General features: G+C 34.2%; 52 protein-coding genes and 1 tRNA gene (2 of these 53 cut by a window edge). 20 read left to right on the top strand and 33 right to left on the bottom strand.

The features are described from left to right. The 8 genes from XJ32_RS07030 to XJ32_RS06990 form a co-directional block, all read right to left on the bottom strand. Positions 1-352, bottom strand: the 5' portion of a protein-coding gene (locus XJ32_RS07030; protein ID WP_077388808.1) for a hypothetical protein. The gene continues 50 nt to the left of window position 1, outside the view; 352 of the gene's 402 nt are visible here — the first part of the coding sequence; it begins with the start codon at positions 350-352; the stop codon falls past the left edge of the window. Between the two features lie 619 nt (positions 353-971). After that, entirely contained in the window at positions 972-1,784 is an 813-nt protein-coding gene (locus XJ32_RS07020; protein WP_077388806.1) for a hypothetical protein, read from the bottom strand. 79 nt (positions 1,785-1,863) lie between these two features. After that, a complete protein-coding gene (locus XJ32_RS07015) occupies positions 1,864-2,961 on the bottom strand; it encodes a DUF2972 domain-containing protein (RefSeq protein ID WP_155761473.1) in 1,098 nt (365 codons plus the stop codon). A 127-nt stretch (positions 2,962-3,088) separates the two neighbouring features. Then, a complete protein-coding gene (locus XJ32_RS07010) occupies positions 3,089-3,499 on the bottom strand; it encodes a hypothetical protein (protein ID WP_077388804.1) in 411 nt (136 codons plus the stop codon). A gap of 89 nt (positions 3,500-3,588) precedes the next feature. Further along, positions 3,589-4,578, bottom strand: a complete 990-nt coding sequence (lpxD, locus tag XJ32_RS07005) for a UDP-3-O-(3-hydroxymyristoyl)glucosamine N-acyltransferase (protein WP_077388803.1) — start codon at positions 4,576-4,578, stop codon at positions 3,589-3,591. A gap of 149 nt (positions 4,579-4,727) precedes the next feature. Continuing rightward, positions 4,728-5,882, bottom strand: a complete 1,155-nt coding sequence (locus XJ32_RS07000; protein WP_077388802.1) for a hypothetical protein — start codon at positions 5,880-5,882, stop codon at positions 4,728-4,730. 107 nt (positions 5,883-5,989) lie between these two features. Beyond that, complete coding sequence (gene rsmI / locus XJ32_RS06995) at positions 5,990-6,844, bottom strand: 16S rRNA (cytidine(1402)-2'-O)-methyltransferase (RefSeq protein ID WP_077388801.1); 855 nt, start codon at positions 6,842-6,844, stop codon at positions 5,990-5,992. Positions 6,845-7,081: 237 nt separating this feature from the next. Beyond that, positions 7,082-9,034, bottom strand: a complete 1,953-nt coding sequence (locus XJ32_RS06990) for an acetate--CoA ligase family protein (protein ID WP_077388800.1) — start codon at positions 9,032-9,034, stop codon at positions 7,082-7,084. A 243-nt stretch (positions 9,035-9,277) separates the two neighbouring features. Between XJ32_RS06990 and XJ32_RS06985 the strand changes: the two genes are divergently transcribed. Next, entirely contained in the window at positions 9,278-9,535 is a 258-nt protein-coding gene (locus XJ32_RS06985; RefSeq protein ID WP_254422304.1) for a hypothetical protein, read from the top strand. Positions 9,536-9,784: 249 nt separating this feature from the next. On the opposite strand, the gene hypB is transcribed toward XJ32_RS06985, so the two are convergent. After that, on the bottom strand, positions 9,785-10,471 hold the full coding sequence (hypB, locus tag XJ32_RS06980) for a hydrogenase nickel incorporation protein HypB (protein ID WP_077388799.1): 687 nt from the start codon (positions 10,469-10,471) through the stop codon (positions 9,785-9,787). Between the two features lie 145 nt (positions 10,472-10,616). Here hypB and XJ32_RS06975 point away from each other — a divergent pair, with 145 nt between their 5' ends. Beyond that, complete coding sequence (locus tag XJ32_RS06975; RefSeq protein WP_254422303.1) at positions 10,617-11,969, top strand: phospholipase A; 1,353 nt, start codon at positions 10,617-10,619, stop codon at positions 11,967-11,969. A 197-nt stretch (positions 11,970-12,166) separates the two neighbouring features. Here XJ32_RS06975 and XJ32_RS06970 read toward each other — a convergent pair whose 3' ends face one another. Beyond that, positions 12,167-12,979, bottom strand: coding sequence for a hypothetical protein (locus XJ32_RS06970; RefSeq protein WP_077388798.1), 813 nt, complete (start codon positions 12,977-12,979; stop codon positions 12,167-12,169). A gap of 119 nt (positions 12,980-13,098) precedes the next feature. Between XJ32_RS06970 and XJ32_RS06965 the strand changes: the two genes are divergently transcribed. The 5 genes from XJ32_RS06965 (at position 13,099) to hisG (ending at position 17,445) form a co-directional block, all read left to right on the top strand. Next, positions 13,099-14,130: a thiamine-phosphate kinase gene (locus tag XJ32_RS06965; RefSeq protein ID WP_077388797.1), complete on the top strand. Its 1,032-nt coding sequence runs from the start codon at positions 13,099-13,101 to the stop codon at positions 14,128-14,130. A 136-nt stretch (positions 14,131-14,266) separates the two neighbouring features. Next, complete coding sequence (locus tag XJ32_RS06960; protein ID WP_077388796.1) at positions 14,267-14,977, top strand: hypothetical protein; 711 nt, start codon at positions 14,267-14,269, stop codon at positions 14,975-14,977. After that, positions 14,977-16,149 carry a plasminogen-binding protein pgbB gene (locus tag XJ32_RS06955; protein WP_077388795.1) on the top strand — a complete coding sequence of 391 codons (1,173 nt, stop codon included), beginning with the start codon at positions 14,977-14,979 and terminating at the stop codon, positions 16,147-16,149. Before XJ32_RS06960 ends, XJ32_RS06955 begins: the two co-directional genes overlap by 1 nt. A 38-nt stretch (positions 16,150-16,187) precedes the next feature. Continuing rightward, on the top strand, positions 16,188-16,823 hold the full coding sequence (locus tag XJ32_RS06950) for a type III pantothenate kinase (RefSeq protein WP_004084942.1): 636 nt from the start codon (positions 16,188-16,190) through the stop codon (positions 16,821-16,823). Positions 16,824-16,833: 10 nt separating this feature from the next. Then, the gene (gene hisG / locus XJ32_RS06945; protein WP_005219998.1) at positions 16,834-17,445 is read left to right on the top strand and encodes an ATP phosphoribosyltransferase; all 612 of its coding nucleotides are present in this window, start codon (positions 16,834-16,836) and stop codon (positions 17,443-17,445) included. Positions 17,446-17,665: 220 nt separating this feature from the next. On the opposite strand, the gene XJ32_RS06940 is transcribed toward hisG, so the two are convergent. Next, positions 17,666-18,352 carry a tetratricopeptide repeat protein gene (locus XJ32_RS06940; RefSeq protein ID WP_077388794.1) on the bottom strand — a complete coding sequence of 229 codons (687 nt, stop codon included), beginning with the start codon at positions 18,350-18,352 and terminating at the stop codon, positions 17,666-17,668. Between the two features lie 1,190 nt (positions 18,353-19,542). Between XJ32_RS06940 and XJ32_RS06935 the strand changes: the two genes are divergently transcribed. Continuing rightward, complete coding sequence (locus XJ32_RS06935) at positions 19,543-20,424, top strand: tyrosine-type recombinase/integrase (RefSeq protein ID WP_254422302.1); 882 nt, start codon at positions 19,543-19,545, stop codon at positions 20,422-20,424. Positions 20,425-20,556: 132 nt separating this feature from the next. On the opposite strand, the gene metK is transcribed toward XJ32_RS06935, so the two are convergent. Continuing rightward, on the bottom strand, positions 20,557-21,717 hold the full coding sequence (gene metK / locus XJ32_RS06930; protein WP_077388793.1) for a methionine adenosyltransferase: 1,161 nt from the start codon (positions 21,715-21,717) through the stop codon (positions 20,557-20,559). Positions 21,718-21,976: 259 nt separating this feature from the next. On the opposite strand from metK, the gene XJ32_RS06925 reads away from it, so the two are divergent. Beyond that, the gene (locus XJ32_RS06925; RefSeq protein ID WP_155761472.1) at positions 21,977-22,798 is read left to right on the top strand and encodes a hypothetical protein; all 822 of its coding nucleotides are present in this window, start codon (positions 21,977-21,979) and stop codon (positions 22,796-22,798) included. A gap of 55 nt (positions 22,799-22,853) precedes the next feature. After that, positions 22,854-23,069 (top strand): hypothetical protein, encoded by a 216-nt coding sequence (locus XJ32_RS06920; RefSeq protein WP_155761471.1) that lies wholly within the window; start codon positions 22,854-22,856, stop codon positions 23,067-23,069. A gap of 47 nt (positions 23,070-23,116) precedes the next feature. On the opposite strand, the gene XJ32_RS06915 is transcribed toward XJ32_RS06920, so the two are convergent. Beyond that, positions 23,117-24,169, bottom strand: coding sequence for a dehypoxanthine futalosine cyclase (locus XJ32_RS06915; protein ID WP_077388790.1), 1,053 nt, complete (start codon positions 24,167-24,169; stop codon positions 23,117-23,119). A 140-nt stretch (positions 24,170-24,309) separates the two neighbouring features. Here XJ32_RS06915 and XJ32_RS06910 point away from each other — a divergent pair, with 140 nt between their 5' ends. Further along, positions 24,310-25,425, top strand: coding sequence for a 50S ribosomal protein L11 methyltransferase (locus tag XJ32_RS06910; RefSeq protein WP_254422301.1), 1,116 nt, complete (start codon positions 24,310-24,312; stop codon positions 25,423-25,425). A 38-nt stretch (positions 25,426-25,463) separates the two neighbouring features. Then, on the top strand, positions 25,464-27,371 hold the full coding sequence (gene ftsH, locus XJ32_RS06905; protein WP_077388789.1) for an ATP-dependent zinc metalloprotease FtsH: 1,908 nt from the start codon (positions 25,464-25,466) through the stop codon (positions 27,369-27,371). A 446-nt stretch (positions 27,372-27,817) separates the two neighbouring features. Here the strand turns inward: ftsH and abc-f are convergent, their stop codons facing one another. The 9 genes from abc-f to XJ32_RS12265 all read right to left on the bottom strand — a co-directional run bounded on the left by abc-f (position 27,818) and on the right by XJ32_RS12265 (position 38,292). Further along, positions 27,818-29,818 (bottom strand): ribosomal protection-like ABC-F family protein, encoded by a 2,001-nt coding sequence (abc-f, locus tag XJ32_RS06900; RefSeq protein WP_077388788.1) that lies wholly within the window; start codon positions 29,816-29,818, stop codon positions 27,818-27,820. Next, on the bottom strand, positions 29,818-30,972 hold the full coding sequence (gene nusA / locus XJ32_RS06895) for a transcription termination factor NusA (protein WP_005217578.1): 1,155 nt from the start codon (positions 30,970-30,972) through the stop codon (positions 29,818-29,820). The genes abc-f and nusA overlap by 1 nt, the downstream gene beginning before the upstream one ends. Before the next feature lie 98 nt (positions 30,973-31,070). Continuing rightward, positions 31,071-31,673 carry a DedA family protein gene (locus XJ32_RS06890; RefSeq protein WP_077388787.1) on the bottom strand — a complete coding sequence of 201 codons (603 nt, stop codon included), beginning with the start codon at positions 31,671-31,673 and terminating at the stop codon, positions 31,071-31,073. 496 nt (positions 31,674-32,169) lie between these two features. Further along, on the bottom strand, positions 32,170-32,652 hold the full coding sequence (locus XJ32_RS06885) for a PKD domain-containing protein (protein ID WP_254422300.1): 483 nt from the start codon (positions 32,650-32,652) through the stop codon (positions 32,170-32,172). 77 nt (positions 32,653-32,729) lie between these two features. Further along, on the bottom strand, positions 32,730-32,966 hold the full coding sequence (locus XJ32_RS12860; RefSeq protein WP_254422299.1) for a hypothetical protein: 237 nt from the start codon (positions 32,964-32,966) through the stop codon (positions 32,730-32,732). A 128-nt stretch (positions 32,967-33,094) separates the two neighbouring features. Further along, a complete protein-coding gene (locus XJ32_RS12855) occupies positions 33,095-33,232 on the bottom strand; it encodes a hypothetical protein (RefSeq protein WP_254422298.1) in 138 nt (45 codons plus the stop codon). Positions 33,233-33,308: 76 nt separating this feature from the next. Continuing rightward, positions 33,309-34,118, bottom strand: a complete 810-nt coding sequence (locus tag XJ32_RS12850; RefSeq protein WP_254422297.1) for a hypothetical protein — start codon at positions 34,116-34,118, stop codon at positions 33,309-33,311. A 14-nt stretch (positions 34,119-34,132) separates the two neighbouring features. After that, complete coding sequence (locus tag XJ32_RS06870; RefSeq protein WP_155761470.1) at positions 34,133-34,516, bottom strand: hypothetical protein; 384 nt, start codon at positions 34,514-34,516, stop codon at positions 34,133-34,135. Then, positions 34,513-38,292 carry a putative barnase/colicin E5 family endoribonuclease gene (locus XJ32_RS12265; protein ID WP_077388785.1) on the bottom strand — a complete coding sequence of 1,260 codons (3,780 nt, stop codon included), beginning with the start codon at positions 38,290-38,292 and terminating at the stop codon, positions 34,513-34,515. Before XJ32_RS12265 ends, XJ32_RS06870 begins: the two co-directional genes overlap by 4 nt. 25 nt (positions 38,293-38,317) lie before the next feature. Here XJ32_RS12265 and XJ32_RS06860 point away from each other — a divergent pair, with 25 nt between their 5' ends. Both XJ32_RS06860 and flhB read left to right on the top strand, forming a co-directional pair. After that, positions 38,318-39,133: a hypothetical protein gene (locus XJ32_RS06860; RefSeq protein ID WP_020995890.1), complete on the top strand. Its 816-nt coding sequence runs from the start codon at positions 38,318-38,320 to the stop codon at positions 39,131-39,133. 99 nt (positions 39,134-39,232) lie between these two features. After that, positions 39,233-40,351 (top strand): flagellar biosynthesis protein FlhB, encoded by a 1,119-nt coding sequence (gene flhB, locus XJ32_RS06855; RefSeq protein ID WP_005218222.1) that lies wholly within the window; start codon positions 39,233-39,235, stop codon positions 40,349-40,351. 551 nt (positions 40,352-40,902) lie between these two features. Here the strand turns inward: flhB and XJ32_RS06850 are convergent. Beyond that, the gene (locus XJ32_RS06850; protein ID WP_077388784.1) at positions 40,903-41,613 is read right to left on the bottom strand and encodes an outer membrane beta-barrel protein; all 711 of its coding nucleotides are present in this window, start codon (positions 41,611-41,613) and stop codon (positions 40,903-40,905) included. Positions 41,614-42,771: 1,158 nt separating this feature from the next. Then, positions 42,772-44,526, bottom strand: a complete 1,755-nt coding sequence (gene ggt / locus XJ32_RS06840; RefSeq protein ID WP_077388782.1) for a gamma-glutamyltransferase — start codon at positions 44,524-44,526, stop codon at positions 42,772-42,774. A gap of 221 nt (positions 44,527-44,747) precedes the next feature. On the opposite strand from ggt, the gene XJ32_RS06835 reads away from it, so the two are divergent. Together XJ32_RS06835 and XJ32_RS06830 are read left to right on the top strand one after the other, a co-directional pair. Continuing rightward, positions 44,748-46,043 (top strand): putative RqcH family protein, encoded by a 1,296-nt coding sequence (locus tag XJ32_RS06835; protein WP_077388781.1) that lies wholly within the window; start codon positions 44,748-44,750, stop codon positions 46,041-46,043. 3 nt (positions 46,044-46,046) lie between these two features. Continuing rightward, complete coding sequence (locus XJ32_RS06830; protein WP_077388780.1) at positions 46,047-46,409, top strand: hypothetical protein; 363 nt, start codon at positions 46,047-46,049, stop codon at positions 46,407-46,409. A gap of 175 nt (positions 46,410-46,584) precedes the next feature. Here the strand turns inward: XJ32_RS06830 and rsfS are convergent, their stop codons facing one another. The 9 genes from rsfS to XJ32_RS06790 all read right to left on the bottom strand — a co-directional run bounded on the left by rsfS (position 46,585) and on the right by XJ32_RS06790 (position 53,801). Further along, complete coding sequence (gene rsfS, locus XJ32_RS06825; protein ID WP_040462909.1) at positions 46,585-46,950, bottom strand: ribosome silencing factor; 366 nt, start codon at positions 46,948-46,950, stop codon at positions 46,585-46,587. Between the two features lie 18 nt (positions 46,951-46,968). Then, positions 46,969-47,568, bottom strand: a complete 600-nt coding sequence (gene nadD, locus XJ32_RS06820; RefSeq protein ID WP_077388779.1) for a nicotinate (nicotinamide) nucleotide adenylyltransferase — start codon at positions 47,566-47,568, stop codon at positions 46,969-46,971. A 2-nt stretch (positions 47,569-47,570) separates the two neighbouring features. Then, positions 47,571-47,735: a hypothetical protein gene (locus XJ32_RS12260; RefSeq protein ID WP_004084278.1), complete on the bottom strand. Its 165-nt coding sequence runs from the start codon at positions 47,733-47,735 to the stop codon at positions 47,571-47,573. 27 nt (positions 47,736-47,762) lie between these two features. Then, a complete protein-coding gene (lgt, locus tag XJ32_RS06815) occupies positions 47,763-48,599 on the bottom strand; it encodes a prolipoprotein diacylglyceryl transferase (RefSeq protein ID WP_005218909.1) in 837 nt (278 codons plus the stop codon). Positions 48,600-48,835: 236 nt separating this feature from the next. Beyond that, positions 48,836-48,911: transfer RNA gene (locus XJ32_RS06810), tRNA-Phe, on the bottom strand. A 307-nt stretch (positions 48,912-49,218) separates the two neighbouring features. Further along, a complete protein-coding gene (locus XJ32_RS06805) occupies positions 49,219-49,770 on the bottom strand; it encodes a toxin-antitoxin system YwqK family antitoxin (protein ID WP_077388778.1) in 552 nt (183 codons plus the stop codon). A 54-nt stretch (positions 49,771-49,824) separates the two neighbouring features. Beyond that, positions 49,825-51,102, bottom strand: a complete 1,278-nt coding sequence (gene cmoB, locus XJ32_RS06800) for a tRNA 5-methoxyuridine(34)/uridine 5-oxyacetic acid(34) synthase CmoB (RefSeq protein WP_254422296.1) — start codon at positions 51,100-51,102, stop codon at positions 49,825-49,827. Positions 51,103-51,120: 18 nt separating this feature from the next. Continuing rightward, positions 51,121-52,512 (bottom strand): hypothetical protein, encoded by a 1,392-nt coding sequence (locus XJ32_RS06795; protein ID WP_005217433.1) that lies wholly within the window; start codon positions 52,510-52,512, stop codon positions 51,121-51,123. Between the two features lie 89 nt (positions 52,513-52,601). Next, positions 52,602-53,801: a DegT/DnrJ/EryC1/StrS family aminotransferase gene (locus XJ32_RS06790; protein ID WP_077388776.1), complete on the bottom strand. Its 1,200-nt coding sequence runs from the start codon at positions 53,799-53,801 to the stop codon at positions 52,602-52,604. Between the two features lie 74 nt (positions 53,802-53,875). Between XJ32_RS06790 and XJ32_RS06785 the strand changes: the two genes are divergently transcribed. The 4 genes from XJ32_RS06785 to XJ32_RS06770 form a co-directional block, all read left to right on the top strand. Next, the gene (locus tag XJ32_RS06785) at positions 53,876-54,847 is read left to right on the top strand and encodes a transaldolase (protein ID WP_077388775.1); all 972 of its coding nucleotides are present in this window, start codon (positions 53,876-53,878) and stop codon (positions 54,845-54,847) included. A 580-nt stretch (positions 54,848-55,427) separates the two neighbouring features. Next, positions 55,428-56,234, top strand: coding sequence for a 30S ribosomal protein S2 (gene rpsB, locus XJ32_RS06780; RefSeq protein ID WP_077388774.1), 807 nt, complete (start codon positions 55,428-55,430; stop codon positions 56,232-56,234). An 80-nt stretch (positions 56,235-56,314) separates the two neighbouring features. Next, positions 56,315-57,382 (top strand): translation elongation factor Ts, encoded by a 1,068-nt coding sequence (tsf, locus tag XJ32_RS06775; protein WP_005218901.1) that lies wholly within the window; start codon positions 56,315-56,317, stop codon positions 57,380-57,382. Positions 57,383-57,568: 186 nt separating this feature from the next. Continuing rightward, a protein-coding gene (locus tag XJ32_RS06770; RefSeq protein ID WP_254422295.1) for a secretin GspD/PilQ domain-containing protein crosses the window boundary here: on the top strand, positions 57,569-57,671 show its 5' portion. 2,219 nt of this gene lie beyond the right edge of the window; the window shows 103 of its 2,322 coding nt (coding positions 1-103); the start codon lies at positions 57,569-57,571; the stop codon falls past the right edge of the window.

Raw genomic sequence — 57,671 nt, 5'->3', positions numbered from 1 at the left:
ACTCCTTTTGCAAATATTCATTTGGCCCTGTTAATACTCCTTTCAGTTCATCTAACATCTTGCTATCTTTTAAAGGTGCTAGGCTACCCAATGCACCATATGATTTATTCTCTAAAGAATTTTTAAATTTCTCTAATAATCCATTAAAAGAATTTGCCATTTCGTGTAAATCATAAAGATTAATCAATTTCCATTTCCCATTATAAATACTAGAAACAAGCTTAAGATTTTTCTTAAAATAACTCCTAATGAAGACAAAATGGCATGCAACAAACTTTTGTTCTGTTAAGGTAGGGGGGGGGGGGTAAGGCTTTAATTTTTTTATTTGTTCCTTTTCTCTATTGTCAGCCATTGAATTGATATATAATGTTGGCTATCTTCTAACGCATCATGTTCTATCACATATTGAAAAATATTATCTACTAACTCTTTTTTTCTTTGTGTTGTTTGTGCGTCATAAGGGCTATTGTCTTTGTTGAATGGCGTTTCTATTTTTTTGTGGTTTGTGATGTAGATTCTATTGTCTCATGCTTTTGCATTACCTTTCCATGATGTGCGAAAAACATCATATAAAAGTTCTTTTTCAAATGCATTAAAAAACCTTGAATTGAGCCTAGCAACAATGTCAAAGATTTTAGCTTGATTTTCTCCTACATTTTTTATAATGGCTTGTTGATATATTTGTAGGCCTATGTCTTTAAATTCGTTAACATGCTCCAGTACTCATAATGCTTTATATTCCCATCTTCATGCAAAGTTTTAAGCACTTGTATTGTTTGATTCTCCTTTGTTTTTGCCTTGATTGCTTCTAAAACTTTATGGTGATTATGCCTCCCTTGAGAAAATATATCCTTGTCGAATTCTCTTGCTTCTTTAATCTTGTTTAATTGCACCCCCCCCCCCCATTAAGCACATAATAATTAAACTCTTTTAGTAAGCGTTATGAATAAACTCTTGCTGTTTTGTACCTACTATTTGCGTTTTTCCGATCTTGATGTAGTGGCTTTAGTTTCCACATCTTTACTTATTTCCTGTTTTGTGGTAGGATTCTGTTGTTTGGGGGCTGGAGTTTCCATAATTCTTTGAATTGCGCCCGCCTGCTGTCTAAGAACTCCTATAATGTCAGTGCCTTTTACAATATTATCCGCACTCTCTATTTCATTTGCTAAGTAATCCATATCTCTTGTTTTTAAATGTGTTATAAATTTTTTATCATTTTCTTTTGTTACAAGTAAGTAGAAAAATGGGTCTTTATTGCTGTGTAAATCTATAAACTTTTTGAGATATTTATCTTTGGAATCCTTTGTGTATTGGATATGTGGATTTTGCATTGTAGAATCTAATAAATGAAATAATCCAAGTCTAGCCTTACTATCATGTCGTGTATTTAAATGTTGCATGAGATTATCCATATTGTCAAATCTCCGCAATACATTTTCTATCTGTGATTGAGTGAGTTGCTTTGGTGTTGGTTCTGCTTGAATATTTTCAAGTCGATTAATAATATTTGATTTCATAAGTTTAGAATCTAGCACATTACTAAACCTATCTACTTCATTTGCTTTATTTTCACTAGGTTTATTGTATGCTAGTAGCTTTATCTCTTGTGTAGTATTTTTAAGCTCTTGCATAGAATCTAAAAAGTCATTAGTCTTAGCATTAATATCTCTTAAATGTGCTTTTAGGTTAGCATTAGCTTTATATGGCAGTGCTTTTATCTCATTACTTAAAGGTTTAAAGTCTAATTGTGCTAAAGGCTTATTTAATGCTTTTGTAGCACTCATAAACTCTTTATAGAGATTATGAAATATAAAGTTTTTATAGCAAAGACAATGAAATCTTGTCGTCCCACATCAATCACCCTCACATATCCCCCTCCTCTATACACATCCTTTCAAACTCTTGGTAGTATTTCCATGAGGCGACAATATCTGGTCTATGTGCTTTTATATGGATAAGTTCTCTATCTAGCATAGCCTTAAAATTCTTTCGTAAATCCCTATCACCTCTAAAGATTTCCAACACATCATTTTCATGTTTTTTATTTCGTTGTATATAGTCAGTTCGCTTTTTAAGTTCATCTAGGAATCTAAGCATATAGGCTTTAACTTTATCCAATGTTTCTTTGTCATCTTGCAAGGCTTTTAAATCATCTTCACTCATACTAAAAGCGACTTGGTCTAGTAATGGGTGGGGTGTGTCAAATATGGTGTTATCAACGATAAGTAAGGATGTATCTCTACAATAATAACGCATTGTAATGTGTAGTGTCATTTTTACTTCTGTTTGCGAGATAATATTGCAAACAAGTGGAAGGATATATCTAAAAACCCCCATTTTTATTTCACTATAAAGCTCCCTATCCGATTCCATGGGTAATGAAAAACCAAATTGTTTGGCAAGTTGTGTCATAGTGTCAAATGCCTTTTCTGGCATAATTTCTTGCATGTCAAGGTAGGTTATATTTGCATTTTTTGGTAATACTGCAATATTTGAATAATATGCGAAAGAGCATAGTTCCATAACATATTCCAAAAAACTATTATAGATGAAAGGGTGGTTGGCAACCATTTTTCCCGCTTCTGTGTAAAATCTAATATTATCTACAACTTGATATGGATCATCTTTTATACTAAATTCCACCGCACTATCATCATCTCCAGTTTTAAACCAACCATGATTGATTGCATGCTTGATCCGTGATATGGGGTCCCTAACATTTATTAAAATTTGGTCGCTATTGTTTAGAACATAAAGCACTTTTTGTAAGTTTTTTTCTTCTCTTCGCCATAAATGATTTATACACAAATAAGAATAAACACCTTTTATTTTCCTAAAAATATCGTTGTGCGTGTTTTCAACAACACCAACATGCGACAAAAAATCAGTTAATGCGGCTCCACCTGATAAACCATAACGAATAAAAACAAATGCGTATGACACTTTAGGAGGTAAACGCAACTCTAATGCAATTCTAGGATCTATTGTAGAGCAATCTATGCTTTCTGGTTGCAATAAAGGTGGATAAAATTGATAATTGTCTTTATACGCCGGATTAATTTCTAAACTGCTGGATTTATTATCACGCTTAGCTTGAACGCAATGGGGGGGGGGGGGGGGTAAATTCGTCTGTTCTAGAATCTTTCTGTGGAGACATCATAGTCGCACCTATTGTATTTTTTCTAAGATTTTCTAAATTCTCAATGCTACCATATTGACTTCTAAATGTATCAGATTCTAACCATTCAATATGTTTTTTGAGATTTTTCATAAAAAATAATGGACTAATAACAATTATATTTCTATAATTTTCTTCAAAATGCTTGTATGCCAATTTGAAAGTTTTGCATTGAGAGCTGCTTAAAACAAGTCTTGGGCGTTGCAACACCAAGTTGGCAATAGAAGTAGCAATGGAAGTATTGTCTATTGCATTCCATAAAAATGCAATTACACCTTTTTCTTTTATAAACTTTATTCGTTTAGATTCTCTTAAACCCATGATAACTCCAAATAAAACGGTTACGGTTACTGTATCGTAGAAACTCAAAAAAGCGTTTCGTTATATTAAAGTAAAACGCAAAATTAATGTTACTTTTCAGTCTTATTATTCTCTTTTAGCATGCGTCTAAGACTTACATAAAACTTCATCCATTCATCAAGCTGCATAATAGGATGACCGCCCCACTTGCTTTTGGGTGGTAAGTTTTTGGATACCGCTCCTCTGCCTGCAACTTGCACGAAGTCCCCGATATGCACATGTCCGCCTGTGCCAACTTGCCCGCCTAACACAACATTTCGTCCTGTTGTAGTAGATCCCGCCAAGCCTACTTGTGCTACAAGCAGAGAATGCTCTCCTACAATAGAGTTATGTGCGATAACACAACTATGTCCAACTTTACTACCTTTTTTAACGCGAGTTTCACCAAAAACTGCTCTATCTATAACATTGCTTGCACCGATTTCTACATCATCTTCAATAATTGTGCGTCCATTATGCTCGATTTTTATGTGTTCGCCAAGTGCATTTTGCGCGTATCCAAAGCCATCGCTACCAATGACACTATTAGCATGGATAAGCACTCTATCGCCTATCACACTTTCACGATAAATCACAACATTTGGATAAATCTTGCAATTTGCCCCAATACTCACATTATCAGCGATCACAACGCCGGGCATAATCATGGTATTTGCCCCGATAGTTACATTTTTACCTAGCACGACATTTGCTGCGATAGATGCACTTGTGTCGATTTTAGAATCTGCATGCGGTCTTGCTATAAAATCGCCTTTTGCAAAAAGCTGTGAAAGCAGGGCAAATGCTAAATGTGGGTTATCAACGATAAGAGGCTGTATATGGTTTGGCACTTTGTCTTTTATAGATTCTCTAATTAGCACCGCTCCAGCCTTAGAATCTTGTAAGCCCTGAATGTATTGGTCTTGTTGTATATAACTTACTTGATTTTTAGTGGCAGATTCTAATGGGGCTAACCCTTCTAGTATAAAATCATTTGTAATTTCATTTTTCAATACCGCATTGCTACCAAAAGCCTTATTAATTGCTTCACTTAGTGTCATAAGATTCCCTTAATTATGTCTATATTGTCGTGTGGAGATTATGCTTAGTTTTAAATATCTATAAAAGTTTAATAAAGATCACTAAAGCATGGCGTTTAATCCATGCCCTATTTACAAAAGATAGGTTACTTTGTAATGAGTAACTACTTTTAGTTATGTTGCTTAAAGCGAGCAGCTCCAACTTCGATTCTATATCTATTAAACACATCGCCATTAAATAGATTGAGAGTTTGCCCTGCTTGTTCTTTATCTAATTTATAAAATCTATTTGTATCTTGTGTAATTTTATCATAAGCACGACCTAGATTAAAGCCTTTATTTGTGCGATTTGTCAGCGTGATATACACGGTTTTGATATTAGAATCAAGCATAGCAGAATCTCTTAGCGTTACAAAAAGTTTGTTGAGACTTTCTTTTGTGCGTTCATCAATCGCGTCATTGCCCCACACATAGCCCATCGCATTGCCATATATATAACCTACACCAGAATTATAAAGTGTATGTGCGAGTTGATTATATCTTTTATTTGCATAATCTGAAGCTTCACTAGAATCATCAATCATATCAGCAAAAATATGCTCATAGATTCTTTGTGGTAACTGCGGCTTTGTGATAGCAATATCCACGCCATAAAGATTCACATCAATACTGCTTAATATATCTTTAAAACTATCCATTCTTTCAGCTAGTTGCTTTTTATCTTTTGTGTTTGCTGCTTCTCTTAACATTTTATCCCAAAACGCTGTGCTTTTTTGCAATAAAGACATAGAATCTACATTAGCAAATAGAGATGAATCAGCTTTTGCTCTCAAGCGAATATTGAGTTTATATGAGTCGCTATCTATCGTGCAAACAAGCTGTTCATTCACTTGCTTTTTATCATTGTGGATTTGAGTGAAATCAGAGCATTGAAAAGACTTTGGCGCAAATGGCTTTAAGTCATGGTTATTAGGCACTTCAATCTTTCCGCTTACTCTCTCAATCACGCGTGAATCTTTATAATCAAGCGTGTATCTATAATCACGCAATACAAAGCCATTTGTATTACCAATCTCATAGCGGTCAGTCTTACATATCGCAGTCCTATCGCCACCTTCACACTCAAACTTATTGGCATGATCGAACATGCTTGAGATAGACACTCTCATATAATCATCAGCTTTACCACCAGCATACGCAGACGAAGCTAATAACCCACCCAGTGTAAAAGCACACACCATAGCTTTCATACCGCCATTTACAAGAGTGCGACTATCAGTATTTTTACCTTTTAAACCGCTTTTAAAACCTTTAAACTTCAACATACTTTTCCTTTTTTACAAGATTGTAGAATACTATCTTAAATTGTATAAAAATTCAACTTAATTTATCATAAAAAGCCAAAACTTCATTGCTTTTTCTCTTGTGTTTGCTATTGTGTTAAGATTGCATACCATTCTTTTATGCTTTTTTCACTCACTTGTGCGAGTAGCTTTGCTTTTTGTTTTGGTGGTATATCAAGGGCTAAAATATCATCTTTACTTAACCTTAGAATCTTTTCTTTGGAATCTTTTAAAGAGTTTTTAGAATCTTTTTGGATAATTATGCAGTATTCCCCCTTAATATTATTTGGCAATTTAGCAAGTATTTCTTGTGGGCTGCCTATGATTTCTCTCTCATATAACTTTGTGAGTTCTTTATATACAAAAAGTGTAGAATCTGGCATAAATAAGGCTATATCACTTAAAGATTCTCTAAGTCTTTTGGGGCTTTCATAAAGGATTATATGCATTGTATTGTGATATTCAAGTAAGGATTTTAAATGCTTTTGTCGCTCTTGTTGCTTATGGGCTAAAAAGCCGGCAAAGTAGAATGCCCCCTCTAATCCACTACACACAAACGCATGACTAAATGCACCCCCGCCAAGCACCACTTCATATTCTATATTATTCTCTCGCACATACCGAAGTAGTAATGCCCCCGGATCACTAATATTTGGCATACCTGCATCTGTGCAAAAGGCAATATCTTGTGTGAAAAAATCTTTATTAGCATTCCTTAAAAACTCATCTTGATTATGACTATGAAAGCTTATGAAGTGCTTTTCTTGTGGATTTATATTTGGATAATTTTGCTGTATAAAATCATTGCGTAATAATAGAGTGAGTAATTTCTTTGTTACGCGTGTGTCTTCACATAAGATGACTTTGCATTTATTAAAAACCATAAGCGTATGTAATGATATATCAAGTAGATTCCCTATTGGCGTAGGCACAAAAAATAGCATAATGATCCTTTTTAGACACAAATATTTAATTTGCAAACTCTAATTATTATCATTAAACTTTAAGATTTAGCGATTATTTTTGTAGTAATGTAATGTAAGACTTATAGCGGCTTTTTTGCAATGTATTCTATTTCAGAATCTTGTATTTGGTGTTTTTGCAAAATCATACAAGATTCTATAAAGAATGACAACAAAGCTATATCGCCTAAAGTTAAAATAGATGATACGGCACAGAATCTATCCTAAAAATTCACATGCTTGAGCGATACTTGTAAAGTATAAGATTCCCTCTTTCAAGCAATACTCCCTCGCTTCTTTTACATTCTCTCCACCAAGTAAAATTGGCACAACTTTATGCTTAAATGTATATTGTTTTAGAATCTTAACCGTGCCTAACGCATCAGTCATATCTTGCGGTGTAATAAGCATATAGATTAAATCAAGATTTGGAAAAGTATCTACAATCTTTAAGGCACTCTCATATCTATCTGGCAGGGCATCGCCTATTACATCGATTGGATTATTATGCGACCACATTGGTGGCAGGACAGAATCTAGCTCACTTTTTTGTGCTTCACTAAGCTCATATAATTCCTTTTTTCTCGCAGCTATTGCATCTGTTAAAACGGTTCCCGGACCTCCAGCATTTGTGATGACTGCGATATTTTTCACATCTTTAAACAATGGTGCAAAAAGTAGTGAATCTAGAGTATTCACAACTTTTACACCCAAGCTTTGCATGATTCCATTAAACATAGCGTAATTGCCACTAAGATTGCCTGTGTGTGAAAATGCGGCTTTTTTTGCGGCTTCAGACTTTGCGGCTTTGAAAAGATATATCGGCTTATTGCAATTTCTAATGCTCTCACACAAGGATTTACCGCGTGCTACGCCCTCTAAATACAATGCAATGCTTTCACAACTTTTCGCATTATTTAGCATAGGAATGATTTCAGCACTTCTTAAATCCACCGCATTCCCAACACTAATTAAATGTGAGAATCCAAGTCCAAGCTCTGCTGCCCTATCCATAAGACTTGCTAAAACCGCACCACTTTGTGATACAAACGCATGACTTCCATCATGCACCATGCCTGTTCCAAAGGTGATATTTAGCTTCTCTTCATTCGCATAGAATCCAAGACAATTTGGACCAATGACATTGAAGTTATGCGTTGCTGCTAGTCTACCAATCTCTTCTTCTTCTGCATCATGTCCGCTTTCTTTGAATCCTGCGGTAATAATAATGAGATTTTTTAGCCCTTTTTTGACTAACTCATGGATTGTAGGGATAACAAATTTCGCACCAATCACAATCACAGCAGTATCAATATCGCCCTCAATCTCACTCACACTTTTATATAATTTCTTACCAAAAAGCTCCCCGCCTTTTGCATTGACATAAAGTAATTCGCCTTTAAAGCTTTGTGCGTTCTTAGCTATCGTGTAGCCCGTTTTGCCCTTTTCCGTGCTTGCCCCAACAATCACTACTCGCTCATTCTTTAAGAAGTCTGGTCGCTTTTTCTCTCTTTGTATTTCGCTATATTCTAGTTTGCCTTTTAAGATTCTAGCATCGACTGCAACTAAGCCATCTTTTGTAAGCTTTAAGGGATTTATATCAAGCTCTTTTATCTCATTTTCTTGCAACATTTTTTGCACACTCTTAACAAGATTAATCACCCATTCAATCTTATAGTCAAAGCCTCTAAAACCATCAAAAAGCTTTGCTATTTTTGTCGTAGCTAAAGCCCTTTTAATCTCATCTTCTCTCGCATTAGATTCTATATAGCACACATCTTTATAAAGCTCAAGATAAATCCCACCCTTGCCAAACAAGATAACATTCCCAAAGGTAGAATCTTCCACACTTCCAATATAAAGCTCCTCGCCAAATACCATTTGCGTGATGATAAAGCCATCATTACTATCAAGCTCAATATTGTGCTTTTTAAGATTTGCAATGATTTGTTCCCTTGCTTTCTCTAGCTCATCATTACTTGTAAGGTTGAGTATCACACCACCTACATCGCTTTTATGCACTACCTTTGGCGATTGTATCTTTATAACAGCTGGGAAAGCATCAAATGTGATTTTTTCACTCAAGCCCACGCTTTTACATGCTGGTGTTTTTATCCCATATTTACCTAAAAAGCTATAAAGCTCACTTTCGCTTAATGTATGATTTTGCATATCTGCTCCTTTTGTAGAATAAAGCTAATTGTAATGCAGAATAAACATAAAGCAGCAGTGTTATATGATATTCTTATGTAATTTATGATTTTGTTTTTCTTTTTTACTCAATTTGTTATATGGAAATTTTAAATGTTGTTAAGTTGTCCGGAATTCTTATTTTCCTTGACTTGTTTTTTATAGAATGCAAACCTATCGCATCATTTAGGAATTTTTGCATGTTGTTGAATCTACTTGAAAAAGATGAAAAAGTGGCGTTTTTTAGAGATAGCACACCATCTTGCATGGAGCAATAATGACTTTTCTGATACGCAAAAAGCAGTGATTGCGACTTATTGCTTAGAAATGCAGATTGATGATATTAGCTATGATAAGAATTGTGAAGATAGCTTTAGTCTTGCAAAAACACTTGCAAAAGTAACAAAACCGCAAAGCCAACGCATTGCGTTTAGGAATCTACGCTTTATTTTATTTGCTTGGTTTAGGCATTTCTTGCATTAAAATCTAGTTTGTGTTAATTTTATCGAGTTTCAATATTTTTGTTTTAAATCTTTTTTTGTGCTTAAAATTAGTTTCAAGAATTTGACTTTAGTGCTTGTGTTATGCGGAATTGCAATTCATACAACGAACAAAGATACCAAATATATCAACAATGTCATTAAAATAGATTAAAATCCATTAACTGCCTACAATAAAATAAATACTTCCCAACAAAAAACTAGGCAACCTTATTCAAATAAACATTTAGCATTATTTAAATATATGATCTGTTCTGTATCCCCTTAAGGCTAGGGTTTGGAAATACTCTTTTAACTTCTTGAGACTCTCTTTAGAATCTTTGCTAATCTCCATAATCTCTACACCATGTCGCAAGGTTTCTAAATCGCTTTTCACCTGCTCTGTTTTAAAGCCAAAATACTCTTTCATTTCAGCTTTTGTAACTAGCACAATATCAGCACATAAAAACATAGAAGGATATTTTAGCACCTTATCATCGCCCTCTGGCACACTAAGTAACACAACATTTACATTCGCTCCCAAATCATAACTCGCTGGACACACAAGATTGCCTACATTTTCTATAAACAAAAAGTCGCTTTGATTAAATCTAGAATCTTGCATGAGTGAGGGCAGTATATTTGCTACCATATTTGCTTCAAGATGACATGCCTCACCTGTTGTGATTTGCTTTGCTAATACGCCTTGTTTTTCTAGTCTATCAGCATCTCTATTGGTCTCTAAATCCCCCTCAATCACACAGAATTTAAAGTCATCAAACTTACTTAAAGATTCTAAAAGCGTAGTTTTACCGCTTCCGGGGCTACTCATAAGATTTATCACAAACTTATTATGCGTATCATAAATGCCCCGTAATTCCTGTGCTTTTCTATCATTCGCACTTAAAACTCGCTCTTTTATCGCAATAAATTTTTCCATACATTTCCTTTCAAAAAACTCTAATTTTAACAAAAAGATTCTAATAGATTATAACTTTTATTTTTTATTGTTATAAATGTAGTTTATAGAATCTAAAACATGTTATAATCATAAATTTTACACAAAATTTACTTTAGGATATACAATGCGTATTATTAAATATGCCTTTTATTATTTTGTGCTTACCTATCATATTCTACAAGCACATGCTAATGATAATTTTATGCCTTGGATAACTTCGCAAAATCAGCTATATATAATGGGGAATATGGGGAGTTTAGATTCTAAAAATCATCATACTAAGCAAAGCGAAGTATCTAAAGACTTAGAATCTAAAAGAGATTTTTTGCCTACGGCTCAAAATGACAAAATACCAGATTCTACACCAACAAACCACACAAACAAAACCACAAATTCTACCGGTTGCTCTCTGGCTTTGGACGGGCTTTGGCTGAATTATGATGGTGGGAGTTATCTAAGCGATATGACTATCCATCATAATTCGCTCAATCGCCCAAATTGTATAGACAAGGGCAAATCTTTACAGAATCTAGATTCTGTAAATTACGCCCTAAACCCCGTAGCCCACCCAAATTTAGCACAGAATCTAGAATCCAAACCAGAAAACACCACCCTAACAAAGCTAAAAAATCACTTTTTCGATATAGACACTTATAAAGAACGCACAAAACAAGCAGAGAAAAGCTATACAGATTTTATGCGAGTATTGGAACATGAGGGGACTTACTTTGTGTATTCATATAGCTTGCCACCTTTTGGAATCTATGGCAACAATGTCCCCGGTGAATTGAAGTTTCAGGTAAGCTTTAAAGTGCCGCTTTGGCGAGGGGCGTTTTGGAGTAAAGGCTCACTCTTTTTTGCTTATACGCAGACTTCATGGTTTCAGCAGTTTAACTTTCGCTATTCTAATCCTGTGCGAGATTCAAACTATAAGCCATCAATCTTTTATTCCTATCCAGCCGATTGGAATCTTTTTGGTGGCAAGGGCGGTAAAATCAAGGAATTACGCATTGGCTACCTGCATTTTAGCAATGGTATCGGTGGCGATGAGTGTTTGAGAGATAGCAACAGAAACCCTTTAACTCCGGAGAAATGCCGCTCAAGAAGCATGGGAAATAGAATCATGCTAGAACTCATTTGGGAAAAAGTTGTGAAAAACTCTACCTTTGGCATACATATCACAGCATGGCCCTATATCCCAAAACGAAAAGATAACCCAGATATTAGTCTCTACATGGGCTATGCAAACGCAAGACTTTATTACAAGCATAAAAAGCATTTTGTTGAATTGCATGTAGCACCCATTATTAGCGATTATACACACTATCATGGCTCATTGCAGCTTGGTTATGCGTATGAGGTGAGTAAGTTTTTCGCAGTGTATGGGCAGTATTTCTATGGCTATGCAAATAGCTTGTATGAATACAATATACCAGCACATCGTATAGGCATTGGCATAAGGGCAACGGGATTTTAAGTATAATGTTTAGATAAGATTCCGGTTTCTCTACCATTTGGGTGGGTGCAAATTTATAAAATCTAGATTCTTTGTCATATTTGCAAGTGTGGGCAAGAGCTTTGCTCGTGCGAGTGCGTAAACATGAAATATCTTGTTGAGATTCTATGTTAGACCTTTGCTTTGCTTAGTATGACAATTTTTAGAATCTATAAATTCTATTTTGGCTCAAGCGCCCTCAATTCAAGGACATCTCTTTGCAATGTAGCATTATCTAGTCTGCTTTGCTCTACCTCAAGACGCAAGGCATTTCTTGTTTTATGTAGATCCCATAATACTTCAAGCGAAGTAGAACCAAAGAATAGATACACAGCATAGCTGCCTACCACAAAGGCAATACACACTAAGCTTATAAACACTCGCTTAGAATAGACTAGATATTGCCATTTGTATGTTTTAGGTTTTACTTCATTATGTGATTTTTGCAAGATGATATTGTCAAATAAATCTTCTTTATTGAGCTCTTCTGCGTGAATCTCTTGTTGTGTATTATGAGAATCTTTAGATATTTGTGTAGTATTAGATTCTAGTATCTCTTCTTTTAAATCATGCGGCACATTTACTTCGTGTAATAAATCTGTATTTAAATCATTTTGTGTTTCGTTTAGATGATTTATAACATTAGATTCTATTGCTTCATTTATATCTGTATTTTCTTGTTGTGCTTGTGATTCTAACTCATTTATCACTTCATTATTAAATGCTATATTATCCGGTGTAAATTCTCTAGAATCTAGCACAATATCATTAAGAATATCTTGTGGGGCATTATCATCTATATCATTTTGGTTTGTATCTAAATCTATAGTATTCAAATCATTAGATTCCATAGAATCTACTTGAGAGTTAAAAGAATCTTCTTGTATAGATTCCATATCTCGCAAGGATTCTGTATTATCTTGTGGAGACATATCATTATTTTCTTGTGTGTTAATATCGCTTGGTAATGTATCGTTTTTAGAATCTTGCATATAAAATTTATTCCTAATGGCTTTTATGCGGTATTATAACATGTTTTTAACATAAACATTAAATTGCCCTAATATGCAATTATCATCAACCCATAACTCTAATAACTTAAAGGGATACTATGGATAAAGAATCATATTTTTTAAACCTTTTAGCACAAAGTGGTATCACACAAAATCTAAATGATGATTGTGCTTTACTATCACCGCTACTTTTTAAGGATAAAAGATATATTATTGCGGCTGATAGCTTTGTAGAAAACATTCATTTTAAAATGTGTCATAAAGATTCTAATTTTTTGCACCCTAAACCCTGCCACTACCCAAACGAGCTAGATTCTAAAGTCTTGTCAAAATACACAAAAAGCCCTACCCCCACCCATAAAGATAGAGATTCTAAAAATAAATGGCTAAGTTATGAAAACCTAGCAAAAAAGGCTTTTCTAGTCAATGTCTCTGATATATTAAGCTCTGGGGCATTACCGCAATACGCCCTACTCTCTATCGTGCTTCATAAAGATATGAAAAATACGCAGATAAAAGAAGTGATACAAGGCATTACAAGCGTTTGCAAGGAATATAACATTAAACTTATAGGTGGCGATACAATGTGTGGCAGGGAACTCTCATTTCATATCACGCTAATAGGTCATTTAATAGGTAAATATCTCCATAGAGACAGGGTAAGAAATGGCGATTTACTCGCCTATACAAGTATAAGAAAAGGCAATCTAGGCAGCAGTTTTAAAACGCTAAAAAAGCTACTACGATATGGCACAAATAAGCATATTCTGCCTCGTCATGTTATAGAGACGACGCATAGAGATAGCCGCTTTGCCCTACCCTTTTTACGCATGGCTTTCCTTAAAAAATCGCACAGATTGCTTCATGCTTGTATGGATATTAGCGATGGATTAGCAAATGAGATAAAAAGGTTAGAATCTCAAAATAAACTCACGCTACTGCCCTACTCTACCCTAAAAAAAGAAGTGTGTCAAAGCGGGGAGGAATACGAGCTATTATTTAGCTTTAAAGAAAAGAATCTTTTCGCCTTGCAACGCATAGCAGATTCTACGCGGACACAAATCCATGTTGTAGGAAAATTTGGTCGTTATAAACCGCATTTTTTTCACACAATACAATGGCATACATAAATAAGAAAACTTAGCAAGAAAATACGCATGAATTGAGAGCGTAAAGCTATTTTGTTGAAATTCTTATGCTATTATTCCAAATTTAACTCTAAATCATTGTAACTAGAATCCTAAAATTAGAATCTTAAGGCGTAACATGTCAATAGAAAAAAATCTCCATGATGTAAAAGATAAGCTTACAAAAGACCAAAATCTACTTGTAAGTGCATTTAAACTTGAAACATTCTATAAAAAATACAAGAATTTTTTATTCCTTGCCGTAGCGTTATTAGTGCTTTTTGGTATATATATGGGGATTAGAGCCTACACAGAACATAGGACAAACTCACAAGCAAATGAGCTAATGAATACCTTGTATAGCAAAAATCTCACCGAAGAAGACAGAAAGAAAACAGAAGAAACACTTGCTACAATAAAGCCGGATTTATATGATTTCTATCGCTATACGCAGTTACAGAATCTAAGCCTATTGCAGTTAAAAAGTGATGAGAATCTTGCTGTTTTAGAGCAGTTAAGCAAGTCAAATAATGAGCTTGTTGCTACACTCGCTAGTTATCAATACGCGGTATTTGGCGAAAAGCTAGAGTTACTTGAGAATTTTAAAACAGATTCTATGCCTATACTAAGAGATAGAGCAAGATTTCTAGCCGCATATTTATATATACAAAATAACAACACGCAAAAAGCAAGAGAGATTCTAGAATCTATCCAGCCAAGAGATAATAATAAACTTGTAGCAGAAATGGCAACTTTACTCAAACACTATGGTGTGAGTAATCAAGACTCAAATACACAGAACACAGATTCGCCAACAAAAGAAGATAAAGCAACAGAGCAAGGACAATAATGTATCAAGCACCTACTTCATATCTCATTCACATTTCTAAGACCCTGCATATTTTCAAACATATCTTAGACAATCTCAAGCCAAACTTCATAAAAGTATCATATTGCATGATTATATGTTTGTTGCTTGTATTTTATAGTGGTTGTGATTCTCAAAAAGATTTCAAACCAGAGCATATTCAAGGTAAAATCGAGTTTAATGGCAAACTAGAAAAGCCCCTAGCAAGTAGCAATCAAGCAAGTGCTAAGCTAAAAAATAACGCGGTCATTACAGAAAATGGCTTATCAAATATCACGCTTAATGAGAATGAAAACTTGCTTTATGCAGACTCTAAACAATGGCTTGTAAGCAATGGCTGTGCTGAGCTTCTCATTATCCCGCTATTACAAGACAACAATACGATAAGCCTTGATAGACCAAACACAAAGGCTATCGCTACAAAAGGCTGTATTGTAAGTGCGAGCATAAAGGGTAATCTAGTCGCCGGTGTGCTTGCAAGCAATACGCTTTTTCTCTATGACCTTACAAAAGATTCCTTTAATTTCCAAACAAAAGAGGAATCAATCTATGCCATTTCATCAAAGCATGCAAATCCTGTTATCCTTGATACACTGATTGTTTTCCCAACACTTGATGGCAGACTAAATACAATCGATATAGCACAAGGCAAAAGTGTAAAAAATATCATTGTAAATACAGAAAAATTTCTAAACAACATTATCTATCTCAAAGTAAAGCAAGATGAGCTAGTAAGTGCTACACATAAACGCATTTATACACTTATTCGCGGGGAATCTTATGGCAAAGAGCTAGAAATCCGCGATATTTACTTTGATGGGATACATATCTATGCCCTAAGTCTCAATGGCACAATCTATCAGTTTGATAAAACCCTAGCCACACTTCAAAGCGTAAAACTGCCCTATGCAAATCTCAATGGGATTATTATCAAAGATAATCATTTATACACCTTTGATAATAGCGGTGGATACCTAATTGATTTATCACTCAAAGATTTTAGCTATGAAGTCTTTAAGCTAAAATTTGGCATGAATAGATGGTTTAGCAAACGCGTTACAATGTTTTACACACAAAATATTTTATATATCAATAATAAAATTCTAGATTTTAATAAAACGCTAAATAAAATCATGAATGAAAATAAGAAATAAATCTTATTTAAAAGAGCTGTAAGGAAAGGAGGTTTGTAATGGCAAGCATTGTTTTATGTGATATAGGCAATTCTTTTTTGCATTTTTATTATGCAGGTAGAATCTGGCGAGAGAATCCAAATAATATTTCTCTAAAAAAGCCTCATATTCCAATCTACTACATTAGCGTAAATCCAAACTTTGAAAAAAAGCTATTAGATTCTCATAAAACTTGCATTAATCTTGAAAAATTCATACAGCTACAAGGCGTATATCAAGGCTTAGGGATTGATAGAAAAGCAGCATGTAAAGCCATTAGCAATGGGGTAATCGTTGATGCAGGAAGTGCTATCACTATTGATATTATGGAGGATAATCAGCATGTAGGTGGCTACATTCTGCCCGGCATAAGCTCATATCAGCATCTCTATCAGTGTATATCCCCTGCCCTACATGTCCCACTTGATTTAAGTGTGAATCTATACGCACCACCACGCAGCACAAAAGAGGCAATAAGCTTTGGAATCTTAAAAAGCATCATACTCATGCTAAAGCATACTACACAAACCAAAAAAATGTATTTTACAGGTGGTGATGGTAAATTTTTTGCTAAATATTTTGAAAACAGCATATTTGATAATACCTTGATTTTCAAAGGTATGCAACAAGCCCTAAAAGAAAATAATATAATTTAAAAGGACATATATGCTTACGATCGCACTTCCAAAGGGAAGAATAGCAGATGAGACCTTATCGCTTTTTGCAAAGATTCTCAATAAAAAAATACAATTTGATGACAGAAAACTCGTTTTAAAAGATGAGAATTTCACATTTTTACTTGTGAGAAATCAAGATGTGCCAACCTATGTGCATTATGGAGCAGCAGACTTAGGCGTCGTAGGGCTTGATGTGCTTGAAGAACACAAAGATATTGATGTCGCAAGGCTATTAAATCTTCAAATCGGTAAATGCAAAGTCGTACTTGGGAGTGAATGTGGCAAACCTATAAACTATCTCAAACCCCGCATAAAAATCGCTACAAAAATGACAAACATTACCCAAAACTTCTTTTCTGCCCGTGCTATCGCCGTTGATGTTATAAAACTTTATGGCTCGATAGAGCTTGCCCCATTAGTCAATCTTGCAGATGGAATCGTAGATATAGTGGAAACAGGCAGCACCATGAAGCAAAATAATCTACAAATAGATGAAGTCATCATGGAATCAAGCGCCTATCTAATCGCAAACACAAATAGCTTTTTTGCCAATAAAAACAAAATCTTACAACTACAAGAGCATTTAGCAAAAATACTATAAAACTAGTTTGCTTTTATATGAATATAATCTTAGTAAAGCCTAGTTTAGCAAGACTCTGCAACAAAGAGCAATTAAACATCATTTATCAATATTATGGGGGAGGGTTATAAAAATCTATGAGGCTAGATTACGCATTAATTTAAACAAATCAGAAATCAAAAAATGAAATACGGATTCAGTATTTTACAATCCATCACATCACATTGTTACTCAATGGTTCTTAATCAAACACATTTTTATCCTGATAAAGTGAGGGGATTCCAGATTGATTGAGCTCTTTGTAGGAATCACAACCTTTTTGCATACCCATATCGCATGCCTTGCCATAAAACTCTTTTGCAAGCGATAGATTATGTGCTAAGGCTTTTCCTGCTTCATGTAAGTTGCCAAGTGTGAAACAGGCATTAGGATACTTTAATTTACATGATTTTTTATAGAGTGTAGCGGCTTTTTCATAGTCTTGTCTTACACCTTTGCCATGCTCATAAAAGTTGGCATTCATAAAACATGATGGGGCGTGTTTTTTATCACATGCTTTTTCAAAATATGGCATTGCCTCTACAAAATTATTATTCTGTGCTTTATATAAGCCGATAAAGTAGCAACCATTCATATCTTTTTTATCACATGCTTTTTCAAAATAAGACATTGCTCGTTTTATAGAATCTGCATATAAAAATATTTCGCCTATCACGCTACATTCATTTTTTGCTTTGCATTCATCTAGGGTTTTTAAGCCGATTTCAATGACGATTTTACATGATTCTGCATTTTTATTAAGGCATTGTTGCGTATGGACTTCCCAAGTCTCTTTGCTGAAATTCTTTGGGTGTTCTGTGCGTATGGAATCTAGTATATTTGCAAAACACACAGAAAATGTAGCCATCACAAAGAATACAAAACGCATAAAACCCCACTTTTGCCGAAATATTCTGTCAAATTTTACATTATTTCTCTATAAAATAAACTTAAAATAAAATATATGTTTTTATATTCACTTAGCAACTCAAAAAAACACTTAATCACTAACTCAAAAACACACAAACACATAAAAGCCTTATATAAAGGGTTTTTTGCATAAGTGTTTTATAATATGCTTATATGTTATAATTCCTTTTTTTTACTTCCACTCGATGTTTTTTTGTTTGTATCTTATGTGTATTTTTGAATGTATTCTAAAAAAGGATACACAAAAGGATACACAAAAACATTACTACATATTAAAGTATGTTTTATGTGCTAATAAAGCATATAAAACTACACAATAAAAGCTTATAAAATCCATTAAGTAAAGAATGCAAAAATTAAAGCATTATTTGCTTGTGTAATTTTAATTTGTATCAAAGTATTAATTAATTTGTAACGCTTTAAAAATTATTTTGTATCAAGTGTTTTATATACTTTGTAATTTGTAAAAGCTTTATTTGTATTTGTGAAAACACGCATAAGCATTAATGTTATTATGTGTGTAATGTATATGCTAGTATGCAATATTAATGCTTAACACATGCAAAGGCTTACATATACTTTTATGTGTGGCATACAATGCAAACTAAGCAAAACAATATAAAGCAATTAGTTACACATACTAAGCAAGGCATTAATATACATGCAAAGGCTTATAAAGTAATTGCAATGCAAAACAAAGCATAAGCATTAAGCAATACAAGATTATTAAATGTGTTATGTAATTTATATTTGATACTTTGTAAGATTTGAAATAAAAGGGATTTGTAAGCTTTAAAGGGGCATATAATGCGTAAATGCAAAAAGTTACATTATATGCTTAAGTGTAGTTTATATGCGTTAAGCATGTAAGGATTATAACATAATTTAAAACATATAAAGCATTTAAAGTATATATGTATGCAATACTTGCTTTATATGTTACTTTTTATGTTATGTGTTATGCTTTGCTAACCTCAACATTAAGCAAATATATTACATGATGAGGTTATAAGCTTGTTATGCTCGGCTCTTAGTATGCAATGCAAAAACATTAATACACTTGCAAAACATAATAACCTTACATGCAAACACTACTAAACATACTTTATAAAGTAGATAACAAACACTATTTTATAAGGAATGATAAACATGCAATATACAACACTACATGATATAAAAAGGGTTATAACAATCTTTGAAAATAGCATTAACAAAGCAAGTAATAAAGCTAATGCTAATAACAAAGCAAGTAATGCAAATAATACAAGTAAAGATTTATTAGTAAGTGATAGCACTTGCAAGGGTTTATATCTTTACTTAAGACAAAACAAGCAGGGCATATCTAAGGCTTTTATATTTAAATATAAATCTAGCAATAGAATATATAAGCTTACAATAGGACAATATCCACATATAAGCCTTGATAAAGCAAGGGATATAACAACAGAATATAATTCTATATTGCAAAGCTTAGAATTTAAAGAAAAAGGATTAAGCCTTAAAGACTACTTGCAATACATGCAAGATAAAGATAAAAATGCAAAGCTTACTTTTAAGCATGTATTTAATGAATGGATAGAAAAACAAAGCATAAGAGAAACTACAAAAAAGCAATATATACACCAATCAAAGCCGCTTTTAAAAGTGTTTGGTAATAAGCTAATACAAGATATTACTAAAAATGATATTTTAGAGTTTTTGCAAAGCTATCAAGTAAGAAAAAAATTAAATATATGTTACCAACTATACAGGGCGTTAAAGCGTGTATTTGATTATTGCATAGCTTATGATTACATAGAGTATAGTGTATGTGATAGGATTAAATATAAGATAATATTTAAATTACCTAAAACAAAACACCATAAAGCAATACTTGAAAAAGATTTAAAAGACTTTGTTATATATAGCAATAAAGCCTTATTTAATGATTTAGATATACATAAACATAATGATAATTTTACAAAATACAAAACGCTAGAGTATAGATTCTATAAATTACACACCACAAATCTTTGCAAATATAGAATCTAGTTAATTGGCATTTGCTATACAAACTAGATTCCATAAAAACTAATAAATTTTAGCTTTTTGTTTGTAATAATGTTTCTCAAAATACTACATTTGAATAAACTTAGTAAAAGCAACAAGATTCTAAACTGCTTTCTACTTCATTCCACAAAACTCTCTAATTTCTTCAACTTTATCCGTTTTCTCCCAAGAAAATTCCGGCAACTCTCGTCCAAAGTGTCCATACGCCGCAGTTTTGCGATAGATGGGGCGTAGCAAATCTAAAGATTCTATAATGCCCTTAGGTGTAAGTCTAAAGACCTTTTTCACGCATTCTGTCAGCACAGAATCTTCCACCTTGCCTGTGCCTTGCGTATCTACAAGGATTGATACAGGCTCTACCACGCCAATCGCATAGGCTACCTGCACCACCGCTTTATCACACACGCCACTTGCGACAAGATTTTTCGCCACATATCGTGCTGCATACGCCGCACTTCTATCTACTTTGCTAGGGTCTTTCCCGCTAAATGCCCCACCTCCGTGCGGACAGCTCCCGCCATAAGTATCCACGATGATTTTTCGTCCGGTTAGCCCTGCATCGCCTTGTGGTCCGCCGATGACAAATTTGCCTGTGGGATTGACAAAATAGCGGATATTATCGTTTAAATACTCTTGTGGGATTACCTTTTGCACGATTTCTTCAATGACTGAATCTTTCAAATGGCTTTGCTGTGTCTCTGGGCTGTGCTGCGTTGAGATAACGATTGTATCAATACTTACAGGTTTGCCATCTTCATAACGCACAGTAACTTGAGACTTGCCATCTGGGCGTAAAAAAGGTAGCGTGCCATCTTTGCGTTTTACTGCTAAGCCCTCTGTAATGCGGTGAGAGAGCCAAATGGGTAGGGGCATAAGAGAAGGCGTCTCACGGCAGGCATAGCCAAACATAAGCCCTTGATCGCCCGCACCTATCTCGCCATCGGCTCTATCTACGCCTTGATTAATATCTGGGCTTTGCTCACCAATGCCATTTAGCACTGCTGCGCTGCGGTAGTCAAAGCCATAAAGCGCGTCTGTGTAGCCGATTTCTTGCACGACTTTTCTAGCGATTTCTTGCATAGGGGCATATACGCTTGTCTTTAGCTCGCCTGCGATGACACAAAAGCCATTGCTTACAAGCGTCTCACACGCTACACGCGCATTTTTATCCCGCTCAATGATGTAGTCAAGCACCGCATCACTGATTTGGTCTGCCATTTTGTCTGGATGTCCTTCAGTTACAGATTCTGAAGTGAAAAGAAATGATTTTTTCATAAACTCACCTTGTAATTTTGAATTTTTGTAAAGCAAAATGCTAACACAAAAAGTTAAACTACATATTGTAATTTTGATTTTTTATTATATAAAGGGTGGATTTTATTGATAACTGTTTGACCAATGTGAGCATTTGCAATACATTTGACTTTATATTTTACATTTCAAGTTCTAAGTCGAGACATTTGGTTTGTTAATGTGTTTGTGGTGCAATCCAAGGGCCGAATTTAACTTGAGTTTTCTCATAATATCTTACATCATGTCTCAGAAACTCGACTTAGAATCACTTTTTATTCAGCATGATTTATTGCTTATTGATGGATATTCACTTGCCAAAATATCCTTTGATAATGAGTATGATTTGGTTTTAGAACCAATTTTGAAAAAACTCAAAAAGAGAATTTATTTACCATATAGCATATTTGAAAAATTACAAGGAGATCCTAGAATCTACAAAAAATATTTTGGAATACAAAAATACATTGTAGTTAGTCAAGAATATAATACTATAAATGAAGCCATACTTGCAAATAAAAACAAAAAGATTTTAGTCATAGTTGGCGATATTATAACGGGTAATCAAGTATTAAGGCGTAAAAAGACGGCGGTATTTTTCGGCAAAAAGGATTTTAGTTTCTTTAATAAAGGCAAAACTAAATCGCAAACACATAGAACACAAACAAAAAAACTAAATACAGACAAAATAAAAATAAAGGGGAACATTCCGGCACTTAATGAAACAATACATTATAAAGACAAGAACAAACCGGTCGCCATAAAGCTTACAAAAGAATTAGCAAAAGGTGGGGAAGGCATTGTATATGAAACAGATTCTAACTATTTAGCAAAGATTTATAAAACAGATGAACACAACAAAGATCAATTAAAAGTCCCAAAATACACACAACAAAAACTAAAAAAGTTTGAAGAAGTAAAGCTTGATGAATATTCCAAGCAACATATATATCTACCACTAAAAACGCTATATAATAACAATAATGAGTGGATTGGGTTTTTAATGAATAGGGCAAAAGGTAAGCCAATACAATATATTTTAGGTGGTAGCAAGGAGAGAAAATGAAAAAAAGGATGGCGTTGACAAACACTATTGTCGAAGCGGAGATATATTTTCGAAAATGCCATACACAAATAGTAAAATCAATGGCATTGTAAAAGTTTATTATAAAGGAAACAGGCTAATCTGGCAAGCAAACGCACAAAATAGCAAACTAATCAGTGGAAAATGTGCTAATGGCAAAGCCTTTACAAATGCACATCTTACAAGATTGGCTAATGAAATAAATCAAAATATAACTGGCGGTGATTACTGGTATGATATATGTGAAAAATAAACGAAATTTAGATTCTAATGCCTATCAAACATCTCAGAATCAATTACTCAATAAACCTCAAGCATTTCATACGCTGTGTTTCGTTTAGCAGGGATTTCGCCAATATCTTGTATAAGCTTAATCATCTCATTTTTACTCATAGAGTAGCATGCCCCAGCTGATGAGACGACATTTTCTTCCATCATAGTGCTACCCAGATCATTTGCACCAAATAAAAGGGCTAACTGCCCTATATGGCTACCTTGCGTTACCCAACTACTTTGGATATTTGCAATATTATCAAGATATAACCTACTGCATGCTAAAAGTCGCAAATACCTATTTGAACTCGCCTTTTGTAAATGCGGAAACTCAGCGCTAAGCGGCGTATTTAAAGGTTGAAAACTCCATAAGATAAACGCTCTAAAGCCACCAAACTCATCTTGCAAATCCCTTACTCTACGCCAATGCTCTATAATATCTTCATCTCTTTCTATACTCCCAAACATCATTGTAGCAGTAGTTTTCATATCAATTTTATGTGCTTCTCTATGCACCATAATCCACTCATCAGCACTAAGTTTTTTAGGAGCGATAATATCACGCACAGAATCACTAAGGATTTCTGCCCCAGCACCCGGGATTGAAGAGAGTCCAGCCTTTTGCAAACGCACTAAAACTTCATGTATTGTTAGCTTTGAGATTTTTGCGATATAGTTAATCTCAATCGCTGAAAATCCATGTATCGTAATGCTTGGATATTTTTCAGCAATGTGTTTTACAAGATTCTCATAATAATCAATCTTTAGCTTAGGATGCACCCCACCTTGAAATAGAATCTGTGTGCCACCAATAGCTAAAAGCTCATCAATCTTAGAATCTATCTCATCAAAGCTTAAGATATATTCCCCCTCTTGCCCCAACTTTCTCTTAAACGCACAAAATTTACAATCCACCCAGCAAATATTTGTATAGTTAATATTCCTATCTACAATGAATGAAGTGATATTATCAGGGTGTAATGCCTTCTTAGTTTCATACGCCATTTTGCCTAACTCTTTGAGAGAAGCATTTTGCATGAGATCTAATATTTCAGAATCTGTATAACGCTTATTTGTCATTGTTTTCTCGCTTGTATAAATTGCGTAATTATAATGTATTTTTATAGGTTTTTGCTTTGTAGTGTAAATTTATATCCATGCTTTGTTTTGTTATAATTTCGCATTGACTACCCATTTTAAAGACTAGAAAAAGGATTCCAATGAATGATAATCAGCTATTGCCATACACGATAAAAGGAAAACAGCTTGATAGTAATATGCTATCACTAGATTCTAAAGGACAAAAGCTTATCTGGCGGACAGATAAATCTCAAAGTGAGATAGAATCTATTTTGCAAGAAATACATATAAAAATACAAGAGATAGCAAAAAGTTTTGATATAAACACAGATGAGATAATGCTTTATAACCTACCACTTATTTCATCTAAAAAGATCATGAAAACACAGAGAGAAACACAGAATCTGCATTCATGCCATTATGATTTTAAACAATCTTCTTACACGCCTTTTATAGCCAAAGAGTTACTAGCCCAAAGGAATTTAAAAGAGAAAAAAGGCGATTTTCTTAATAAGAAACTTATAGCCCATGCAAATAAAAAGCTAAAAAAAGCACAAGCAAAGCATTTACTTTTTTGTAAAAATAGCCCAAAATATACCCCCAAGATTCCACAAATTACAATCAATGCAAATATTTTCTTATGTCAAAATAAAGACTGGATTACAGAATACAAGCAAAGTATAAAACCTGTTATATGCGCTAGATTCTATATCCGCCCAAGTTGGCATGAAGAAAATAGGGATTATGAGAATCTAATCATTGATCCATCACTTAGCTTTGGGAGCGGACACCATGCGACAACAGCTATGTGTATTGACTTGCTTAGCAAACTGGACTTAAGCGATAAAAACATGCTTGATGTAGGTTGTGGTAGTGGCATTTTATCGCTTGTTGCCGCAAAACTGCATGCAAATATATATGCGTGTGATACAGATATAGAAGCTTGCAATCAAAGTAAGAAAAACTTTGCGATAAACAACCTTTTATACAAAGAAATATGGCAGGGTAGCTTGCAGAGTTTAAAGCAATTTGAAGTGCCAAAAAGCTATGATGTAATATGTGCAAATATTGTTAGCTCTGTGCTTTTACTGCTTAAAAAAGATTTAATATTTTATCTCAAACAAGATGGAATCTTGATTTTATCTGGCATTTTACAAGAGCATGAAGCAAAAATACTTGAAGGTTTTAAAGAGCTAACCCTACTAGAAAAAAAGCAAATTGATGAATGGTTATGTTTCAAGTTTATAAAAAAATAATATAATTGCGTAATTTTGTATTTTTAAAAGAGGAAAAAATGGCAAATAATGATTCAAACAATGGCAAACCGCCAATATCAAAAAATCCTGTTTTTATTTTTATTATTCTTGGAATTGTATCAATCATTTTATATAAGTCTTTTTCTACTGATGATTCTAGTATTTTTGGTAGATTAGGTGGTAATAGCGTTAGTCAAACGATTGAATATTCAGAGTTTAAACAGCTTATTAAAAGCGGGCAGATTCAGAGTGTATCTATCGGTCAAACAATGGTAAAAGGTGTGAGTAAAACTATCAATCCCACTATCTATTACACAACAAAAAAAGTGCAAGATACAACGCTTGTGCCGCTTTTAGACGAACATAAGGTAAGCTATAGCGGATTTAGTGAGCAAAACTTTTTTACAGATTTAATCGGTTGGCTACTCCCTATGTTTATTTTCATAGGACTTTGGATGCTTTTAACAAGTCGCATACAACGCAATATGGGTGGCGGTATGTTTGGGTTAGGCAATGCAAACAAGTTGATTAATGCAGAACGACCAAATGTGCGATTTGATGATATGGCAGGTAACAAGGAAGCAAAAGAAGAGGTTGTAGAAGTCGTGGATTTCTTAAAATACCCTGATAGATATGCAGCAGTTGGAGCGAAGATTCCAAAGGGTGTATTACTTGTAGGACCTCCGGGGACTGGTAAAACCTTACTTGCAAAGGCTGTCGCAGGGGAAGCGAATGTCCCCTTTTTCTCAATGAGTGGTAGTAGCTTTATTGAAATGTTTGTGGGGCTTGGTGCAAGTCGTGTGCGTGATTTATTTGAAAAGGCAAAAAAGGAAGCCCCAAGTATTATCTTTATCGATGAGATTGATGCGATAGGAAAAAGCCGTGCGGCAGGGTCTGTTGTCGGTGGCAATGATGAAAGAGAGCAGACACTAAATCAGCTTTTAGCAGAAATGGATGGATTTGGCAGTAATGCACCCGTTATTGTTTTAGCCGCTACAAACAGACCTGAAATCCTTGATCCAGCACTTCTTAGACCGGGCAGATTTGATAGACAAGTATTAGTTGATGCACCGGACTTTAAAGGGCGTATTGAGATTCTAAAAGTGCATATTAAAGGTGTGAAATTAAGTAGAGATGTGGATTTAAATGAAATCGCGAAATTTACGGCTGGTTTAGCAGGTGCTGATTTGGCAAATATTATTAATGAAGCAGCACTACTTGCAGGTAGAGAGAATAAAAAAGAAGTCTCACAAAAGCATTTCAAAGAAGCGATGGAACGAACTATGATAGGCTTAGAGAAGAAATCCCGCAGACTTTCACCAAAAGAGAAAAAGATAGTCGCTTATCATGAAAGCGGACATGCTTTAATGGGTGAGGTTACAAAAGGGGCACATAGGGTAAATAAAGTCTCTATTATCCCGCGTGGCATGGGTGCGTTGGGCTATACGCTACACACACCTGAAGAAAATCGCCATTTAGAACAAAAGCATGAAATGTTAGCAACCATTGATGTATTGCTTGGTGGTAGGGGCGCTGAAGAAGTCTTTTTAGAAGAAATATCAAATGGTGCTTCTGATGATTTACGCCGTGCGACAGGCATTCTTAAAAACATGGCAGTATATTATGGTATGACTGATGTTTCTGGGCTTATGGTGCTTGAAGACTTTACTGCTAGAAATAGATTCCTTGGCGGTGGCGGTGGTAACTCAAGAGAATATAGCAACGAAACCGCACAAAAAATGGATACCTTTATCCAAACAAAGCTAGAAGAGCATTACACACATGTCAAACAAACTTTACGCGATTATCGCGGTGCTATTGAGACTATGGCACAAGAGCTACTTGAAAAAGAGGTGATTGAAGGCGAAAGAGTGCGAGAAATAATTGCTGCTTATGAAACAGAACAAAATATGGAAAGCCGACTTGTGCCAATTGAGGAGCATTAATAAATATCTTATGTTAAAGTTGTAGATTCTGCAATTTTAAGCATGGAATGCGGTTTTATCACTTCTTTTAGTTTTTTTGTGAATTAGCTAAATTTAAAACATTCTTATGCTTAAAAGTTTTTAAGCAAAATCAAATTCTAAGTGATTAAGAAACTTGAAATAAATCATTATCCCTAATATTTTATTATGATATATAGAATTTTTGGAAAAGATATGTAAAAATCTCTATATATTATAAACAAAATGTTTTGTAATAAAAAATAATCGATTAAAGTAGAAAGTTTGATTTAGAAAACTAAAAATCTTATAAAATAATTTTTTATTAATAGTGACAATATTACACAATATAGAAGCAAGTTAAACCAGATTTACTCGCTTAAAATATAGAATCTAATATCTTATTATTTTGCACCCACTCAAATAGTTGAGATTTTGAACGGAACACTTTATAGTTTCATACTCAATTCTTCATATCTCTGCCATTTATAATCAAGGGCTTTTTTTGCTTCTTCTAATTCATTACTTAAAGTTTGGATTCCATATTTTTCGTATTCACTTGGTGTGCCTAGCTTATATTCTAAATCTTTAATACATGCTTCAAGTCTCTCTATATCTTCTTCTAAGCTATCATATTCCCTTTGGTCTTTATAGCTTAGCTTTTTTGGTTTTGCTTCATTTTTTGGAATCTCTTGTGTTTTATTAGATTTTGTTTCAGTCTGTATAGAATCTTGTCCTTTAGAATCTTTGAGTTCATTTTGCAATGTATAAATCTCTTGCAACTCGCTTTGTGTGTCTAAAAACTCACTATATTTCGCATGAGTGATAATATAGTTTTGCTGCATAGAATCCATAGAATTTTGTAAGACTAAAAGTCGCTGTGCGATTTTATCTGTAAAATATCTATCATGGCTTACAAAAATGATGGCACATTCACTTTGCATAAGATAATCTTCTAAAATATTCATTGTCGCAATGTCTAAGTCATTTGTAGGTTCATCAAGGATAAGGCAGTCATACTGCTTTGAAAACAATAGGGCAAGTGCCACCCTTGATTGCTCCCCACCGCTAAGCATACCTATCTTTTTATCTAAATCTTCCTTAGGAAATAAAAAACTTTTGAGATAGCCATACACATGTATATTTTTGCCACGCACACTCACTCTATCCCCGCCATTAGGGCAAAATGTCTCAATGAGTGTTTTTGTGGAATCTAGCATTTTTTTATGCTGGTCAAAATAGCCAATATTTATATCGCCTCTTAATATCTCGCCTTGAAAATGAATGCCTTTTGCTTTTAGAAATAAGGGGTCTTCATGCAAAAGACAATGAAGCAAAGTGCTTTTACCGCTGCCATTTTTTCCTACAATGGCGATTTTTTCTTGCTGCATAATACGCAGATTAAGATTCTTAAGAAGTGGCTTATCATGGATATAAAGTGTAATATCTTTTAATTCAAATAGCATTTTCTTTGTGTTTTTTATAGAATCTTTTGGCAATTCTTTGAGTGTTTTTTCAAGTGTTTGAGTGATACTTCTAGCAAGGCTTGGCATGGATTTTACTTTTTCTCGCAACTGCATTAGCCGCTCTTTTCTGCCTTCATTTCTTTTTCTTCTTGCTTGCACGCCTTTTTGTAGCCATTGCTCTTCTGTTTTTAGAATCTTTTTTAAGGCTTCATTTTCTTTCATGAGATTTGCTAGCATTTGTGCTTTTGCTTGAAGATATGAAAGGTAACCACCGCTAAAATTTGTAAGCTTAGCATTATCAAGCTCTACAATCCTTGTAGCAAGATTATCAATAAAATATCTATCATGACTGATAAAAATAATACTTGCTTGCATGTTTTTCAAATAATTTTCTAAGAAAGCAACCATATCTACATCAAGGTGGTTTGTCGGCTCATCAAGGATAATAATATCCGCACTTTTAATAAGAATGCTTGCTAACATAATCCTTTTTTGCTCGCCCCCACTTAGCGTTATAGCAAGTCTATCAGCAAAGCATTCTAGTCCAAAAGAGTGCATAATATTTTTTACTTTAAGATCCAAATCCCAGCCATCATGCCTATCAATGTATGAATGTAGCATATTATATTCTGTTGATAGCAAGGCATTGTTTGCAAAGTCTTCTTGCTGCATGATTTCTTGTAGTCTTTTATGTGATTGCTTGAGATTATAAAGGCTATTTTCAAGTACTTCTGTTACGCTATGATTGGGATTAAAGCTAATATGTTGCGGCAGGGATAGAATCTCAATATCATTTTTTACAATTCTTTGTCCAGAATCTTGTGCTATTTTTCCTTCTATGATTTGTAAAAGTGTGCTTTTACCACAGCCATTTTTGCCTATTATTGCGACTTTTTCATGTGTGTCAACACTAAAATGCGTTTCTTTTAAAAGTAGCTTTGTATCATATTGCTTACTTATCTCATTGAGTGAGAGTAATGCCATTATGAGTTGCCTTTAAAAAGAGATTCTAATGCTTCTAGTCCTAGCTTTTTGTCTTCATCTTTTTCTGTGGAATCTTTAGTTGTTATTTGCTCGCTAGGCTTATCAGCTACTTCTTGTAACTCAAAGTCATAGCCTGTTAGCATACTTGCAAGGCGGATATTCACACCTGCTTTACCAATGGCTTTTGACTTTTGTGATTTTGCGATTTGCACTATTGCCTTTGGCTTTTCTTCTTCTGTATCTGCTTTCTGCAATTTCACAGAAATAACTTGGGCTGGTGATAGAGACTTTGCTACAAAGATTTCTGGCACACTTGAGTATTCAATGCAGTCTATATTTTCGCCGTGTAATTCTTTGCTTACAGCATTAATTCTCACGCCTCTTGCACCGACAGCAGAGCCGATTGGATCAATCTTTGGATTATTTGTATAAAGGGCTACTTTTGCCTTTTCACCGGGTATGCGTGCGATTTTATAGATTGAGACTTCGCCATCTTTTATTTCTGGCACTTCAAGCATGAGTAGCTCTTCTAGTAGCTTTGGTGTTGTGCGTGAAAGCTCGATTTTAACACCATTTTTTGTGATTCTAACAGATTTTAGGATAGATCGCACTGGCTGCCCGACTTTAAACTTCTCACCTTTAATGCGATTTTTAAGCGATAATATCGCACGAGTTTCACCTATCTCTATGGAAGTATTCCCCTCATCATCGACATGCACTACCTGCCCGATTACAATATGACCTATATCTTTTTCAAACGCTTTTAATATCTCTTGCTCGTTTAGCTTTTGAATCTGATAGGTAATATCATGGAATATATTATTTACCGCATTGCGATTCATACCCTCTAAATTGATTTGATACTCAAGCTCATCACCTGTATTTACATTCTCTACAAGGCTTCTAGCTTCATTTAGAGGGATATGCGTAGATTCTAAATCTTTGCTAAAAGAGGAATCATCGCATACAATCATCTTTTGCACTAGACGCAATTCTTTTGCACTCCAATCTTCTATAACAACAAAGTTTGCATTCTCGTTAATCTCTTTTTTTGCCATTTTTACCATAGAATCTTTAATCGCTAATACGACTTGGTCTTGTGGCAAACCATTTTCTGACGCTATCATTTCAACTATATCTAAAATCTTTTCCACTATAAAACCTTAATTTATTTTTGCGTATTCTTGATATGTGGGAGTATATAAAGAAGAGTGAAATTTTAGCATAACTTTACTAATATGCAAATTATTACTTATTCTTGTAATATCCTGCTAGATTGAATCTTCTTTTTAATAAATAATAAAGATGCGATAAAAATAAAAATCCCCACAAATACAGCCGGCAGCGCATACGGATATGCCAATAACATTTTGATAATATCAAATAAAAATCCACTTGCATAATATCCAGCAATACCCAAAGAAATACCCCAAATGACTGCCCCAATGCAATTAATAAATACAAATTTTGTCAAATTATACTGACTAATGCCAACTGCAAGTGGCACAAAAGAGCGGATTCCATGTAAATATTTGCTTACAATAAATAAGCCCCAATCATACTTTTTTGTCATAAGATACATACAAGCGATTTTTCGCCTATGTTTGCCAAACATTCTTCTTACCTCTGCTTGTTGTGTCCTTGCAAATAAAGCAAACAAAGAGCTACCAAGTGCGTTACCACAAATTGCTACAATTATGCTAAAAGTTAAATCAAGTGTGCCTACACTCGATAAGGCTGCTGCTGTAAGTATGGCAATATAGCCCCCACCCATAGAATAGAAAAAGAGTATTAAATAGCCAAAATTTTCCAGATTGTTATAATCTTTTAATATATCTAGTGCTTCATTTTGCATGATATAACCTTATGTAATATTGAATTAACCACATGATTATATCTTAAAAATAAGTATAATGATATTCATTTTCTTTAAAAGAGAGATTTTACTTGGTTTGTTGTGCTAAATAATAGTTTTTGTCAATAAAACTTGTGGAGTGGAATGTTGCGCGTGAAGTTTATGGAATCTGTTGGTTAGTATTTGCTATGCATGATAGATTCTAGAAGATGGTTTTAAAGCTTTAGTATTTTGTTTTGCAGTGTTTTTTTGTAAAGTGTGGTATTTATGTAATTTTTATGGAAAGCAGTATGGATTTTAAACTTTCTTTACCATTTTTTATTTTTTAGTCTTATTGCTTTTTCTCATTTTTTTGAAAGATATTATTTATTGTGTAGAAACAAAAAAACACTAAATTTTAATGTTATTTTTGCAACTAAAAACCATTAAATCGTAATAAAAAATAAATGTAAAGTTTACAGAATCTAGCACATTTAAACACTAGCAAAACACACACTTAACACACCAATATCTCTAAATCCCTAAAGTATTCTTTAAGCACAAACTTATCTTGGTCTTTATCATTGACATAGTCTTTATTCTCAACTTCTACTAGGGCTTTCAATCTTACATTATATGAGCCTTCTTTACTAAAAGACTTTAGTATATTATCCTTTTGGCTACTCACTTCGCCATCACCAAAATCCCATTCAACTTCTACTAACTCTATGGAAGTAACAATATGAAATCCTATCACTTCATCAATAGCTATCACGCTTTTAGTAGCATATATCTCTAAAATAGTAGTATCAAAGTCTGTATTGTAGTCAGGTATTTGCACCTTTTTCCACTCATCTGTATAATCACTGATTGGAGCTTCACCTATTGCTTTGAGTGCATTCACGGTGGTTTGCTGCATATCATAGCTTTTAAGCAAGTCTGGTTTATTTGCATTTGATAGGACATTTTGATAGCTATTACTGATTAATGTTTTTGGCAATTAGCCTTATTTATCTGTGCGTTATCATTGGCACTTTTATGTAATACTTCTGCCTTGATTTTATCTTCTCTTTCATGTTAATATTTGGCTTGAGCTTGAAGTTGAGCTGTTTGCATTTTACTTGCTTGTATCTTAAAAAAGCTTTCTTTCACTTGATTGGATAGCATACTACTTCTTTTTTCTTTTATTGTTATTTTGCCTAGTATGCCTAATGCACTTTGATTTTGTGCGTCTCTTGTAGCTACTTCGTTTTGGTCTATGGTTAATGCTGTTTGGACTGCACTTTGAAATACGCCTAAAAATGTTTTAGCCATAAAATCACTATAAGCTAAAGCCTTTTGGTCATCTGTAAAAGCATAGCTCTATTAAAACATATTTTGGCATATACTTTACAAAGCTATCTAAGGCGTCTTTATAATTTAGCTATCTTTCATCTTAGCTTCTATAAAAAACTAAGATTCTGAAAATCAAAATTCTCTTGGAATTTCTTTAGAGTGAGATTTTTTGTGTCTATCATGTTAAATCCTTTTTTTTGTGGTATAATTTGCCTTGAAGTTTTATGTCGTGCGACTTGCCCCATCTCAATACTACTAGAGAGGCTTGAAGCTAAAACTCTCTTTTGTTGGGTAGATTGCAAAAGAGGTGGGACATAAAACTCACTCTTTCATATACACTATTTTAATCTTATCACTTGTCAGTATTTCTTTTAACCTATTTCTCTTTTTATCAAAGTAATATGTTTTAAATTCTACATTATGCCCTTGTATCCCTATTCCAAACAAATTCATTAGCTTTTTGTCATTATCGTAAAATGGCTTATAGAAATACACGCTAGGGCTACTTTGTCCTTCTCTTGCCTGCTCTACGATAAACAATGGGTCTTTAAAGGTTTTAAAGAAACCGCCTTTTATGTTTTCTCTGTCTGTGTTGTGCGTATTGTGGGCAAAATGCCTATAAGCATAAGATATACTACACTCGACATTACCTATGGGCGTTTTGATAACACCCTTATTGCCTTTTATACTATCAAACATTTTTGCAAACTCTTCTCTATTTCTAAACTCTGCCTGTGGCATTGTCTCTACTTTGCCATTTTTTAAAGCAGATTCTATTTCTTGTGCTAATTCTTTATTAAAAATATCCTTACTTACTTCTTGCACTTGCTTTTTACCTTTTAAGAAATCTCTAGGATTAAACTTTTGCATTATTTTAGCAAACATAGCTGGATTATTCTCACTCAAAGATTTATAGTCTTGTTGAATGCTTTTAATAGCTAGTGTAGCGTATCTTTGTGCGGATTTATTCTTATAAATCTTGCTTACCGCCTTGCTCCCAGCTACTCCACCTAAGAATCCAGCGGCAAACTTAGCAGGATTAAATCCTACAATGTTTCCATTCTCATCTGTTTCAATTCCTGCTGCACTACCGCTTATCAATCCACTTCCTAAATGGGCGTTACTTTGCATAGTTATAGAATCTTTTAACGCATAGATTTCTTTTCTAGCTCTTCTCTATCCTTTGCGTATCTAGCTTTGTCATATTCCCTGCTTTTTTCTATATGATAGGCTTCATTGTTATTAAGATTATTGAGTTGCTTTTGTAGTCCTTGCAGTTTGTATTCTTTAAGCTTTGTGGGATTATTTGCTATATCTAGGGCAGATTCTAACACTTCTTTTTGAAAAGGGCTTAAGTGGTAGGTATTATAGCCTTGTTGCAGGGCTTTAAGCTGTGTTTGGTTGCCTAAAATAGCTTGTGTGATTTGCTCTTTTAAGCTTTGGGCTGTTTGCTTTTGTAGGTATTCTTTGCTTACGCTCATATTACTTAAAGGCTCTATATAGTCATTCCTACCCTCAACTTTCATCACTCTAATAAGATTGTCATCTTGTGTGTGAAGTTTTTAATTTCTTTAATTTTCTCATACTCGTTCATAAATGGATTAAAATACTCACTTTGTGCTTTTGTGGGATTTTGTGGTATAATGTTGCTAGTAGTTGAGTTAAGAGTCTCTAACTCATTAAATTTGCCTTGAGCGGAAAGGACTTCGGCATCGCTACTGAATAGCTTATCCACTTTTTCTTTTTGCAAATTTGTAATATTATCTTTCTTGTAGCTTGTTATAACCCAATTGTTATCACCTTGTTTATTAAATCCTTTTGAGATTCCCACGAGATAATACTCATTGCCATTTTTATACCATAGCGTATTTACGCCATTTTCAGTAAGTAGTTTGCCATTTTGTATAATCTCATTTATAGCGTTTATAAGTCCAGCTTCGCCCTTACCGAATGCTTCAAAATCCCCTGCGTTTAAATGCTTCTCAATAATCTTAGCAAGTCCATAGCCCTTTGCATTTTTACCTTTTCCTTTAACTTCCCCCCATACTAAATCAATATCCCCCAATTCTTTACGATGAAATGCCCCTGCAACTTGTCCTTTATACTCGCCTTTAGCTCCGCTTTCTTTATGTGCTTGTGCTTCATTTATGAGTTTTTGTATAGCAGTCTCGCCGCTGTGATAATGTTCTGCGTAATTTGTGCCAAATTCTTTTATAGGTTTAATGCTTAAAGTTTGTTCTATATATTCTCTGTTCTCTTTAAAGTATTGTATAGAATTTATATCATCTTTATATTCTTTTGTGGATCTTAAGGATTTAATCGCTTCTCTTAATTCATCATTATTAAAGGCAGCTTGTGGGATTTTATCTTTTATCCACATAACTAAGTTTTGCATTCTAGCTATTACTGGAAATGGTATATCGCTATTTTTACTATTGCTTTTACTCCATAAATCGCCTTGAATATTTTCTAACTCATCTTTACTCTTACCCTCTAAGCTTTTAATAAAAGATTCTTCATCAAATGCTTGTAGTTGTTTGTCTTCTAATTCCTCTTGTTGTTTTTGTAATTGGCTAAATCTTGCTTCTGCTTCTAGTCTTTCATTTACAAGCTTGTCTAGTGCCTTGTTTCTCTCTTTTAAAGGTGCGTTTTCTTTGACTAATTGTAAATAGTTGTCTAAAGATTCTTTATTAAAACCATCATATAAATAGATTTGTTTTTCCTTATCGGTTTCTAAATACATTTTTGTTGTATATCCGCCTTTTTTTCCTATCTTTGCATGATGGCTGCTTACTAACTCTATGTATCCTTGCTCTATGTTTTTTTGCCTTGTTGCAATATCTTTTCTAATCTCTGTTCTTATGCTCTGTATCTCTTTATTATGTTTTTGTAGTAATTTCTTTGTTTCTGCTACACTTTTTCCGCTTGCCTTTGCTTGTTTGATTATTTCTTGTGGGGTTTGTGGTATAATGTTGGTAGAGTTTGGTAAGGGGTGCTTATCAGTAAAAAGGGCATCGCCGAAAGTCTTGTCCTTTTCTCTTTCTGCCTTATAGCTTGTGATAATCCAATTATTATCGCCCTTTTTATGAAAACCTTTTGAAATTCCTAATTTATAAATATTTTCATCTTTTTTATACCATATTGTGCTAACACCATTTTGAGTAATAACCTTGCCATCTTGTATAATCTCACTCATAGCGTTTATAAGCCCAGCTTCGCCCTTACCGAATGCTTCAAAATCCCCTGCGTTTAAATGCTTTTCAATAATCTTAGCAAGTCCCCAGCCTTTAGCTTCTTTGCCTTTGCCTGTTACTTCTCCCCATACCAAGTCAATGCCACCCAAGCCCTCTTTATAAAACGCATTTTCTATATGTCCTGCTTGTGTGTAAAGTAGAAAATCTACTGCATTTTTACCTTTAAAAAAGTCCCTTGCCATTTCATCGCCATACATATCCCTTAAGTCTTTAATCGCCTTTTGATCGTTAAAGAGTATGCCAAAAGGATTGCCATTTTTCTTGTATTCTTTATCTACTCTCTTAAATATATCTCTAGCAAGGGTTCTATAATCCGCCTCTAGCCCATAATGTTTATCGATAAATTCTTGTGCGTAAGCCATATTTACATTTTTGCTATTAGTTAAACCTCTTAATATACCCATAACATCGTCTAAGCCCTGTTTATCTGCGTTGCGAGGCATATTTTTAAAGACTTCATAAAGCTTTTCATCACTTATAAATAAGCCGTTTTGATAATAATTTGCAAGTCTTAAATTTGCGTGAAAATCGTAAAATTCATTATTTGTCAAGTGCCTTTTAGCTAAATACATATTATCCGCATTTCTAGGACTTATGAGCTTTAATATCCCATTTAGCTCTAAAATATCGCCGTCTTTATCGGGCTTAGTTCTTACCACTCCGCCTTTAAAATCTACAAGCTCATTTTTGTGATTAATTACAACATCATTATTCTCATCAAGGTAATATTTAAATCCTTGCTCGGTTTGTATTTCATATTTTACATTTTGCGGTTTTTGAAAGTTTTCTAACTGCCTTTGCCTTATATTTTTCCTTAAAATTGCTTCAAAACTCCCTTTTGCATTTGCTCCTAAGCTTGAATTTTCAAATAAGGCATAACCATCGCTTCTATACTGCTTCACACTATCTAAATATAGTTTCTGTGCTAAAAAATCATAAGCCTCTCGGCTGGACTTTTCATAAAGCTCTAGTAATTCTTTATTATCTAACTTTACATTTATATCCTTATCTTGCATATCTTTTAAGATATTTATAGTGTTAGCATTTTGTGGTATAATGTCGCTATCGGTTTTAGCAATAGGAGTGGTTTCAGGGTGTGCGGTTGCCACCGATTGAGCTTTAGCCGCCGATTCTGTGTTATGCACACTGACACTTAAGGAATCGGGTTTATTTAAACTCTCTAATTCTAAAGTATAAATCCTATTTTTACCCTCTATCTTTTCAAATAAAGTTATTTGTGCGTTTGCATTTTTGTGATTAATGCTTATTCCTTTTGTAAATCTATGCACTTGTAGAATATTAGGGTTATTCTTATAATCGTTATGCGATTCCCTTAACTTGCTATTCTCAAAAAGCGTTTTTAAGTCTTGTGCTACCGCAAAATGTTCGTCTCTGCTAAATCCATTTGCTATGCTTTTATCCACTGCCTTTCTGCTTGATATTTTATTAATCTCATCAGCTGTTATATAGCCTTGCATTCCTGTTTCTTTGTTTGTTATAGGCTGGGTTTTATAAGGCATTAATGCTTCTTTTAAATCATTTCTTAAATCTCTTATGCCTTTTGTTTCTTGTGTGGTGTATGTGAAATTAGAATCTATTTTATTATTTAAAGCCTTTTCTTGTGCTTTTATGTTTGGATTAGATTCCATATTTGCGTATAGATTTGTTTCTTTATTATTCCCATATAGATTTTTTAGTAAATCTGTGTCTTTGTTTATTTGGGTGTTGTCAATTGATGTGCTAGTTTCTTTTATCTCTGGCTTATACTCTAACAATAATTGCTTCTGTGCTTCTTTCTCTTTTATCTCTGCTATATCTGCATATTGGTCTCTGTATGATTCTAGTGTTGCGTTTTCGTTTTTGTCTCTTTGCATTAACTCATCATAAGTTTTTGGCTGTGCTAGCTGCAATTCTTGTTTTTCTATGGCTGTAATGTTGTTTTTGTCTGTTGTTATGAAATAGGTTTCATTATTTGCCTGTGCTTTTATTTGGTGTGTGGATTGGGTTTTGAAGCATATAAAACCACAAAAACAAGCTATAATGTATCTCATGATTAATAGCAAAAAAGGGGAGTAAATGCGATTTAAAGTTATGCTTTTTAGATATATATTTTGCGTGATACTCTCTTTTAATATAGCTTTTGCGTATAAATGCTATGAGAGTTATTGTGCTCATTTTGGTATAGGCTCTGGGGTGGCTTATGCAAATTTCAAAGCCGGTGGTATGCCTGATTTTAATAATATTGGTGGCTATCTATCTGCTTTTACAAACTACTATTCAAAGCGTTTAGCATTTAATTATGACTTGCAAGTTGGCTTATTTAATGTAGCACAAAGCGGCTATATACAAGGCTTAAATAATATAAATTCGCAAGATCGCATGGGTGGCTTTGTGCTTATGGACCTTAATGCGGGGCTTAATCTCGGCTCTTTAGAAAAGCCCATTTTACTCACACTATCCCTGCCTGTAAATATGTATAATCTCGGCTGGAATGTAGCCCAAAGGCTATCAAGTGAAGCTATTTTTCTAGGCTTTAATCTCTATTCTAACACAAAGCTTACAGAACGCTTTATGCTTTCCTATCAGCTAGGATATAGCTATTGTGTAAGTGGTCGCTATCGCATAGATTCTTATGCAAATATTGCTACACTAAAGGGCGGACATCGCTTACTTTTTAACCTTAATCTACTCTATAAAAGAGAGAATGCAGAATCTAGCTTTACCAACAAAGACAAAGCAGACTTTTATGCGTCTTTGAAAGGCATTTATTACATGCTAGAGCCATCAAATACAATACATATAAATAATACTCCATTGCATTATAATGCGAGTAATAATTTCATGCTTACTTTAGAGTTTGGTGTGAGTTTTGGCATACCACCTATGGAGTAGCAAGGACTTTACGCGTAAATCGCCCTATTAATAAACTTTGCTATAATTTCGCCTTAGATACTTAAAGATTCACACAAAGCATAACACATAGGATAAAAAATGGCAGAAGAAGAGAAAACCCACGCCCCCTCCCAACGCAAAATACAAAAGGCAAGAGAAGAGGGCAGTGTCGCAAAAAGCCCTGATTTAGTCGGGCTTGTAGGTTTAGTCGTAGGATTAATGCTGCTTTTTATCATATTTCCATTTTGGGTGAAAATCTTTAAAGGCTTGTATGTCGAATGCACGAAGCTTTTTTTAGTGGATTTTAATATGCACACAATTTTTGCCATCACGCTTACTATACTAAAAGTCGCCGCATTATGTGCTATGCCCTTTTTCTTTGCTCTCATGGTCGCTGGTATCATCGGCAATGTCGCACAATTTGGCTTTTTACTAAGCTTTAAAATCATAAAACCAAAGGTTGATAAAATAAACCCCATAAAAGGTGCAAAGAATCTATTCTCACTCAAAAAATTGCTTGATGGATTCATTATTACATTAAAAGTATTTATCGCATTTGCAGTGGGATTTTTCATATTTGTAGGCTTCTTAGATGAAGTGGCAAATATCTCTATGAGTCCGCTAAAAGAGCAGCTAACATGGTTTTATCAAAAGGCTCTCATTCTCATTGGTGCATTGCTATTTTTATTCTTAGTTATGGGGATACTGGACTTTTTAATCAAGCGGTATCAATACATCAAAAGTTTGCGTATGAGTAAGCAGGAGCTAAAAGATGAGTTTAAACAACAAGAAGGGAATCAAGAAGTAAAAGCAAAAATCCGTCAAATCATGATGAAAAATGCTATGAATAAAATGATGAGTGCAATCCCTAGTGCCAATGTGGTGGTAACAAACCCCACGCATTACGCAGTGGCTTTGCGTTTCAATAGTGAGACAGAATCTGCCCCTGTTGTCGTGGCAAAAGGCATAGATCATCTTGCAGTAAGGATTAAGGGCATTGCAAGGGAACATGAGATTCTAATCATTGAAAATCCACCTTTAGCAAGGGAGCTTTACAGACTTGTCGATGTGGATAGAATGATCCCCGGAGAAATGTTTGAAGCGGTTGTGGAGCTATTCCAACAAGTAGCAAAACTAGAAGCAGAAAGAGGCAGAGTCCCAGACTTTATGAAACGCGCAGAGGATAAAAAGCAAAAAGTGATACAGCATAAAGAGTAAGAGTATAGAAGCAATAAAATGTGGCGTTTATAAGAGAGTTTTAGAATCTAGGCTTTTGTATAGATTCTATATTTCTCATAAGTGTTTTTATACATGCCATTCATAGTAGAACGGAAAGTTTTATAGATAACTTTTTAATTGAATTTGCTAGAATTTTTGCAAAAAGACTAAGGGCTTTATAAATTTAGAGAACTTGCAATGTAAGAATGGATTAAACAACATAATAAGAGTTTGTAGGCATATACATTCCATAAAGGCTTTTATATTAAGTATAAAGTGCTTGTTTGTCAATATGAATCTTTTTGTATTTTAAGTCTATGCAATATCTACAATATAGAATCTTAATGGCATTTAAACTAAAGAGACATAAAAGCAAATATAAGCAAAAAACAGAATAAAAGAAGATTAAAAAAGAATAAATTTATAAGCTAACAAGGCTTGATATTTTACACAAGCAAGGAAAGATAACCTTGCTTTGCTTACCCCCTTATCTCTCATACTTTGTTTTGAAAAGCATAAAAGGGTGAAAAAAGGTTTATTACAAAGCTAAATTAGAAAATATAGCTATAACCTACTGAAGTTGTAAATAATCTCACGCTATTTGTTTCATAAAGATTTGCGGGAACTTTGCCACTGCTTGTTTCAGTAACATTCATGCCTAAAGTTGGGATTTTAAAACCAAGCTCAAATCTATGATGATTATTTGCTGTAAGGCTTAAGCCAAGATTAATAGGTAAAACAAAGCCGTTCCCCTTTCTTCTTGTTGTCGTTGTCGTGTTGTTAGTGAAATTATCTGTTTCACCAAACACACCATATCCAAGACCAATACCCACAAATGCACCAAAGCTGATAGAATCTGTTTGTATAAGATTCACAAGCAAGTCGGCATTCAGTGTGATTGCATGTGCAGAACTAAAAATATTCCTTGTATCATTCACATTGTCTGTAACACTACTTGCACTCATAGGGTTAAAAACAAAAGTATAATCCAAATATCCACGCACACCAAGCATTTGTGCAAAGTGGAAATTATATCCAGCTTTTACCCCAATATTTGCACCAGATAAAATTGTTGTCGAGATTATTGTTGTTGAATTTTTTTGTTGAAATTTTTCAAAACCAAAAGTATATCCAGTATCAAGCCCTAGAAACAACCCGCTACCATTCCCACTATCACCACCAACTCCATCATCAGCAAAAGCCATCATAGGCATAAGAGATAATGCTGCTACACATGCTATTTTCTTAAAATGTTTGTTCATAAAGAACTCCTTACAATTATTAAAAATTCCCTAAAAATTCAAGTTAGGTTCTTGCAAGTCTAGTGACTTTTCAAAAAAAAAAAAAAGATTTTTACAAAAAAATACGCAAAAATTTGATATTTTTGTATTTTATTGTTACTTTTTGTTAGTTTTTAGTGATTTTTTAATATAAACTTAAGCATATTAACGATAAATTTTTGATTTCTATTCAAATGCGAGGCTATAAAATTATGAAAAATACTTAAAGATATTGCAACTGATCTTGAAAATATATGAAAATTTGCTTTCGAGATTTGATAACTTTTTGTTTCAAAAGATAATCCAATATCATGTACATAACCAAATAATTAAAGAATTATTTTCACTAAAAACTTTATCACCAAAATGCTTTGAGGAGTAATTCGCGTTTTATATTTTCTGGGTTTAGTTTTACATATTCTTGCTTGAAAAATTCGAACTTTTATGAGTTAAAAATCTTATGATAGAAAACTCTTGATAACACATAAAGCATAAACTTGGAAAGTAAAAAGTCATTGATTGCATTATAATCAAACTCCCTCTTTTCAGCAAAATGCTCACTTGCACCCCCCTCCCCATGCTACCAAAAAACATCAAAATGCTAAAATTTTTCTTAACTCTAGAAGAGCAAAGAAGAGAGATTTGATTTAAGTGGGTATCAACAAAGTCGCTATGAGATACAAGAAGACTTGAAGGAAAAACTTAAAATCAACTAGATGAGTATTGCAAAACAAAAGATATTAGAATTATAAAAGAGTGCTTGCAAGGACAAAACGCTTTATTTAAGAAATGTGAAGTCGGGCAAAAGCTTTATATTTCGCGATGGATTAATGGCAAAATTCTTTATCAATGGCAGTGGATAAAGCGAGTTAAATCTTTGTACTAAGATTCTAGTAATATATTTAAAGAACTTCTAAAAGATCTCGCTAAGACTGAGAATCGTAGATATCTGTCATACATGTGTAAAACCTTATTGTATGATTTTTATATGAATCTTATGCTAGCAATTTGTTAAAATAATGTGTTAGCAAATATACTAAAAGCTATAAATTGCTCAAATACAACATGGGGTCTCAAACCTTTGCTATTTTAGATATTAAACCTCTGCGGTATATAAGATTTGAAACAATATTGATCGCATTATATTTTCCTTCTAGGGTCTAGTGTGCCATAGATAATGCCTGTTTTTGGGTCAATTAAGATAGCATTGACATCGCCCATTGTGTCGGTTTCAATGACTTTATAGCCCATTCTTTTTAGAATCTCTTGCGTGTCTTTATTGATAGAAAACTTCTCAATATCTAGTGTATCTGGCTGCCATTGCATGTGAAAGCGTGGCGATTCTACTGCGGTTACAAGATCCATTTTATAATCAATGAGATTTACAATGACTTGTGCTACAACACTTATAATCTTCCCACTTCCCGGACTTCCAAGCACAACATACAGCTTGCCATCTTTTAGAATCATAGTAGGACTCATCGTGCTTAGCGGTCGTTTGTTTGGTGCGATAGCATTATTTGTGCCCTCAATCATACCATGCCTGTTTGGATAGCCGACTTTGATAGAGAAATTCTCCATTTGATCATTGAGTAAAAAGCCATAGCCACTCACAGCCGCCCCAGAGCCATAGCGTCTATTGAGTGTATAGGTAACACTGACTGCATTACCCCATTTATCAACCACAGAAAAATGTGTGGTATTGCTGCCTTCATGCAGATTTGGATTATTATTTTGCTTTATTTTGCCTAAACCCGGGATTATCCTATCGCTTGGTGTCGCCCTATTTGTCTTTATAGAGCGATAGACTTCTCTAGCATATTCCTTGCTTAAAAGCGTATCTAGGGGTAAATCAATAAAGTCTGGATCGCCCATAAAGCTTGATCTATCAGCTTGTGCTTGTCGCATGGCTTCTGTTAAGAGATGAATGCTTTTTGATGATGCAAAGCCGAGTTTAGCCATATCCGCATTTTCAATAATGTTTAGAATCTCAAGGATATGCGCCCCACCACTGCTAGGTGGAGGCATGGTGATAATATCATATCCACGATAGCTCCCATGCAAAGGCTTTCGCCATTTTACCTTATAATCTTTTAAATCTTGCAGTGTGAGTATGCCCCCACCTTTTTGAATATCGCTTACCATAGCTTTTGCAATTTCGCCTTGATAGAATGCACTCTCGCCTTCTTTTTGCAAGATTCTTAAAGTCCTTGCTAAATCTTTTTGTATGAGTATATCGCCATCTTTATAGACTTCGCCATTCTCTTTTAAGAAGTATTTAGAAGAAGATTCAAACTTTGCAAAGTCGCTTTGGACTTCCTGCATAGTCTCTTGCTGCCTTTGCGTTACCATAAAGCCTTTTTCTGCTAACATAACTGCGGGTTCTAAAAGCTCACTAAGCGTTTTTGTGCCATATTTATCAAGCATAGCACTCATGCCTTTTACACTACCTGGGACGCCAACAGAGAGATAGCCTGTAACAGCGGCATTTGGGATAACTTCACCCCTAGAATCTAAAAACATATCGCGACTAGCCGCCTTTGGTGCGACTTCTCTAAAATCAAGGGCAATGTCTTCTCCACTTGCTAAATGGATAAGGGCAAATCCACCACCGCCAATATTTCCTGCCGCAGGGTGAGTAACTGCTAGAGCGTAGCTCACTGCAACCGCCGCATCAATGGCATTCCCACCGCTATCTAGCACGGCTTTACCAATGGCATTTGCATAAGGACTGCTTGTCATAGCAAGCCCACTGCCCTCTCTATCTTTGATGGGAACATAGCTTGCGGCATTTATATGTGTTATGCCAAATAATATAACACAGAGCGTGAGAATGCCAAAGATTCTATTTTGTCTTACAATACAATCTAGCGATTTTAGATATGATAATAGCATGTTTATCCTTTTTATGATTTCATCTCAAAAGACTTTTATTATAACTTAGTTTGTAACTAGAAATATAATATTTTATATATTTTTAATTTTGCTTCATAAAAATACGCTTGTAAAGACAGGCTATAATACAGAATCTATGTTATTATTTTTTGCGTTTCAATATGAAATATTTTTAGATTCCATATTTATACTATTTTTATAATACACTAAGGATTAAAAGCATGAAACTCCAACTCTTACATGATATTGCACGCTTATTTTGCACTCATAAAATGGTTACTTATATCGCACGGGTTAGTGATAATGTGATACATATACGACTTGATAGCATAAACTATTTTATCGATTTAAATAAAGGCAATCCGCGTATATATAGCAGTGAAGGCATACTTAAAACAAAGCAATATAATGCACCATTTGACATTGCAATGAGTAAATATATCTACAAAGCTAACATTAAGACATGCAAACTCGATGGTATGAATAAGATTCTAAAGCTATATTGCACATATAAAAGCACATATAAAAGCATTGAGACGCTTTTTCAAATCGAACTCATAAATCGTGCTACAAATGCGATCATTGTGCAAAATGATAGAATCATATCTGCGTTACGATTTAGCGATTCTTTAAAAAGAGCAATCTTACCTAAAATACCACTTGCACCATTAGACCAACCGCATTTTCTAAAAACTTTTACTGATAATAGCACTGAAGATACATTGCAAATGCTTAGAGAAGAATATAATATTATGCAAAAAAGTTTGTTAGACCAAAAGCGAGAGAAAGTCTTACAGAATCTAGAGACAAAAAAAGCAAAGCTTACCAAACTCTTAGGATCTCTGCCAGATATTGACACGCTTACAAAAGAGAGAGAGACAAACTTTATGCTTGCAAACTATATTTTAACGCGTTTAGATTCTATACCAAACTACGCGACAAGCCTAAGCATTGAAAACAAAAACTATGAAATCCCATGTATGAATAAACCAAGTCTAGCAAGTGATAAGCTTTTCAAACAAACAAAAAAGCTAAAACAAAAAATAGAACATATACACAAACAACAAGAAAATCTAGAATCTAAAATCATTTTTTTAAATAATCAAATCGATTTCGCAAAATACGCAAATAGCCAATCCCTAGACATACTCGCACCAAAAAAACACAATACAAAGAAGTTACAAAAAAGCCATTATGCAAGCTTTTATATCGATGGGGTAAAAATCAGCATAGGTAGGAATGAGCGAGAAAATATCAGGCTTTTGCAAGATTCTAAGGGGGATTTTTTATGGTTACATATATGCGATATCCCATCATCACATTTAATTATCCATGCAAATAAAGTGAGCGATCAGGTGCTAGAGTATGCGGGAATACTGCTTGCAAAACTTTGTGGCATAAAAGATAACAAAATTGTGATAGACTATACAAAACGCAGGTTTGTGAGACTGACACAAGGCGCACATGTAGTCTATGCGAAAGAAAATAAGCTACATTTACAGCTAAATAAGGAGTAACAAATGGCTTTAAATACTATTGGAAATATGACCTATATCAATCAAGCAAGCAGTGCGACATCAGCCTTGCACGCAAACAACATGCCACACCAAACTCCGCTTAATCACGCCATCTTTCACGAGCAAATGCAAAAAGTAGAAGAAGTGCGACCTGCAGAAGAAATGCATAAAACAGATGATAGAGAGGGCAGCGCTAAACGAGAGTTTGATGAAAAAGAAGAGAAAAAGGAAGAAGAGAGTAAGGACTTCCAAGAGCAAATGGAAAATGCAGCAATAACCCCAAAGAAAAAGAAAGATGAGAGGGTGATTACAGAAGATGAAATGCTTATGCGACCAGAAACACATTTGCTTGATGTGAAAGGATAGGGCAAGGTTAGGGTAGGGGGCTACAATTCTCATTGTGTTGCAATGAAATTAGATTAGAAAGCATATATTCTTAATTAAGAAGTCTCATCGCGTGAAGATATTGTTGCAATAAGAATCTTTTTTAGAATCTAGGTTTGAATAAAAGTTTCTTAAAATAGATTCTGTTATCTTATTTTCAGGCTTGAGTATTTGCCACTTCTCCAAAAGTCTTTATCAAAAATTCCTCAATATTGTATTTCTTGCGGTGATTTTCTGTGAAAATATGCACGATAACTTCGCCTAAATCGATTATAATCCAGTCTTCACTCTCTTCATCAATCGCATAGAATCTTACCCCCTTTGCTTTAAGATCTTCTTTAAGATAATGCAATAAAGATAGGGCGTGTTTGCCTGCCATAGCAGTAGCCACGACTACAAACTGCGATAAATAGCCCTTATTTGCGACATCAATCACTTCAATAGACTCTGCCTTTTTGGAATCTAAAATATCTTTTACTGCTTGGGCTAGATTCTGTGCGTTAAGTAATGAATTTTCTGTCATATATGTCCTTTTTATAATTTAAACTTTATGTAATAACTTATAAGATTCTATCACATCATATCGAATATTTTCTGGAATCTCATCTTTATAATACTCTAAATTTTGAATGATAAGGCTTGAGGCATAAGGATATGAAAAATGTAAAAATTGCATGTTTAGATTGTGCTTTTGTGCGAATGCTTTACATATATTTTCATTATTTACATTCAAGCAATCTTTAGTTATGCGATTAAAGACTATGAAGCAAAGATTCTCTCTTAAATCTTCAAAATAGTTCCATTGTGGCAGCTGTAAGAAGTTATCCTGCCCTAAGATAAAATACATGGTAGATGGCTTATAAAGATTCTTAAAATACTCCATACTTTCTTTTGTCGTTACAGGTTTGTTTTGCAATATTTCATAATCACTGCATAGAATCTTATCATATTTTTCACATACTTTTTTTATCCATGCAAGTCGTTTTTGCGCGGAGATTCTAAAATGTGCTTTAAGTGGATTTTGATAGGCTACAAGCACGATTAATAAATCCAGATTCAATGCAGCCAAAGCCTTCTCAATAATGCCTACATGCCCTTTGTGTGGCGGGTCAAAACTCCCACCAAAAATAGCAAGATTCACCCTTATTTACCTTTTTTAGAATCTCTATATTGCTTTGCTTTTTTTGATAGCACAAGAAAGATTATAAACGCACTGCCCGTTACAATAAGGATTGTGCTCCATGCTTCAAAATGTGAGAAAGGCATACTAAAGTCAAACACTCTTTTTCCAAATATTTCAAATCCCATAACTTTCCTTTCTATTTAATATCATTTCTACTTAATATCACTTTTGCGAGTTTTTATAATCCATAATAAAAACAATGCAATCCCCATCATAACGCAACTTAGAATCTGCCCCATACTAAGCCCTAAGAAGTAATAGCCCATCTGCACATCAGCTTCCCTAAAATACTCTGCTATAAATCGTGCAAGACTATATGCAAACGCATAAATAACGATAAGCATACCTTCAGTTTGATTTTTTTTAGAAGCAATCCACACTATAATAAAGACAACAATGCCCTCCAAAAATGCCTCAATCAATTGACTAGGATAACGCAATGCCCCTTCCACATAGATTCCAATAAATTTTAGTGAATCTTCTTCAATCACTCTGCCATACAGCTCTTTATTTAAAAAATTCCCAATTCTCCCAAACACATAGGCAAGTGGCACGCTCAAAGCAACTATGTCAAGCAGAGCAAAAATATTTGCCTTTTTCACATAAAAGAACAGAAATGAAGCAAGTAAAAAGCCAAAAACAGCACCATGAAAGCTCATACCCGCAATACCCACAAATCGCCCATCAACATAGGGGTTGAAAGCTTCCCAAGGGTGTGTGAGATAAAACATAGCAGAATCTGTATAAATAAAAAGATAGCCAAAACGCGCCCCAAGCAAGATTCCAATCTCAACCCATATAAAATAGCTATCTATAATCTTTGAATCTATGTGTGAAAAACGCGGCATAGTTTTAACAAAATATTTAGCAAGAAAGAAGCCAATAAGTAAAGCCGACACATACGCCAAGCTATACCAATGGATATTAAAGCCAAACGCACTAAAGGCAATGGGACTAAAATGAGAGTAGATTTCATTCCAAAAATTCATAATATAAACTCTATAACTATTAAATTAAAAAATCTCAATTATACATAATGTGTGATGGTTTTTTAGCAAATAGTGTATAAAATTTGATTTTTGCGATATTTTTCAAGTCGATACCATAAGGTTTTTTAAAATTTAAAAATAATTAAAACAATATATCTTTCTAATACTTCACGCAATAGACAAAAACTACTAAATTTCGCGAAAGAATAAAAATGACAACTGAATACAAAGGAAGATGGTGGCTCGAGGCAGAATCGAACTGCCGACACAAGGATTTTCAGTCCTTTGCTCTACCGACTGAGCTATCGAGCCATTTTGAGTTTAAGCAATAAAAAGAAGTAATTCTACTAGAATAAATATTAAAAACAACTTAAAATAAATATAAAATTTAATTTTAATGGATTTGCAAACTCAATTCACATAGGATAAGGTATTAAAAATAAATAAATTGGATAGTTTCCTTGTCGCATAATGTGGCAAAGAACATTGATGAATGCACAGGGGAAATACATATAGTTACTGGGGCTAACAAATTGCCTTCAAAATATCGTAGTAGATTCAAGCATTCCAATGTTTATAGCTGGTTAAATTTATAAATAAAATTCCAATATCTATTTCATCATAACTCATTGTATATCTGTATTGCTTCATCAATGTGATTGTTGGCATGTTGTATTCTGGCTAATTGTTCGCTAGTAAATTGTTTGCCATTTGTGCATGTTATTGATTGTATCTCATCATCTTTGTATAAAACTTTCATGATCATATCACCATTTTTGTTGTAGAATCTTGCAATACCTTGTGCTTTATCGTCTTTGCATGGCGTTTTGGCTTTTAGATTCCCATTTTCATAGTAGCCTTTTGCAATACCCTGCAACATATCTTTTTTGTATGGCATTTCATACTGGAGTTTTCCGCTTTCATAATATCCTTTACTCATGCCTTGTTTCTTATTATTTTTAAATGGTATTTCCATTTTTAGATTCCCATTTTTATAATAAGATCGTGCAATGCCGTGCAACTCACCAATGTTGTATGGCATTTCAGATTCTAAATTTCCATTTTCATCATAATATTTTACAATGCCATGCACTATATTATCTTTAAATGGAATTTCCATTTCTACATTTCCATTCTCATAATATGCTTTTTCAACATAAATTTCTGCCATGATTATCCTTTGCAATAAAATAGCTTTGGTTATATCACACTTTTAAGATTCCAATTAAGATAGCACAAAGATACCGCGGCAGGCTGGGGGATAGCCCTCTATTGTTTGTGTGGGGGTGAGATAGTCGCCTAGGCTTTTTTTGTCTATGAAGTCTGTGCTTCTTTGCTCTGTGTTATCTGTGTATGAATAGCTTAGAATCTCGCATGATTTAAATCCTGCGTGTAAGGCTAGATTCTGCAAGGCTTGTGGGCTGAATATGTAGAATACATTTGGCATTTTCGCATAAGTGGGATAGGGGCAAAGGCAGGTGGCAGCTTTATCTTGTAATATCAGCGTTTCAAGCAATAAGATTCCATTTGGGGCTAAAATGCTTTTTAGTTGTTTTAGTGTCTGCAAGGGCTCTTTTCTGTGATATAGCACACCTAAGCATAGAATCAAGTCATATTTTGCATTAAGCATAATTACATCTTGCACACCTAAAAGGCGGAAGGCACAATGTGAGATATTTGTGAGTTTATGGATAAAGTAGAATTGTAGAAAAAATATCGCAATGGGATCAATGCCGCTAATGTGCTTTACCCCTCGCAGTGCTAAGTCAAACATATAATAGCCATTATTGCAACCTACATCAAGCACGACTTTATCTTTGAGGTTATAGCCTATTGTGTCTAGGGCTTGTAGGATAAGCTTCATTTTCTTATTGCTCTGCCATTCAGAATCAATGAAAAATTGCGTATTATTCTCTGCACCATATAAGCAAAAAGGACCTTTTCTCCATGGCTTTAAGTCTAAGGCTAAATCTTGCAAGGTTTGAAATTCATTAGATGAAATGTTGTGAAAATATAGGCTAAGGGCTTCTTTTGTTGGGTTTTTAGATTCTGTATTTTTTGTTAAGTCTGTGGATTCTAAAATCTGTGTGAGGTTTGGGTTGTGGTTTTTAGATTCTAGATTCTTAGATGTTTCGCTACGCTCAATATGACAATTATTAAATTCTAGATTCCAAACATTGCGCCCTAAATCCCGCAGCCCACCCTGATTTGGTGTAGATTCTAGATTCTTATCCAAATGGGCGGGTGCAGGGTGTAAGGGTGCAAACTTTATAGAATCTAGAATCTTATTATTACTTGAATCATAGAGTAAGCTATTGTTATCACATAATCTTGAAATGCTATAACTTGCTTTTGTCTCTAGCGTGAGTAATTTATATAGAATCTCACTATATGGCTTTAGTGCGTTTAGCTCTCTTTCACTCCATGTTGAGAGTATAGGATCTTTTTTACATAAATCTTTCAAATTAGAATCTCTTGCTGCTAAATCTTTTTTCAAAATCACTTCTTTTTAATTTAATCTCTATATTTGTATGCCATGTGCGCTAAATAGATCTGGTGGCTGGGTGATAGCATGGATTGTTTTTTGGTCTTGCCTTTTGCTTTGTCTTGGCAAGTCGGCATTCTTTTCAAACGCTTTTTTTGAGATTCCATAAATGACTGCTAGGTGGTATGAAGTCTTGGTTAGAATCTGTGTGAGATGATTTATATGTGCGTAGGGAATGGTGATATTTTTTTGCGTTGTTCTTGGCAGCTTTATGCCTTTTGCATAGCATGATAGCATTTTTAGATGTCTTGCTTCTACCTTTAAGTATTCCATTAAGACATTAGAATCGCGACTTTTTCGCAATGATTCAAAGATAATGTGGGCGTTATTCTGTATTTCAGTGTCATAGCCCAAATCTCTTTCTTGCAGACTAGGACATGCAAAAAGACTAGGATTTGTGCAAAAGAGCAGAATCTTATCTTTCACACTAGAGCTAAGTCTCTCATTAGAATCAAGATAGCAATAACCTAGCTCTTCTACATGTAGCCCCTTAATGCCTATATCACCTTGCATATATTTTGGCAATCTAGGATTAAAGGGTTTAATCTCTTTTCCTGATACAATGCGTGTAGTCTTTGATTCCCTTGCGTATAAACCGCCCATAGATTCTATATAGGATTGCCAATACTCTTGCTTTAAAAATGAAAAAGTCGCCATAAGGCTTTCTACAAATGGAAGTAAAATATAGGGCAAGGAAAGCTTATAGACTGCATTCTCCCAAATAACCTTGCTTTCAAAAAGCGTATAGCTAATCACGCTACAATGCTTATGATAGCGTCTTGGAATCTCTTTTTCTAAATCATGCTGTGAAAAGATACTTCTACTTCTCTCTACTCTCTGCCTTGCATACTGCACAGAATAGCAAGTGTGAATTTGTAGGTTTTCTAAGGCTTGAATGCTTGTTAATAGAATCTTGCAAAAAGGCAGAGTATTTTCATCTTTACTTTTATCTTGGTCTTTGTATAGTTTAAATATCTCTTCTAGGCAGTCTTGCAGGGTTATGCTATGCAATATTGATAAGCCTATTTGCAAACTTTTAGCTAGAGATATTTCAATGGGTGTAAGCATAACGAGCGTATATTTAGATTCCAAAAGGAAATAGCGCACAAATCTCCGCATACTCTGGTCAATACTTCGCACTTTAATCCATGCTATCTCTGTATCATCACTGCATACCATATCGCCCTCAAAAACGATACCATACGCACCATTTGCTATTGCCCTCTTTATATCATCTGGATTCAATGCAAAAAAAAGCGTCCCACTCACCACCTTTTTCACATTATAAGTAACCCCACTAAAAGCACTAATAAAAGGTGTATTCACTAACTCCCCATATAAAATATCAAGTGCTTTTTCTAATCTCATTGTTTTTCTTTATAGAATCTAATAAACTTTAAAATAGCTTAATAATAACATAATTTTGCAAAAACTGCCAAAAAATTGCGGTAGAAGCGTTACAAAATGCTATTTTTTACATAATCTTCAAAAGTTTTGCTGATATAATCGGCAGTCATTTTTGCTTCTTGTAATGTCATGTTTTGATGGCATGGTATAGATAACTCTTTTTTGTAAAAAGATTCTGCATTTGGTAGCTTTGGACTCCCTAAATGTTTATAGCTTGTAAAATTATAAATAGGCTTATAATGCACTTGCACGCCGATATTATATGTAGCTAGTGTATTTGCAATCTCTTCTTTTTTTGTAGCTAGAGAATCTTCTAATAAAAGCGGATAAAGATGATATGTGCTTTTTACACATTCTTTAATGTTTAGAGTTTTGCAATAGGGATTATCTTTAAAATAGCTATCATAAAAGAGTGCGATTTCTTTTCGTTTTGCAAGAAAAGATTCTAATCTTTTTAATTGCGAGATTCCAAGACTAGCACTTATCTCATGCAGTCTAAAATTAAATCCAAGCGTTATGCAATCATGATTGTAGGGTGTATGCTTTATAACGCCATGACTACACACAAGAGAAGCGATTTCAGCAAAAAAGTCATCATTGCCTACCAATGCCCCGCCCTCACAAGTAGTAAAAGGCTTTACCGCATGAAAGCTAAATATACTCATATCCGCTAGACTGCCCACTTTAACATTATCATAACTTGCCCCAAAAGCATGACTAGAATCTGAAATCCATATTAAATTATGCTTTTTTGCAAACTCACTAAAAGCTTTCATATCCACACTATTTCCTGCATAATCCACAGAACAGATAGCAATAGTATCTTCACGGAGTAAAGATTCTAAATTCGATAAGTCTAAGTTGCCATTACTATCAATATCTGCAAAAATAGGCGTAATATTGTTTGCTAACATCATATTTGTAGTAGCGACAAAGCTTATTGGTGTTGTGATAATGCTAAATGAATGATTATTAGCTGCATAATCTAGGTTTGGTGCATTTTTGAATCTAGAGTTATATTTCTTATTTATGACATATTCTTTTAAGGCGTAAAATGCGGCATATAATGCTGAGGTAGCAGAATTAAAACTTATAGCATGTTTTATGCCGATATATGCGGCAATATCGCTTTCAAACTGCTTTGTATAAGCCCCTTGTGTTAGGTGTGTGGAGCAAAGTGCATTTAGCACTGCTTCTTTATCATCATCATTAATTGATTGTGTGCTATAAGGAATAAAATTTTCTAACATTGCTAAAACCTTTTAAAAACAAGTTATAATCTCAAGTTATAAACATGGAAATATATCATAAATTAAGGAATAATATGATAAGCATTTGGTGTGATTTTATAGAAAGAAGTTTTTTGCAAAATGAGTTTAAAACGCTTGTGAGAGAGGGCAAAATACAAGGGGCAACAAGCAATCCTAGCATTTTCGCACAGGCACTAAAGAGTGAAAGCTACAAAGAGAGTATCAATGAGCTAAAACAACAAGGCAAAGAACCAAAAGAGATATATGAGACTCTAGCCATAGAGGACATTAAAACTGCAAGCGAGATTCTCATGCCACTTTTCTTAGAGAATCCCCAAAATGGCTTAATAAGCATTGAAATTGATCCATTCTTATCAAATGACATAAACGCAAGTATTGATGAGGGCGTGCGACTTTGGCATGAGATAAACGCAAAAAATGTAATGATTAAAGTCCCAGCAACACAAAGCGGATACACCATAATGGAGCATTTAATGCTGCGGGGCATTAATGTGAATGCAACTTTAGTTTTTACAAAGGAGCAAAGCAGAAGAGTATTACAAGCATTTCAAAAAGCAAACACACAAGCACAAGGTGTAATCAGCGTATTTGTATCAAGGTTTGATAGGGCGATTGATCCGCAACTAAAAGATGAAAAATTATGCGGAAAATATGGCATCGCCAATGCTATTGCAATTTATAAAGACTTTCTAAGCCAAAAGCCACAGCAAAATTATAGAATCTTATTTGCTAGCACAGGTGTCAAAGAGAAAAATGCGATATATAATGACGAGGGCTATTATGTTTATCCACTTGCTTTTGAAAATTGCGTCAATACACTCCCCTTACCTACACTTCATGCCTTACAAATGCAGAATCTAAAAGCTCCAAGCATGCAGCAAATCGCTTCATTTGATGATTTAGAAATCGCTGCAAGCCTAGAAGAAATGGATATTAATCTCGTGGCTATCGAAGAACAACTGCTGCAAGATGGACTAAAAAGCTTTGAGCAAAGCTTTGAGTTAATGCTAGATTCACTTGCGTAATGCCTATATTATAGTTTCATAGATTGCAAAAAGCAATCTTTGCAATCTATCTTAACCTAAGTAGTGTTAAACAGATTGTTGCAGATATGTTGCATGATTTCTTGCTGGTAGTATTCTGCTATTTACGAATTAGAAGTTTAATCTACAATTTATGCGATAGCAAAATATCACAAAGACTGCTATATACTTCTTATAATTTTCCCGAAAATGATGGGCTCATAGATTCTATATTTTTGCCGCACTTATAGGATTTAGTTTTTTAATATGGTGCTTGGTATGGCATGCAGCAAATATTTAGCTCTCAAATTCATACACTCTTTCCAGTGTTTATGGAATCTAAAAGTATATAGTGTATCTATAAAATAACCCACAAACAAATTTTCACAAACAAAAAATCACAAAACTTGCAATTTTGTTGTATAATTTCTGCTTTGTGGAAAAACTCACATGTCAATCCTAAAAGTTGGTTGCCCTTATTTTAGCTAGAAGTTAGCATTGTAAAATACGAAAAATAGGGGTTAATGGGCATGGTGGCAAAACCAATTCACAAAATTTACTATTAAATTTTAAGGAGCTATATATGGTTACTATGAAAGATTTGTTGGAATGTGGTGTGCATTTTGGACATCAAACAAGGCGATGGAATCCAAAAATGAAGAAATTCATCTTTGGTGTGCGTAAAAATATCCACATTATTGACTTGCAAAAGACGCTGCGTTACTTCCGCTACACTTATAATATCGTGCGTGATGCGGCGAGTGAGGGCAAGGTTATTATGTTTGTTGGGACAAAAAAACAAGCAAGTGATACTTTGAGAGAGTATGCTGAAAAGGTAAATGCACCTTATGTAAATTATCGTTGGCTTGGTGGTATGCTCACAAACTTTAGCACGATTAAAAAGTCAGTAAGGAAGCTTGAGATTATTGAAGAGATGGAATCAAGTGGGCAAATTGATCTTTTGACAAAAAAAGAAAAACTTATGCTTATGCGTAAAAAAGAGAAGTTAAATAAATATCTTGGTGGGATACGACATCTTAAAAAAGCCCCGGATATGCTTTTTGTCGTTGATGCACTGAAAGAAAAAATTGCGGTTGGTGAGGCAAGAAAACTTGGCATTCCGGTAGTTGCACCGCTTGATACAAATTGCGATCCAGATTTAATCGACTATCCAATTCCGGGCAATGATGATGCGATCCGCTCTATCCAGCTTTTCTGTAAAGAAATAAGCGATGCGATCACAGAAGGGCGTGAGATGAATGGCATTGAGGGTGAAGAAAATGCAGAGAGAACAGAGCCGCTACCTGCTACAGATGCTGAAAAAGATGAGGTAATGGCAGAATTACAAGCAGAAATGGAAAAAGAGTTTCAAGCAAAAGAAGGAGAATAAAAATGCGTGATGAGACTAAAGAAGCATTGCAAAATGCAAAAGAAGCAATTAGCGAGGCAGGAAAGCAAATCAAGCAAGAAGTGCAAGAGATTTCTGCAAAGGTTGTAGCAGAGTTGCGTAAAAAGACTGATGCAGGTATCATGGAATGCAAAAACGCATTGAAAGAATGTAAAGGAAATATTGAAGAAGCAATAGAGTATTTACGCAAAAAAGGGTTAAGTAAGGCAGCTAAAAAGGCAGATAGAATCGCAGCTGAGGGCGTTATCGCAATGAAAATTGCTGATGATTTCACAAAGGCTACTTTGGTTGAGGTGAATTCTGAAACGGACTTTGTAGCTAAAAATGAAGATTTTCAAGAGATTGTTGCAAATATCCTTGATTTAGCGTTCAAACGCTCGTTAAACACAACAGAATCTTTAATGCAGCTTAGCGTTAATGGCGAGTCTTTTGAAGATTATTTAAAGCAAAAGATTGCCATTATTGGAGAAAATATTGTTATCCGCCGTGTTGCTACTATCACATGTAAGCCAAATCAGCTTATTAATGGATACTTGCACCATAATAAAAAGGTGGGAGCAATAACACTTTTAAGCGTTGAAAAAGATGAGAATGTGTCTAAATTGAATGAATTTAGCAAACTTTTGAGTATGCATATCGCGTCTATGAAGCCAAAGTTTTTGAGTTATAAAGAGCTTGATAAAGATTTTGTAGCAAAAGAGAGAGTAGCTATTGCTGCGGAATTAGAGAAAGAAAATGAAGAGTTAGCAAGACTAAAAAAGCCATTGCACCGCATTCCAGAATTTGTAAGCCGCAGTGAGCTTAGTGAATCTGTGCTAAAAGCAAAAGAGGAAGAATTGCGTGCTACATTAAAGCGTGAAGGAAAACCAGAGGCAATATGGGATAAAATTATTCCCGGACAGCTAGATCGCTTTATCCTTGATAATACGATTTTAGACCAGAGATTAACCCTATTAGCACAGCTTTATGCCCTTGATGATAAAAAGACTATCACACAGGTGCTGAATGAAAAAAGCAAAGAGTTAAATGACAATATACAAGTAGTATCTTTCATAAACTTTGAGCTAGGTGAAGGTATCGAAAAGAAAGTGGATAACTTTGCTGAAGAAGTTGCTGCACAAATGAAGTAAATTTTTGGTTAATGCTGATGGATTTGTTAAGATTATAACAAGTATGGATTCTGCGAAATCCATATAGCATTCTTAGTTAAATTGATTTCATCACGACTCACATACATAAGCTAAAGATTATTTTTGAAGACATATTGAAGCAGGGCATATAGCATTATGATACAGCAAGGTAGTTATAGGATCTTTATGCTATATGTGAAAAGATTCTATATTGTTTTTAGCTATATATCCTTTTTTATGATTGCATTCTATCAAGTTCTATATGCTAAACAGAGTATAGACAAAGCAC

The organism is Helicobacter bilis, assembly GCF_001999985.1.
Classification (GTDB): domain Bacteria; phylum Campylobacterota; class Campylobacteria; order Campylobacterales; family Helicobacteraceae; genus Helicobacter_A; species Helicobacter_A rappini.
Note: the sequence above shows the minus strand (reverse complement) of the source record. Positions and strands in the feature narration are given on the sequence as shown.

Bases quoted from the DNA above. Each gene is read 5' to 3' on its own strand.
- XJ32_RS06985 (WP_254422304.1), top strand. From the start codon at position 9,278: ATGAAAAAGTGGCGTTTTTTAGAGATAGCACACCATCTTGCATGGAGC.
- XJ32_RS06990 (WP_077388800.1), bottom strand. From the start codon at position 9,034: ATGCAAAATCATACATTAAGCGAAAGTGAGCTTTATAGCTTTTTAGGT.
- XJ32_RS06970 (WP_077388798.1), bottom strand. From the start codon at position 12,979: ATGCAAGATTCTAAAAACGATACATTACCAAGCGATATTAACACACAA.
- ggt (WP_077388782.1), bottom strand. From the start codon at position 44,526: ATGCTATTATCATATCTAAAATCGCTAGATTGTATTGTAAGACAAAAT.
- XJ32_RS06805 (WP_077388778.1), bottom strand. From the start codon at position 49,770: ATGGCAGAAATTTATGTTGAAAAAGCATATTATGAGAATGGAAATGTA.
- XJ32_RS12265 (WP_077388785.1), bottom strand. From the start codon at position 38,292: ATGAGATACATTATAGCTTGTTTTTGTGGTTTTATATGCTTCAAAACC.
- rsfS (WP_040462909.1), bottom strand. From the start codon at position 46,950: ATGACAGAAAATTCATTACTTAACGCACAGAATCTAGCCCAAGCAGTA.
- XJ32_RS06955 (WP_077388795.1), top strand. From the start codon at position 14,977: ATGTATCAAGCACCTACTTCATATCTCATTCACATTTCTAAGACCCTG.
- XJ32_RS06790 (WP_077388776.1), bottom strand. From the start codon at position 53,801: ATGTTAGAAAATTTTATTCCTTATAGCACACAATCAATTAATGATGAT.
- XJ32_RS06860 (WP_020995890.1), top strand. From the start codon at position 38,318: ATGCGATTTAAAGTTATGCTTTTTAGATATATATTTTGCGTGATACTC.
- XJ32_RS06830 (WP_077388780.1), top strand. From the start codon at position 46,047: ATGGCTTTAAATACTATTGGAAATATGACCTATATCAATCAAGCAAGC.
- XJ32_RS06975 (WP_254422303.1), top strand. From the start codon at position 10,617: ATGCGTATTATTAAATATGCCTTTTATTATTTTGTGCTTACCTATCAT.
- XJ32_RS07010 (WP_077388804.1), bottom strand. From the start codon at position 3,499: ATGGGTTTAAGAGAATCTAAACGAATAAAGTTTATAAAAGAAAAAGGT.
- lpxD (WP_077388803.1), bottom strand. From the start codon at position 4,578: ATGACACTAAGTGAAGCAATTAATAAGGCTTTTGGTAGCAATGCGGTA.
- XJ32_RS12850 (WP_254422297.1), bottom strand. From the start codon at position 34,118: ATGCAAAGTAACGCCCATTTAGGAAGTGGATTGATAAGCGGTAGTGCA.
- metK (WP_077388793.1), bottom strand. From the start codon at position 21,717: ATGAAAAAATCATTTCTTTTCACTTCAGAATCTGTAACTGAAGGACAT.
- rpsB (WP_077388774.1), top strand. From the start codon at position 55,428: ATGGTTACTATGAAAGATTTGTTGGAATGTGGTGTGCATTTTGGACAT.
- XJ32_RS12260 (WP_004084278.1), bottom strand. From the start codon at position 47,735: ATGGGATTTGAAATATTTGGAAAAAGAGTGTTTGACTTTAGTATGCCT.
- XJ32_RS06965 (WP_077388797.1), top strand. From the start codon at position 13,099: ATGGATAAAGAATCATATTTTTTAAACCTTTTAGCACAAAGTGGTATC.
- XJ32_RS12860 (WP_254422299.1), bottom strand. From the start codon at position 32,966: ATGGCTAAAACATTTTTAGGCGTATTTCAAAGTGCAGTCCAAACAGCA.
- rsmI (WP_077388801.1), bottom strand. From the start codon at position 6,844: ATGCTATTTTTTGTGCCTACGCCAATAGGGAATCTACTTGATATATCA.
- XJ32_RS06935 (WP_254422302.1), top strand. From the start codon at position 19,543: ATGCAATATACAACACTACATGATATAAAAAGGGTTATAACAATCTTT.
- flhB (WP_005218222.1), top strand. From the start codon at position 39,233: ATGGCAGAAGAAGAGAAAACCCACGCCCCCTCCCAACGCAAAATACAA.
- XJ32_RS06835 (WP_077388781.1), top strand. From the start codon at position 44,748: ATGAAACTCCAACTCTTACATGATATTGCACGCTTATTTTGCACTCAT.
- hisG (WP_005219998.1), top strand. From the start codon at position 16,834: ATGCTTACGATCGCACTTCCAAAGGGAAGAATAGCAGATGAGACCTTA.
- XJ32_RS06915 (WP_077388790.1), bottom strand. From the start codon at position 24,169: ATGACAAATAAGCGTTATACAGATTCTGAAATATTAGATCTCATGCAA.
- XJ32_RS06920 (WP_155761471.1), top strand. From the start codon at position 22,854: ATGCCATACACAAATAGTAAAATCAATGGCATTGTAAAAGTTTATTAT.
- ftsH (WP_077388789.1), top strand. From the start codon at position 25,464: ATGGCAAATAATGATTCAAACAATGGCAAACCGCCAATATCAAAAAAT.
- XJ32_RS06785 (WP_077388775.1), top strand. From the start codon at position 53,876: ATGATAAGCATTTGGTGTGATTTTATAGAAAGAAGTTTTTTGCAAAAT.
- XJ32_RS06960 (WP_077388796.1), top strand. From the start codon at position 14,267: ATGTCAATAGAAAAAAATCTCCATGATGTAAAAGATAAGCTTACAAAA.
- XJ32_RS06940 (WP_077388794.1), bottom strand. From the start codon at position 18,352: ATGCGTTTTGTATTCTTTGTGATGGCTACATTTTCTGTGTGTTTTGCA.
- hypB (WP_077388799.1), bottom strand. From the start codon at position 10,471: ATGGAAAAATTTATTGCGATAAAAGAGCGAGTTTTAAGTGCGAATGAT.
- XJ32_RS06910 (WP_254422301.1), top strand. From the start codon at position 24,310: ATGAATGATAATCAGCTATTGCCATACACGATAAAAGGAAAACAGCTT.
- lgt (WP_005218909.1), bottom strand. From the start codon at position 48,599: ATGAATTTTTGGAATGAAATCTACTCTCATTTTAGTCCCATTGCCTTT.
- XJ32_RS06795 (WP_005217433.1), bottom strand. From the start codon at position 52,512: ATGAGATTAGAAAAAGCACTTGATATTTTATATGGGGAGTTAGTGAAT.
- XJ32_RS07020 (WP_077388806.1), bottom strand. From the start codon at position 1,784: ATGAGTGCTACAAAAGCATTAAATAAGCCTTTAGCACAATTAGACTTT.
- abc-f (WP_077388788.1), bottom strand. From the start codon at position 29,818: ATGGCATTACTCTCACTCAATGAGATAAGTAAGCAATATGATACAAAG.
- XJ32_RS06850 (WP_077388784.1), bottom strand. From the start codon at position 41,613: ATGAACAAACATTTTAAGAAAATAGCATGTGTAGCAGCATTATCTCTT.
- XJ32_RS06950 (WP_004084942.1), top strand. From the start codon at position 16,188: ATGGCAAGCATTGTTTTATGTGATATAGGCAATTCTTTTTTGCATTTT.
- XJ32_RS07000 (WP_077388802.1), bottom strand. From the start codon at position 5,882: ATGTTGAAGTTTAAAGGTTTTAAAAGCGGTTTAAAAGGTAAAAATACT.
- XJ32_RS12855 (WP_254422298.1), bottom strand. From the start codon at position 33,232: ATGGGGCAAGTCGCACGACATAAAACTTCAAGGCAAATTATACCACAA.
- XJ32_RS06925 (WP_155761472.1), top strand. From the start codon at position 21,977: ATGTCTCAGAAACTCGACTTAGAATCACTTTTTATTCAGCATGATTTA.
- XJ32_RS06890 (WP_077388787.1), bottom strand. From the start codon at position 31,673: ATGCAAAATGAAGCACTAGATATATTAAAAGATTATAACAATCTGGAA.